Genomic DNA, 57,671 nt, shown 5'->3' on the forward strand with positions numbered 1-57,671 from the left:
GAGGAAATAAGCGGAAAATATTTAATTGATGCAGTGGAAAGTAAAGTATTTGGTATTGGATCGGAATCTTATGTAGTTGGGTCGCATGAATTTTACATGGGCTATGCATTAACAAATAAAAAGACTTACCTGATGGATACTGGGCATTATCATCCAACTGAAACAGTATCCAATAAAATTTCATCCATGCTCCTTTTTTCAGACAAATTAGCTTTACATGTATCAAGACCTGTTCGCTGGGATAGTGATCACGTCGTTATTTTAGATGATGAACTAAAAGAAATCGCAATTGAAATTGTACGTAATGATGCACTTGATAAGGTTGCTATTGGATTAGATTTCTTTGATGCGAGTATTAACCGAGTAGCTGCTTGGACAATTGGTACGCGAAATATGATAAAGGCGCTGCTATATGCACTATTAATGCCGCATGATTTATTGAAACGTTATCAAGATGAGGGGAATTATACTGCTCGATTAGCATTATTAGAAGAATTTAAAACATATCCATTTGGTGCCGTATGGGATCAATATTGTGCGAAGATGAATGTGCCAGTTGGTGAAAAATGGCTAGCAGAAGTTGAAAAATATGAGCGTGAGGAATTATTCAAACGTACTCAAGAGGTTTTATCAGTAGATTGAGTAGTACATGTTTTATGAATGTAAGGCAACTAGTTGCTCCTGACTAGTTGCTTTTTCTGCTGTTCATAACAAATTGAAAGCTGTCTCATAGGGTGAAAACCGACTGGTGAGGCAGCTTCATTTCTTTACTATACGACTTTATATTCAGTGCCCATAAGTTTTGCCATTTTCGTGAATACACTAGCATTATGCCCTATTGCCATTGCACAATGATGTGTTGGTGCTTCTTTAAAGAGCGTATCAAAATATTCATCCGGATGTAGAGAAAATTTAACCGGCGTTTGCGTGTTTCCTATTGTCATAATTCGGCCATCTGTAGATTCTGCTTCACTAATGATCCATTTTAAGCGGCCCTCTACAGTTTGCGTTAGATAGAGTAAAGTAATTGGCCCTGTTTTTACTTTAGCCTCTACAGAAATGCCACTCCCTTGCTTACCGTGATAGACGCCCATTCCACGAAGCGCAGGTTTTCCTTCAGCTATGTCGATGTGGAAAGGTCCATCATGTCCAAACAGGATTGTGCCTTCTTTGTAATCAGTTACGACAATTTCACAAAAACTACCGCCGACACCAATTGTATCGCATACTTTCATTGCAACAGCAGTTTTTAAATCACCTTCACCCGCACAAGAAATACCGTTAGCTGTTAATAGAGAGTGTCCTAAAATAAAGTCGCTTTGCAGCTGTTCATAGGCATTTCCTGGAGACCCGTGATAATAGTAAGCAAGAGCATCTAATCCATGCTCTTTCACTAATTTTTGCTGTGTGGCAGCTACCTTATAGGCTTGTGTAAGTTGTTCTTTGCTTGGCTTTTTAGCGAGTTTTTCAGAGGGAGAATCTTCAGCAATGTTAAACATTTCTTGTGTGATTTGCTCGATTTCAGCAACATCTGAAGTTGTCACATATTCTTGTAAAGCCTGTAAATCGCACATTTCCAGTACTTCTATATGAATTCCTGTTTGTGCTTGGAGCATCGTGAAATCACTATAAAGGTCAAGCATACCACTATAAGTGTTACCTAAAAAACCAAAAGTAGCCTGCTGTAAATTATGCTTAATCCTTGCTGCTTGTACCCATTCATTAATAGTTTTCCATGCTTTTTGTGCTTCGGGCATGTGTGAGGTATTTTCGTTAGATCTTGTGCCGACTGGTGTTTCCGAAAGTCCTAGTAAACCATTAATCACATCATATGAAATATTCGATCGATGGAGAGCATTAGCGAATTCAGGTACAGGACATGCGCCGCAGTTTGCTAGCCACTCAGCTGTATTCGTTTCATCATAATTAAGCTGTGGACTTGGTTGTAAATTCAATAATATCACTTTTGCTGAGCAATGCTGGTGAACAGGTAATACTGTAGCGCTTGTTGCATACGTTGCAGCGTGGACAAAAATAATATCTACTTGTTGTCCATTAAACCAATCACCTGCTTTACGGGCTTTTTGAACAGTATCAACTAGACCAAAATTCGATACATCACAAGATTTGGCTAAATTGCTTTCGATAAAGCGATTATAAGTGAGTAAACGTTCGCGTAAGCCAGGGAATTGAGCCCAATAAGCCTCCAATCCAGTAGAATATAGGCCGATTCGTGGTTTCTTATATTGAACACGTTTCATATTTGTTTCCTCCTTGTAAAAACTGTATGATTATTGAAAATAATACTAATATCTATAACTAAAAGCATTAGAGTATATTGTCTTTTTATATGATTATCTTGACTAGCGGGGGAGCAGCATGAAATTGTGGCAGCAATATAGAGACAATTGGTCTGAGGACTCCATTTGGATTACTGATAGTCCTTCTATTAAAGCGAAAGAGCATTTAAACACGCTACATGAGTTTGGCTATTTTAAAACATATGCACCTTATTTCACAGAGAGAAGTGGGCTTGATTTATATTTAATTGTATTGACGTTAGAAGGGGAGGGATTCCTGCAGTACAAGGACAAAACGTATACATTACATAAAGGAAGCTTGTTTTTAATACATTGTCGAGAGTATCAAAGATATTGGACAGCAGAAAAAGGGACATGGAATTTCCTTTGGATGCATGTAAATGGATCAGCTGTTTCTTCTTATTTCAATCTACTAAAAGAGGCTGAGGGACTAGTTGTAAAGGTTAAGTCACTAGATTTCTTTGAACAAATAATGTGGTCAATAAGGCCACTACTAAACCAACATCAGTTTTATTATGAAGTCGAAATATCACAACGAATTCAGCACATTTTGGGTGAGCAATTGAAACTTTCACTGCATCAGCCAGAGAATACGGAAGTGATGCCAACATATGTAATTGAACTACAGGAGGTTTTAACGACAGACTTTGAACGAAAATGGACACTTGACCAACTGGCAAAGCGTGTAGCTGTAAACAAGTATCAAATGGCTAAACAGTTTAAAAAATATACAGGTCTATCCCCAAATGAGTTTTTAATCGTCCAACGAATGAATGCCGCAAAATATAAATTAAGAATTGGCAATGACGCCATATCTCAAATTTCTCGAGATGTAGGTATAGAGGATGTTAGTCATTTTATAGAGTTATTTAAAAAACGAGAGGGTATTACTCCGTTGAATTATCGGAAGATTTGGTCTCTTAATTTAATTGAAGAGTAGGTGATTATATGAATAAAAGTTGGTTCTTAATGATTCTTTATGTAATCGCTATCATTTCTTTGGTTATTGGATGTACAAGTCCAGAAAAATACCATGTATTATATGAAGCCGACAAGGTTAAACAGGAACAAACTGAAAAAAAGCCCAAGACTAAAAAACATTATCGCATTGCTTACATACCGAAAGTAGGTAATATACCATATTTTGAATCTGTTTATGAAGGCGTTAAAGAAGCAGCTGAACAATTGGAAATAGAGATAGTATATGAGGGGCCATTAAAAGCGGAAGCGGAACTACAACGTGATATTGTGGAGAAAATGATGGATAAGAAAGTGGATGCTATTGCAGTCTCAGTGATTGATAGTAAAAGTCTATCTTCAGTATTGAAGGAGGCTAAAAAGCGAGGCATCAAGATTGTGACATGGGATGCTGATAGCCAACCAGAAGCCCGAGATCTATTTGTGGATATGGTTGACTCTGAAATTCTTGGACGTCATTTAATGGACCAGTTAGCACTTCATACAGGAGAAGAAGGAGAGTTTGCGATAATGACAGGCTCATTTTCAGCAATTAACCATAACTCTTGGGTCAAATGGATTCAAGCACAATGGCAACAATATTATCCGAATATGAAGTTGGTAGAGGTCGTTGCAACTAATGATGATCCAGAAATTGCGTATGAAGCAGCAAAGACATTATTAAAAAAGTACCCAAATTTACAGGGGATTATCGGCAATTCTTCTGTTGGACCTCCTGCTGCAGCACAGGCTGTGAAAGAACAAAATAAGGTTGGACAGGTTGCAGTAGTTGGTCTATCGACACCAAATTTAATGAGGGATTATTTACTGGATGGATCAGCACAGACAGTTACTTTATGGAGTCCGAAAAAGTTGGGCTATTTAACGATCATTTTAACTGAGAAGATACTTGCAGGAGAACATATTCAAGATTATGAAGTCATTCCAGGTGTGGGCATTGTGCGTTTCTATAATAATGAGCAACGTGTTGTTATGGGAGAAGCCATCGATTTCACAAAGGAGAATGTAAATCAATATGACTTTTAAGCGAAGGCGATTTAAAAACTATACGTTAAAAACAAAGCTATTATTGACCTATATTATTATTACTATTATTCCAACTGCTTTATTAGGGTACGTGGCTTATAGTCAATACGTTTTATCAGTAGAGAGACAAGTAGGTACATATATTCCGAGGTTATTAAACCAAGCTAATAATAATATGGAGCGACAAATTGAACAGTATTTTGATGAAATGAATCAAATAAATAACAACAAAGAAGTAATGAATATTTTGAGAAAGTCCACTTTTCAAAATGTATCAAATATGAAACAGGATGAACATGTAGTTGAAAATTATTTGGCAAGTTCCTTTATGCAAGGTAGTAGGGAGCATATTATTAGTGTGTTTGTTTCTTCAAAGGATCGTCTGTTTCAAAATTCACGACTTTCATATGATTCTGGATTCTCAACAAGTCAGTCTATCGGATTATACGGAAATTCCTTTAAATTAAAAGAGGAGGAAAGGGTGTTTTTTCCGCATGAGACCTCTCTTTTCTTCAAAGAGGGCAAACCATTTGTGCTACTAGTAAAACAAATTATTGACTATGAAAACAGGCACAATTTAGGCACCGTATTTGTGGCACTTGATTTAGCCTTTATCGAGCAAACAATACGTACTGTCGATGAGCAAGATGATGCGAAAATGTGGATGATAGATGATCGAGGTTATATTATTTATCATTCCATACCGTCTCTAATCGGTACCCTTGATAAAGATAAGGTAGATTATCCAATAGCTAATGGTAGTTTTCAATCAGATCAAACATTATATAGTAGCGCCAATAGTGTTAAAAACCGGTGGACCTTTATGCATGCTATTCCCGTGAGTCACTTAACGGAAGAATCTGATTTTGTACGCAATATAACAATCATATCATTCTTCATTATTGTAGTTTTGGCAATAGGCAGTTCGATCATTCTTGCGTGGGGCGTAGCAAAACCAATTCAACGTTTAGCGGGTGAGATGAAGCGAGCGGAAAAAGGAGATTTTGATATCCAGCTCACGAATGAGTCGAATGATGAAGTAGGTATGCTTTCAAAAGCATTCACGAAAATGCTAAGAGAAATTGAGGAATTAATAAATGAAAAGTATGAAATTGAACTGAAGCAAAAGGAAGCAGAGCTATATGCACTTCAGTCGCAGATCAATCCGCATTTTATGTACAATACGTTAGAAAATATCGCCATTATGGTGGAAGAGGATGAAAAAACGAACGTGGTAGAGATGGTCACAAATTTAGGTCGCATGCTGCACTATTCATTGGGCAATAAAGACCAATTCGTTCCCTTATATTTAGAGCTTCAACATATTCAAGATTACCTAGTGATTCAGAAAGCACGCTTTGAAGAAACGTTAGCATATTCGGTCGTAGCTGCACATACATTGCACGACAAAATGACACCAAAATTTATCCTCCAGCCACTGATTGAAAATACATTTGAGCATGCGTACATACCTGGGCAGACGTTAGAAATCAATGTCACGGTTACAGAAGAAGAAAACGTGATGCAGCTTGTCATTCAAGACAATGGTAAAGGAATTAGTACTGAAAAATTAACTTTAATCAAACAGCAGTTAACTGACAATCAGATATTTAAAAAGGATGATAGCTTTGGCTTATCCAATGTAAACGGTAGACTTGTACTCCATTTTGGTAATGAGTATCATCTACGTATTCAAAGTAAAGAGGGCATCGGCACCAAAATTTTCATGCATATACCTATTCTAGATAGAGGAAGTGTTTACAATCATGACAGAGAAAATTAAAGTCATCGTTGTTGACGATGAAAGTCGTCTAAGAAGGGGCATTGAAAAACTAATTACAAGTAACGGTGAAGAATGGGAAATTGTTGGCTCATATGTAACGGGCCAAAGTTGTCTCGATGATGTTATAACACATGACCTTCCATTTGATGTGCTGTTTACCGATGTGAAAATGCCCTTGATGAGTGGTTTGGAATTGTTAACTCGTTTAAATGAAAGGACCTCAAAAGCTTATTATGCAGTGATAATTAGCGGTTACGATGATTTTGAATTTATTCAAAAAGCAATGCGTGAAGGGGCCCTCGACTATTTATTAAAACCGATTGATAGGTTGGAAATGCAAGTGTGTCTCGATAAAATTAAAGCTAAATTCCACAAGAATGAAGTGCTAGCGGAGCCTGAATCGAAGAATGTGTCGATTGAAATCGCGACCCAGTGGATTCATGAGCATTTACATGAACCGTTAACGATTGAGAAAATAGCAGGTAAGGTTTTTATGAACGCCACCTATTTTAGTGAATACTTCAAACGAAAAACTGGCGAAACCGTCTTGGATTACATCACTAAAAAACGAATGGAAAAGGCGATCACCCTGCTCAAAACAACGAATATGAAAATATATGAAATATCACTTGCGACAGGCTACACAGATACAAAATACTTTAGTAAATTATTTAAAAAGCATTACGGCATGTTACCCTCGCAAATTCGTCATGGAGAATAGGCGGAATATGAGGTGTAGTATTGTTAATTGATGTCAAATAGGAAAAGAGATGCCTGAAGCCCTTTTACATTAAGGGTTTTGGGCGTTTTTTTTTTTGCAGTATTAGGCTTTTAATTAGATATGTTCTGATTGATTTTAAATTGAGTAAAAATCATTCACCTATTGTTTTAAGGTTTTTGTAAGGTTGGCATTAATATCACGTAAGATTAGCAAGTTATACTGACTATTATTCAAAATAAAGAACTCAAAGGAGATATATATGAATCCATCCATATCACAAAAGGAAAGAATTATTTCATTAGACATTATACGTGGGCTTGCTCTTTTTGGCATACTTCTTATAAACGTTGGAGCATTTAAAGTTATTATAGAAGGTGACCCCTTACCAGATTACAGTGGGTTTAATGGAATTATTATCCTATTGATAACAATCATAGTTGAAAAAAAATTCTTTTCTATTTTTTCTTTCTTATTTGGAATAGGCTTATATATTTTCGCTTCAAGAGCGGAAAGTCGTGGAGATAAACCTAAATTACGTATGGTACGACGATTACTAGTACTCTTACTTCTTGGAATCGTCCATGTATTTATTTTTTGGGGAACAATTTTACCAATATACGCAATTGTAGGATTGTTTTTAATCCCATTTTACGGTGCGGAAATTACTACAGTAAAGAAATGGTTAGTTAGTTTTGTAACTATTTATGTAGTTTCTTTAATAGTTAAGTTTTTTTTGCCTACTATTATAATAGTCTCATCTATCCTTGATTTCTTTTCTAATGATATTATACTAATCTTTATAATGTTTTTAGCTGGCTTTTTAACCGCTAAAGCAGGGTGGTTATTACAAATAAAAGAATTGTCAAAACAGATTAAATGGATTCAAATTGTAACTTTTGTATTGTTCATTGTTTCCTCTTTATGCATTTGGTACGCTCATCTAAGCGATTATAATAATGAAAAACTAGTTGTTGAATTAGGAGTAATTCCAACAACAATGTTTTACTTATCAACATTATTTTTATTGTTAGAAAATAAGCGTATAGAGAAATTAATGAAACCTATTGCGCGTGTGGGACAAATGGCATTTACAAATTACATTGCACAAAGCATTATAGGAACGATGATTATTTCACTAATTGGCCTTGATGTTGTATCTCCAAAGGATGTTGTATATATCGCAATCCTGATTTTTGTTATCCAAATTATTTTTAGTAATATCTGGTTTAAGTTCTTTCCTATTGGACCATTAGAGAAAGTATGGCGTTATATGACTTATGGAAAGAAGAAATACAATAACAAAGTTTAATTTAGACATACATTATAAATTAGTATTTTAATAGATTTTGCTACAATAAAAAAAGCCACTCAAAATGAAGTGGCATTTTTTTATTGTTACATAACTTTGACTGATTCAATGATGTTAAGCAATTTTAATAGTCCACTAACAGAATATCGTATATATGTTTATTTTGAAGGATTATCCTTAGTATAAGGTTCTTATATACTCTCGTCCTTTCCAATAATCCATTTTTTCTTCAGTTTGTATATCTTTATTGACTACACATTCAGTAAGACTAGTTTTTTCTTCATTGTTTAATTTTATAAGTAAACCGTCTATTCCATTTCCATTAACTTCATCATCACGGTCAACAATACCCTTTATATTTTCGTTATTTTTAACAATTTTGTATTTCACGGCTATTACTCCCTTCCGACAAACCTGATTTACCAGGCGATTTTAAGAGTTCAGTTGAGCAAAGCTTTTCCGTACATTACTAGGTTTTATACTATATTGCCTAAGAATTTTTTTTGGAAAATCCCTGATTTGTCGTTGCCATATTTGCTTGTAAGATCAATTATTCAGCAGTTTGTATTAGCTAACTATTCCGATTCTAAAAGTTATTTTTATCCTCTAAACTACTCATTAACATACATAACGTTTAGAACAATAAAAGGTAGTTCAAGATGAAATCCCAAAACGACTGCTTGCTATTCTATACTATTAATTGCCGACTTTAATGTTCAATATCTCTCACTCCTTATACGAATAATAACAGCCTTGTTTAACTAAATCCTGTCCATCTATGCTTTGTTTAGACACATTTTGTAATTGCAATAAAAGTAAATACACCTCTTGCTATGAAAAATTCTAGAACAAACAAATAGAAGAAAATGCCTTTTTTAATGCAAAGTGAAATGGAATCTATGATGTAAGGCAAATAAAAAGACCATTCAATTGAATGGTCTAACATAAATAATCCAGCCTAAATATTCATCATCTTTAAAACAATTCTTGTTCAGTTGTCAGAAATAGAAACATATGTTCTTTTTGTGGTTAAAAAAAATCCCTTTCAATATTCAGAGGATCAAAAAATATACGATAGCCATTATAGATGGTCGATAAGCCATAGCGCTGTCGATACCTTTCTATAGCGCAATATAAGTATTGTGGGGTTATTTCTAGGTACGTGCAAATGTCTTCTTCAGTTCTTTGATCAGCAACATAGCATTCAATTAGTTTGTCCAAGGAAACAATCTTTTCATAACCCCATCTTCTAGCTGTAAGTTCTAATTTTTGATTGCGGACACTTTCTAAATTCGTAATGTCTCCGTAAGTTGTTTCATAATGCCCAATCTCTTCTGCTAAAACACAATGTTTTTCGTAAAGGCTTAATCGTTTATTCACAATGATTTGATGGTCTACATAAAGTCCAGATAACCCTTTTGGCATTAACAAGGATTCTTTAAATGTTAAGTGCTTATATTGAGACATAAGTGCTTCGTATAACATAAATTCACCTCACTTTTTACGTTGCGATTTTATAAAGTCTATGTAGTTTTTAATAACCTCCATTTCTTCCTCTGTTACATCATCATCTATATGTGCTGCAATGGTTTCAATCGTTTTTTCTTTAATGGATAATTCTTTTTGAGTTTCAAATGAAGGATCAATCCTTGATTTTTCAACGTTTAAGGCAGCAGCCATTTTCTCTACATTGCTAATATTAATGAGCGTTTTACAATTTAAATAATCAGATAGAGTACTTTTTGATATACCAGTTAACTCACTAAGTTTGATTTGATTTAAATCGTTTTTTTTTAGTAACTCTTTAATATTTTTGGCAATCTCCTTTTTGAGAGGTAAATCCCTATCTATCATGCTCATTTCCTCCAATCACCTAAAATAGTTAAATTAATCATAATCGATTACTCCATTATGTGCAATTAAAAATCCGGGAATATTCGGAAATACTATGAAGAAATTGAAATTAATCGTTTTACAATCCGAAAAAATTCGGATAATATACAACTAATAGAAATAATGAAATGGTGGAAGCATACTAACCAAACCTTATTGGAATAATAGATGAAGCTATGCATTTTGTAATCGGCAACTTTTCAAAACACTTATAACAAAATACATTTGGGAGGTAGTAGTATGAAACAATTTAATCGTTTAGCAAATATGGACATTAAAGAAAAAGAGATGCATGAAAAAGAGGATGAAATAATTCATCACAAAGGGAAGCTATTATGCAAAGTATCTCGTAAAGCTAAAGTTGGCGACTATGTTCGTTTCCATAACCTACACCGCTCATATGAAATGAAAGAAAATACAATCAACGGGAAATTGTATAAAGTGTTCAAGCAAGGTGGATATGAAGATGGGGGCGTGTATTTTGATGAGGAGGGTAATGAAAGAGATGTCCTTGGTTGGGAGATAGATCCGATTCCAGATGTATTTGAAGTATGTGGTGTTTATGACCGTGCTCCATACAATGCTTCTGAAACTGCTCAAAATGAACAAGAATCGTTAAGCATAAATAACCTGAAGACGATTGCAAAAAGAGTACAACAACTTCAAGTGGATAGAGTAATCCATCAACAACAAATAATCAATTATTACTTTGGATTTGAAACTGTAAGTATACATCTAACAGAAGATGCTTTTCTGTCTATTTTTACGAGCTACACACATGAAAATTACGATGGACAATATACGAAACTAAGCGCTGTGATGAATGAGGTCGAATTTTTTTGCTTGCAAGAAAAACAGACTTAAATGATATTTCAAATCAGAAAGGTGAAATTTTATTATTTGCGTACAACATTTATTAGATAAATAGATATGAAATTAAACAGATGAATGAACTTGTAAATGAAAACGAAAAATTCAACTCAAAAATCAAGGTTTTTTATTTGCGAAACGTTTTTCTACGTGGAAAAAAAGAGAAGAAATATTTCTTCTCTTTTTTTATTGATGATTTTAAGGGTGGTTCTACATAGCAAATAAGAGACAGGAACAGAGAGGCTTGTCTTTATGAAAGAGAATAAAATTATGCCTATTACTTGGAAGTACACGATGCATGAGTAAAAACTTGTAATGATTTTTATTTGAATCAAGCAATTATCAAGAATTATTGAGGAAGGATCTAATTGATTTCTACTAGCAAGACCCTTACCTCTATAGAAAAAAGATTCAGCGTGTCATGAATGTAGAATGAATTAATTGTTTCACTTTTTTCTACGGTCCATTTTTGACATTTGATATGTTAAAAGATCAATTTGCTTTTGCATCTGTTCTAACTGTCTTGATTGTTCTTTAAGCAAATGTGACTGTATGTTACTCAATCTTTGTTCTTCTTCTAATTCTTGTAACTCTGCCAATGCCGCAATAGTTAATATTGCCTCACCTAGTGTTGTAATAGAAGCACCGATTACATGAAGTTTGGCGGGATGATTTTCTGGTGATTCAAAACCTTTTTCGAAGTGTTGTTTGCGATTAGATTAGGATTATTTTCTTTCATTGTCATGCCTCCCCTTGGCTATTTTATGTTTTTTAAACAAGTCATGAAACTCGTCCATGGATTGTTTATGAAAATGAGGAACTTTAAATTGAGAAATAACGGAAGGTAATAAATCATGTAATGAATACTTGGATATTAGGTATTATTAACCAATTTTTACAAAAGTTTAAATAAGTATTTGATTTAGAACATTTGTTCGTATATTATTGAGTTGTAAGTACTTACTAATAACAAACAAAGGGGATGTTAGAATGGTAAAAATCTTTATTGATCCAGGACATGGTGGGAGCGATCCAGGGGCTATTGGAAATGGAATTCAGGAAAAGGATATTACTTTAAAAATTGGCGCAAAGATTAGAGACATTCTTACGGCAGAATATAATAATGTAACAATTTTAATGTCTCGTACAGGTGACTCGTTTCCAAGTTTAACGGATCGTACGAATGCGGCAAATGCATGGGGTGCAGATTTTTTCTTATCAGTCCACATTAACGCTGGTGGGGGAACTGGTTTTGAAAGTTTTGTATATCCAGGGGTTGGGGTACCCTCTACAACTTATCAAACTAATATTCACACAGAGATTATGAACGTGAATCAGTTAACGGATCGTGGTAAAAAACAATCCAATCTACATGTTTTACGCGAATCGAACATGCCTGCACTTTTAACTGAAAATGGGTTTATTGATAGTGTAAGTGATGCTACAAAGATGAAAAATGAAACGTGGCTTACAAATGTAGCGCGTGGACATGTGTATGGATTAGTTAAGTGCTTTAATCTACCTAAGAAGGACTCTGCGATTTATCATACAGTTATTTCGGGTGATACGGTTTATTCATTGAGTGTAAAATACGGTAGCACAGTTACTCAAATTAAGACGTGGAATAATCTTGATAGTAATTATACAATTTATTTAGGACAAGTATTGAGAGTGAAATAGCAAAAAAATATCATAAAAAGCGCATCCAATAGGGTGTGCTTTTTACCTACTCGGGAAAGGTGGAGACTAAACATTGGAGAAAATAGTAGAGGTCGATCATCTTTTAGATAATCATGAGGGGCGTATAAAACAGTTAGAAGTGAATGACTTAGACAAAGAAAAACGATTGCGTGCAGTGGAGCAATCTTATCTGAAATTAGAAAATACGATACTACAAGAAAATCGAGATACACGTCTGTTATTTCAAAATACTATTCAAAATCAGTGGGAACTTATTAAATCTCGTGACATAGCAGTTGAAAATGATAAAAGTCGAAATTATGATCTAGCTAAGAGTAATTTAGAAAGACGAACAGAATTGGCTATGAAGTTACTCGGTACAGGAGGATTATTATATTTATGCATTCAATCCCTACTTGAGTGGATGTCTAAATGAGAAGTAGTGATGATTTAAGAATTAATAGAAAAACAGATTATAGTGCTAATCATTTTGGCCGTGATGGAGGGAATAAAACGAATAATGAACATAATGAAGAATTTTATGATACTCACTGCGTTAGCTGTGAGTATTTTTGTTTACTACCTAAGAATAATTCATAAACCCCAGCATTGTGGTCGTTATCTGTTAAATATACATAATTTGCCGAATAGTGCTAGTGAGTTGCGTTTAAAGCATTTAGGTTGGGCAAATGAGCAAGAGCGTTTGCAAAAACTTGAACGGTATAAAGCTTTGGATCCCGGGGCTAAGTATGGTGATATTAGGCAATACACTTCTATATTAGATGAAAATCCTAATTTGATTGAGTGGCAAGGTTTGAAAAGGAGTGAACGCAATTTATAACTAAAGTAAACAGAATGTAACAATGGCGAAAAATGAGAATTGACAGGGAAAATACAGCATATACTAGTGGACTAATACGATATTTACAAAACTTTAACATAAGAGAAAAGGGGGATAAGTATGCAAAGTAGGCTTTCTTTATTTGTGAAAGTATTTATGCTAATGGTTAGTTTTTTATTATTTGGCCAGACGATTGATGCTGGTACTCAGGACTTAAATCCATTAAGAGAAGATATTGAAAAGATTGTAAGGGAACAGCTTGACGGAGCAGAAGTGAGTATTTCCGTTCGGCAAAAAAATTCTGGGCATCTGATCTATTCATACCATGGTGGTCAAGTGATCAAACCAGCATCGAATATGAAATTGCTGACCTCAGCAGCTGCTTTAGAAACACTTGGTAATAATTATCAGTTTATAACACAATTGTTTACGAACGGTAAGATTACAAATGGTCTTTTAGAGGGGGATCTGTACATAAGAGGAGAAGGGGATCCGACTTTAATGAAAGAAGATTTGGAGCAGTTTGCAGGGGAATTGAAAGCTAAAGGTGTTCATACAGTGGATGGTCATTTGATCGGTGATGATACTTGGTTTGATAGTGAATTATTAACGCCAGGTATTGTATGGGATGATGAACCGTATTATTACGCTGCTCCGATTACTGCATTAACAACTTCGCCCAATACTGACTATGATACGGGGACTGTTATCGTAGATGTGTCGACAGAGTCAGTTGATACTCCACCTACTATTAAAGTCACACCTTATATTGGTGAAATGGAAATAATTAATAAAGCAAAGACAGTCAAAGAAACTGATGCATACACATTAGATATTACGAGACTATACAAATCCAATCAAATTGTCATTAGTGGAAATTTGCCAATAGGTAAAACGGGGCGAGAGTGGATTACAGTAAAAAATCCGACCATACACACATTATCTTTGTTTCAATCAGTTTTAGAAGAAGCGGGCATCCAATTTATAAGTGGTCATACGCTTAAAGTGATGAAGACGCCTAAAAAAGCTACTTTGCTAGTTGAAAAAAGGTCAATGCCATTAAAAGATATTATGATTCCATATATGAAACTTAGTAATAATGGAATCGCCGATATTTTAGTTAAAACAATGGGGCGAGTTGAGAAGCATGATGGAAGCACTAAAGCGGGTTTAAAAGTTGTAAGATCTTACGGCAAATCATTAAAACTTGATATGAAAACATGGAACTTTGAAGACGGTTCAGGTATGTCCCATAAGAATAGTGTATCTAGCAATGCATTAACGGATATGCTTTACAAAGTTCAAAAAGAGAAAAATTGGTACAAAACTTATTATTCTAGTTTACCTGTAGCTGCAAATGCTGAACGAATGATAGGAGGTTCGTTGCGTAATCGTTTTAAAGACCCATTAACGGCAGGTAAGGTTATTGCCAAAACAGGTTCTCTAAATGGGGTCAATACTTTAAGTGGATATGTGCAAGCAGATAGCGGCAAGTGGTACATTTTTAGTGTTCTTGTACAAAATAAGGAAGACACCATTCCGGTCATTGATAAAATAGTAACTACTATGGCGAAAGAATTATAATAAAATTTAGCACCTTCTAAAGCGTTTTTTATCCTTTAGAAGGTGCTTACGTATGTATTTATTTTTCTCTAGTTTTACTACTAATGAAAAAAACACCTGCATAGAGTATAGATGAGGTGGTTTTTTGAAAAATAATAATAACGATAAGATGGATAAGAAAGAACAGCAACTCCAGCAGTTTGTACGTCAAAACGAAGGGAAAATCATGACGTCAAATGAAGGTGTGAAAATCTCCAATGATGAAGATTCGTTAAAAGCAGGGGACCGAGGTCCAACGCTAATTGAAGATTTTCTTTTCCGTGAAAAAATGGCGCATTTTGATCGAGAGCGAATTCCTGAAAGAGTTGTGCATGCACGTGGATATGGGGCGTATGGTGAATTTGAATTGTATGAGTCACTTGAAGAATTAACAATGGCTAAATTCCTTAATGATACTGCTGTCAAAACGCCATTATTTATACGTTTTTCACAAGTGGCAGGTTCTAAAGGTGTAAATGAAACGAATCGAGATGTCCGTGGTTTTGCTACGAAATTTTATACTGAAGAAGGTAATTTTGATTTAGTCGGCAACAATATTCCTGTGTTTTTCATTCAGGATAGTATTAAGTTCCCGGATTTAATCCACGCAGTTAAACCGGAGCCTAATAATGAGATTCCTCAAGGGCAAACAGCGCATGATACATTCTGGGATTTCATAGCAAATAATCAGGAGTCAGCTCATATGGCAATGTGGATTATGAGTGATAGAACCATTCCAAGAAGTTTCCGAATGATGCAAGGTTTTGGAGTTCATACATTTCGATTCGTCAATAAGCATGGCAAATCCCATTTTGTGAAATTTCATATAAAGCCCGTACTAGGCTTACGGTCACTCATTTGGGATGAGGCGCAGAAGTTAGGTGGGGCTGATGCAGATTACCATAGAAGAGATCTATGGGAAAATATAGAAAATGGAAATTATGCAGAATATGAACTTGGTATTCAAGTGCTAGAAGAGGCAGATGAATTTAAATTTGACTTTGATATATTAGACTCTACTAAATTATGGCCTGAAGAAGATATACCAGTTAGAATGATTGGGAAAATTACCTTAAATCGAAATGTTGATAATGTATTTGCTGAAACTGAGCAAGTCGCATTGCATCCTGGAAATATTGTTCGAGGTATTGATTTTACGAATGATCCACTTCTACAAGGCCGACTATTTTCTTATTCGGATACTCAGTTGTATCGCGTAGGTACGAATCATCAAGAATTGCCGATTAATCGCCCTGTTTGTCCTTTTCATAATAATCAACGTGATGGAGCTTCTCGCTACATCATCGACAAAGATCGAATTGCTTACCATAAAAACTCATTAGCAGATAATACACCATACACAGTGCCAGGTTCAAAAGGGGGCTTTGTCACATATCCTTCTTTGGTAGATGGGAGAAAAGTAAGAGAAACAGCAGAAAGTTTTGAAGATCACTTTTCGCAAGCGCGCTTGTTTTGGAATAGCATGTCACCAGTAGAAAAAGACCATATTATGCAAGCTTTTAGCTTTGAATTAGGAAAGGTGCAAAATATTTCCGTAAGGCAACAAGTAGTGAATATGCTAGGTCATATTAGTACAGAATTAGCAACAGTAGTTGCTACTGCATTAGGTGTTGAGGTTCCGAAAGTGCCAGAATCTCAGGTGAAAAAGTCATCTCCAGCTTTAAGTCTATTTAATACTAAACATTCACCAAAAACGCTAAAAGTGGGTGTTATTTTAGAAAGTGGTTTTAATGGTAGGGAAACTAATTATTTATTAGAACAGTGGAAAAAAGTCGGACTCCAACCTGTCATTGTTCATGATGAATTAGGTGTAGTGAAAGGTACTGACGGCATAGAATTAAAAGTAGACCAAAGTTTTCTAACGGGTTCACCTTTACTTTATGACGGGCTTTATGTAGGTGTAAGTCCAAATGCAAATGAAAATTTCCTATGGAAAACAAAGTCCTTTTTAATAGATACGTATAATCATTTCAAACCAATTGGTGCTTCTGAAGCGGCTGCGCCAATTTTAGAGTCGATTGGAATTTTAGGGAAGCCAGGTGTATTAGTAGATCAAAATCCGCAAACTTTTTCGAAGGAATTTATAGATGCAATGACCATTCAACGTTTCTGGCAACGTGTATGAAATGAATAGGGAAAGATTCCAGGGAACCCTCAATTTAAAGGGTTCTTTTTTGTATAGGCATTTGTCACGCATTTTTGTTATTTGCATAAAATACGATGAGACGAATCATTTAATGAAAAGAGGTTTTTAATCAATGTCTATTTCTTACATGGATTTTACACAACCGAATGTAGAATTCTTTTTTGATTTAAATAAAAACAGATTATTTACGCGTAATAATGAAAATTTTATTAATAGTCTAGGTAGAAATAATTTAAATACGCTAGGGAATGTATCGCTTTTTGATATATTTTTAAGTAAAGATCGTATTATTGAACCGCATTATCATCAAAATGCTTCGGAGTTAGTATATTGTATTTCAGGATCTGCAGTCGTTTCTTTGATTAACCCATTTACTAATAAAGTGTCACATATACCGATTACCCCTGGGCAAGTTGCGAACATACCTCAAGGTTGGTGGCATTGGGAAATAGCGACAAAAGAAAAAACGCATTTACTTGCTATTTTTGATGCCCCGTATCCAGAATCTATATTAGGGTCGGATCTCCTTACAAAAACACCTACTGAAGTACTTGCTTATGCTTATTGTTTAGATCCTAACCAATTGAAAAAAACGCTTGCACCTTTAAATAATGAAACAATACTCATTGGCCCAACTGACAATTGTTTGAAACAGCCAAAGAACACCAACATAGAACAACCTAGCATACCTATGACAAACTATCATCCATATTATAACGCTGTACAGAATCCTTATTATTATGGAGGAGGGCATTGATCATACTTTGCATGTTGTTCGTATATAGGGCTAGAAGTTTTTTGATGAATATGATGAATAAAGGACAACATCGAAAAAAAGTAAAGTTAACTAGGTCGATAAATAAGGTTCCTTTGTGTCTTTTTTAGAATCTCTTCTTAATGAATCGATGAGCCTAACGAAAAACTGGGTCATACAAGAAAAAGTCAAAAAGACCGTCATCCAAATGGATAACGGTCCTATTATTATTTGAATAGATTAATGGTAGTGATAATGATTGGTATTGCAAAAACATCAATTAAAAATGCGCCAACGATTGGTACGATTAAAAATGCTTTACGAGATGGTCCGAAACGGTTTACAACAGCTGACATGTTAGCCATTGCATTTGGTGTTGCACCTAATCCGTGTCCAGCAAAACCAGCAACCATTACAGCAGCGTCGTAGTTTTTTCCAAGGATACGGAATAACACGAAGATACTAAATACGACGATAAATAATACTTGAACAAATACGATGGCAAATAATGGTAATGCTAAATCTGCGATTTCCCAAAGTTTAATACTCATTAATGCCATTGATAGGAAGATACCTAATGTCACGTCACCAATTAAGTTAACACTCTTCATATGAACTGAATGTGGTTTAATTTTATCTAAAACATTTCGTACAATGACAGCAGTAAACATAGCACCTACATATCCTGGAAGAACAAATCCTGTAGCTTCTGAGAATAATGTGCCTAAATATGTACCAACCGCCATACAGAATGTAATGATAAACACTTGGAATAGAAAAGATTCAGAAGTAATTGGATAGTCATCATCCTCGTGGCTAGCAACTTCCTCTTCTTCTGCAGGTTTCAAGTCGTGTTTAGTGATTAAATATTTAACAATCGGACCACCAATAAGACCGCCTGCTACAAGACCACATGTTGCAGCCGCAGCGCCAATTGTCATCGCTGAGGAAATTCCGAGATCCTCTAATGTTTGTCCGAACGCAGCGGCAGAACCATGTCCACCTTCCATTGATACAGCTCCAGCCATCATGCCAATTAGAGGGTCGATGCCAAATAATGATGCAAGTGAGACACCGATTACATTTTGCATAAGTGCTAAAAAGCCACAAGCTAGCCAATAAATGATTAGTAATTTCCCGCCAAGCTTTACTAATTTAAAACTTGCCCCTAAACCAACAGTCGTGAAAAAAGTAATCATAAACAAACTTTGTAAAGAGGTATCTAATGAAATTTCTAAAGTGCCCGTTGCTTGTAAAATAGTCGCAAGTGCTGCGAATATTAAGCCCCCAACAACCGGTGCTGGAATACAAAAACGCTGTAAAACCCCTATTTTTTTAATGATAAAGCTACCTAAAGTTAATAGAGCAACCGCTAAAAAGACGGTTGTTATTTGATTGATTTCTAACATCTACCATACCCCTTTATAAAAGAAACTATTGCTTCGTTGACGAAATATGCCCCTAATTTTGTCGTTCTTCCCCCTTCGTCTAACGATGGATTCACTTCACAAATATCAAATGACACCGTTTTGTCATCACTTGTCACAAATTGAATAATAGAACGTACAATTTGTGGAGATAAGCCAAACGGAGAAGGTGCACTAACACCAGGTGCAAATGCAGCGTTCAATACATCTGTACAAAGTGTTAGCAACACTGCGTCATGGTTATCGATAAATTCTTGTAACTCGCTTTTATAAAGTTGAGATGAATCAGTAATTAGCTCATCTTCATAGATGTAGTGAACACCAAGTTCATCTGCTTTTTCGAATAATTCCATTGTATTGCCATAACGTTGAATACCAAGTACAAAATAGCTAGCATTCATATCTTTTTCTAAAATTTGACGGAACATCGTACCAGATGATGGCTCAATTTCATATGAGCGCAAGTCAAAATGCGCATCAATATTGATTATGCCGAGTTTTTTATCCGGTCCAATCGCTTCTCTAATTCCTAAGTAATGGCCATATAGAGTTTCGTGACCTCCTCCGAGCACGATACACTTAGATTTAGAATTTAAAATTTTAGTAACAGCTTTACCTAGTTCAATTTGAGCTTCTTCAAGATACGAACCTTTACATGCTATATTTCCAGCGTCCTGTAATTTACTTTCAGAAGGCAGTATCCAAGGCAAACTTGATAATGAGGATCTTATAGCATTAGGAGCAGCAGCTGCGCCAAGACGTCCTTGATTTCTTCTAACGCCTTCTTCACATTCAAAGCCAATAATGGTTGAAGTGGAAGTTGTACTTTCCTTGATTTCTTGAATATTAATTGGTTCGACTGCTTGATGGTATCGAAAACTCACTCGATTTGTCGGATGGTCTATACGACCTTGCCATTGTTCTTTAGTAATCATTGTATACATATATTTCACCTCAACGTTTAGAATAATTAAAATTGATTGTAAATTCATTATATATTTCATTAATTATAATTTCTAATATATAATTATTATAAAATAATAGTTAAAAACTATAAGTGGAGAGAGATAATAATTATGGATTTAAAAAGATTATATTATTTCATCACAATTGTGAATAATAAAAGTTACTCTAAAGCAGCTGAAAAACTACATATATCGCAACCTTCCTTAAGCAATGCAGTAAAGAAGCTAGAACATGAAGTTGGAGCACCTTTACTTGAAAGAAGTACTCGAAAATTTGTATTAACGGATGCAGGTGAATTGCTATATACGAGAGCAACTATCATGTTATCTCAAATGGATATTATGAATAAAGAAATGAAGGAAGTAATAGTTGGAGGAAAAGGTGAAATTGTACTTGGTATAATTGAATCACTTAAGACTTGGCTACCTAATTTGATCTATACCTATAAACAAAGTTACCCGGCTATGGTATTTAAGCTTTTTGATGTACTAAGCGTAGAGCATGTTAAACACTCTCTTCAAACATATAAATCACATGCAATCATTACGAATCAATTGATTTATGAGGAGGATATAGAATCGATTCCACTTTATAAGGAACGATTAGTAGCTGTGTTGCCTCAAGGACATCCACTAACAAAAAAAGCTAGTTTGAGCTTAGCTGATTTAGAGCAGGAATCATTCATTATTAGTACAGAAGGTTTTCAAACACGAATAGATATTATAAATGCCTTTAAAGTTGGGCAATTAAACTTAAACATTCAATTTGAGATAGAGCGTTTTGAAACAGCAGTTTCTTTAGTGAGAAATAATTTAGGGGTTACAATTGTCCCTGAAAATTATGTTATGGAGCCAATCGACAAAACAGTTGTCCAAAGACCGATTGATCATCCTTCCCTTGAAAGAACAGTCTATCTAGCATATATGAAAAATCGTCATCTTCCAGTAGCGATACAACACTTTTTACAGTCAGTTGAGCAGCATTTTCCAGCCAATTAACCTGTGTAGTATATTTTGGAAGGTGACTTCGATTATATACGATAGAAGACGGTTATAATGGGAGAAAGTCGCCTTTGTTACTATGTGAGATATAGAGTTTCTACCTATATAAATATTGGAAGTAAAATCCTTTTTATTGAACTTGTTGCTTTGAACTTCCACTATCTAAGAGGGAATATGGGTGTGTAAAATGTTTTTGTGTATATGCAAAATATGATAAAATAGAGTGGGAGAGTGAGCACACATGCGAAAAAAACGACACAATATTCTAAAACAAGATAATGTCATTGTGTTTCCTGGAGCTATTAATAAACTAATAGCTGATGGGCATCACTATGCAGAGCATTATCAATATGACTTAGCTGTGCAAGCTCTTAGTGAAGCATTGCAGTATACTGAAGGCGATGAAAGTACGCTTAGTGTATATGCTTTCTCCTTATATGAAATACGAAATTTTGAAAAAGCGAAAGAGGCATGTGAGAAATTACTCGCGATAGGTCCTCATAAATACATAGAAGCGATGGAGTTATATCTCACTGTCTGCATGGAATTGAAAGAGTTCAATCAGGTAGAGGAATTAATCAGATCATTACTTGAAGAACAAGTCATTCCAGAGGAATCAATTCCTAAGTTTATTCGCTTGCAAGAACTTAATGCTCGTATAGCAGAGAATCTTATTCAGGCAGATGAGCCGGTAGTCGATCAGGAGATTGATAGTACAGCGTTACAACCAGATCATTTTTTCTCTTTATCTTATATGAAACAGTTTCAATTATTGCAGAGTATTCGACATGTTAATATTCGTCATATAAAAGAGGAAATTGTAGCCATTATCGAAGATGACCGAATCCACCCCTTACTTCAAAGTGAGGCATTGTTATTGCTAGTAAATCAACAAGTTGATACAACGGTGAAGGTTACAAAATTCAATGTTCTGTGTACGGTTAATCCTGTCGAGTTAGCAGAACCATCTGCCTTACCTGTTACAGAAGCGGTCTTGGCAATTGTTGAAGATGAGCTACAGCAAGAACCATCGGCATTAGATATGGTACAATATTTGATACAACGACATATTGTCGTAACTTATCCATTTGAATGGTTCGATTATGAAGCACGGGAAATAGCGGATGGCTACGTTGACTTTGTACATGCAATGTTCGGAGAAGTAAAGGAAACTGATTACGACTTGATGGACTTTTTCCACAAGCTTGAGCAACTTTCTGAACTGCCTGACGTATGAAATAAGTTGAAAGTATAGCTATCTATGATATACTAAAATGGTTGTCAAAATCGTAAAAACGAATGAATTGTCTAACATTTGAAATTATTTTTGGAGGTAGAATAAATGTCAGTGAAATGGGAAAAACAAGAAGGTAATACTGGATTATTAACAGTAGAAGTATCTGCTGAAAAAGTAAACGAAGCTTTAGATCAAGCTTTCAAAAAAGTAGTAAAACAAATTAACGTACCGGGCTTCCGTAAAGGTAAAATGCCTCGTCAAATGTTCGAACAACGTTTTGGTGTTGAATCATTATACCAAGATGCATTAGAAATCTTAGTAAATGGTAACTATCCATTAGCTCTTGATGAAGCTGGAGTAGAACCAGTTGATCAACCAGAAATCGACTTCGAAGCTATTAATAAAAACGAAGCGTTCACGTTCACAGCGAAAGTAACTGTTCGCCCAGAAGTAACTCTTGGTGACTACAAAGGTTTAGAAGTGACTAAACAAGACACTGCTGTAACTGATGAAGAAATTGAAGCTCAATTAAAAGAACAACAAGAACGTCTAGCTGAGCTAGTTGTTAAAGAAGATCAAGCAATCGTAACTGGCGATACTGCTGTTATCGATTTCGAAGGTTTCGTTGATGGCGAAGCATTCGAAGGCGGAAAAGGCGACAACTACTCACTTGAAATCGGTTCTGGTTCATTCATCCCAGGATTCGAAGAACAATTAGTAGGTGCAAAAACTGGCGAAGCTAAAGAAGTTGAAGTAACTTTCCCAGAAGAATACCATGCAGCTGAATTAGCTGGTAAAAAAGCTACTTTCAAAGTAACTATTAATGAAGTTAAAGGTAAAGAACTTCCTGAGCTAAACGATGATCTTGCAAAAGAAATCGATAGCGAAGTTGAAGGTTTAGATGCTCTACGTACTAAACTAAAAGAAAAAACTGCAGCTGAAAAAGCAACTGCTTCTGAAACAGCTTTACGTGATGAATTAGTAGAAAAAGCAGCAACTAACGCTTCTATGGATATTCCAGAAGCTATGATTAACACTGAAATTGATCGTATGATGCAAGAATTCACTCAACGCCTTCAAATGCAAGGTATGAATCTTGATCTTTACTACCAATTCTCAGGACAAGACGAAGCAGCTCTTCGTGGACAAATGAAAACTGACGCTGAAAGCCGCGTTCGTGTATCATTAGTTTTAGAAGCAATTGCTGAAGCAGAGAAAATCGAAGTAACTGAAGAAGATTTAACTGCTGAATTAGAAAAAATGTCTGCACAATTCGGTATGGATGCAGAACAAATTAAAACTGCTTTAGGTGGTACTCATGTTTTAGAACACGATATCAAAATCCAAAAAACAGTTGAGTTCCTAGCTGAAAACGCAAAAATTACTGAGTAATATTTAAATAGCATCATGAATTGATAGGACAAGGTACGTGGTTTTTAGCGTACCTTGTTTTATCACATACATAATTAGCACTTTGTAATACATAGAGAGAATTATAAAGCAAAGTGTTACAAGCTATACAAAATCATTATATTTGATAATGTTAACGTAATCTTGTAACATTATTGCTTGAATAGGGGTGAAATAATTGTTCAAATTTAATGACGAAAAAGGCAACTTAAAATGCTCATTCTGTGGCAAACCACAAGAACAAGTTCGTAAACTGGTTGCAGGACCAGGTGTATATATTTGTGATGAATGTATCGAGTTGTGTTCTGAAATCGTAGTTGAAGAACTAGGTACAGAAGAAGAAGTAGAATTAAAAGATATTCCGAAACCGAAAGAGATACTTGCAATTTTGGATGATTATGTCATCGGTCAAGAGCGTGCGAAAAAAGCCCTATCTGTTGCAGTGTATAATCACTATAAACGTGTAAACTCAAACAGTGTAATTGACGATGTAGAACTTTCAAAATCTAATATCGTGTTAATCGGCCCAACTGGTAGTGGTAAAACATTACTAGCCCAAACATTAGCGCGTATTATTGATGTACCGTTTGCTATTGCAGATGCTACATCCTTAACAGAAGCTGGTTATGTTGGTGAGGATGTAGAGAATATTCTACTTAAACTGATTCAATCTGCTGATTACGATATCGAACGTGCTGAAAAAGGGATTATTTATATTGATGAAATCGATAAAGTAGCCCGTAAATCAGAAAATCCATCGATTACACGTGATGTATCTGGTGAAGGTGTACAACAAGCGCTTCTGAAAATTTTAGAAGGCACAGTTGCTAGCGTTCCTCCTCAAGGTGGACGTAAACACCCACATCAAGAATTTATCCAAATCGATACAACTAATATTCTATTCATCGTTGGTGGAGCATTCGACGGAATTGAATCTATTATTAAGCGTCGTTTAGGTCAAAAAGTAATTGGCTTCGGTTCGAATGGTAAGAAAGACGAACTTGAAGATAATAACTTGATGAAATATTTAATCCCAGAAGATCTATTAAAATTCGGATTAATTCCTGAATTTATTGGTCGTCTTCCGGTTTTAGCAAGTCTTGAACAACTAGATGCGGAAACACTTGTTCAAATTTTAACTGAGCCTAAAAACGCGCTTTCTAAGCAATATCAAAAAATGCTAGCTCTTGATGACGTTGAACTTGAATTCAATCAAGATGCATTATTGGAAATTGCTAAAGAAGCAATCGAACGCAAAACAGGTGCTCGTGGTTTACGCTCAATTATTGAAAACATTATGTTAGATGTTATGTTTGAACTACCTTCTCGCGATGATATTGCAAAATGTATCATTACGAAAGAAACGATTACAGAAAAAGCTCGTCCAAAACTTTTACTTGAAGATGGAACTGAGTTAAAATCAGACAGCGAAAAAACATCTGCTTAATAACTGATTGAAAAGCTGGCTTCGAAAAAGTGCCAATCAGCACTACTCGAAAGCTGGCTTTTTTTAAAATTAATTTCAGTCGATAAACACTTATGAAGAGTGAAATTGAAATGGTAATCATTTCTGTAATTAATAATGTTTGATTTGCGGGTAAATCGGACAAAATCTAATGGAGGTGATCACCCGCATGACTGAAGTAAAAAGAACAAAAAATATCCCATTATTACCCTTAAGAGGTTTACTAGTTTATCCCACGATGGTATTACATATCGATGTAGGTCGAGAGCGCTCTGTTGCAGCTCTTGAACATGCAATGCTGGAAGATAATCTTATTTTCTTAGTCACTCAAAAAGAGATGAGCATTGAAAATCCTACGCTGGATGATTTATATACAGTCGGGACAGTCGCATATGTAAAACAAATGCTAAAGTTACCCAATGGAACAATTCGTGTTCTAGTTGAAGGTCTAAATCGTGCGAAAGTCGTTGATTATCGTGATGGAGAAGAATTTGCAGTTGTAGAAATTGAAAACTTTGAAGATTCAAAAACTGTAGATGCTGAAACAGAAGCCTTAATGCGTACTCTTTTAACTTATTTTGAAAAGTACTCGAAAGCTTCGAGTAAAGTAACAACAGAAACATATGATACTGTTGCTGATATTGAAGAACCAGGACGCTTTGCAGATATGGTTGCTTCTTATTTGCCGTTGAAAATTAATGGCAAACAAGAGATTCTTAAAATCATCGACGTAAAGGAGCGTTTGGAAATATTAATCCAACGTTTACATGATGAGCAAGAAGTATTGAATCTTGAGAAAAAGATTGGCTCTAAAGTAAAACGTGCAATGGAAAAAGCGCAAAAGGAATTCTATTTACGTGAACAAATGAAGGCTATTCAAACGGAACTTGGTGATCGTGAAGGCAAAACAGGTGAAGTATCTGAATTGAAAAAGAAAATTCAAGAATCAGGAATGCCTGAATCTACATTAAAAGCTGCGTATAAAGAATTGGATAGATACGAAAAATTGCCTGCAGCAGCAGCTGAAAGTGGCGTTATCCGTAGTTATATTGATTGGCTTGTTGCTTTACCATGGAAGGAAAAAACCGAAGATAGACATGATATTAAAATGGCAGAAAAAGTTTTAAATCGTGATCATGAAGGACTTGATAAAGTCAAAGAACGTATTCTTGAGTATTTATCAGTTCGACAATTAAAACAATCTTTACGTGGTCCTATTTTATGTTTGGCGGGACCTCCTGGAGTAGGTAAAACTTCTTTGGCAAAATCGATTGCAGAAGCTTTAAATCGTAAATTTGTCCGTATTTCACTTGGTGGTGTACGTGATGAGTCTGAAATTCGTGGGCACAGAAGAACTTACGTGGGTGCGATGCCAGGACGTATCATACAAGGTATGAAAAAGGCCGGTACAGTAAACCCTGTATTTTTACTTGATGAAATCGATAAGATGTCGAATGATTTCCGAGGAGATCCTTCAGCCGCTATGCTTGAAGTATTAGACCCAGAACAAAACAATTCATTTAGTGATCATTACATTGAAGAAACTTATGATTTATCAAATGTATTATTTGTTGCGACAGCAAATGATTTAAGTACGATTCCTGGTCCATTGCTTGATCGTATGGAGATTATAACTATCGCAGGTTATACAGAGCAAGAAAAGCATGAAATTTCGAAAAAACATCTTATTCCGAAACAACTGAAAGAGCATGGTATGTCAAAGACACAATTGCAAATTCGCGATGATGCTATTATTGATCTAATTCGATATTATACTCGCGAAGCAGGTGTTCGAGGATTAGAACGTCAAATTGCAACATTATGCCGTAAAGCAGCAATGCAAATTGTTGCGGGTGATAAAAAACGTGTGGTAATGGCGGCTAAGAATCTTGAAGATATTCTTGGGAAACATCGTTTCCATTACGGCCAAGCTGAAACAGAAAATCAAATAGGTGTGGCGACTGGGTTAGCGTATACAACAGTTGGTGGTGATACTTTACAGATTGAAGTGTCATTAACACCTGGTAAAGGCAAATTGCAGTTAACTGGTAAACTTGGAGACGTGATGAAGGAATCTGCTCAAACGGCTTTATCTTATGTCCGTTCAAAATCAGAGGACCTTAATATTGACCCGGAATTTTTTGACAAACATGATATTCACATTCATGTACCAGAAGGAGCCGTACCAAAAGATGGTCCATCAGCGGGGATTACAATGGTTACAGCTATAACTTCTGCAATAACGAAACGTCCAATCCGACGAGAAATTGGGATGACCGGTGAAGTGACGTTGCGTGGACGAGTATTACCAATTGGTGGTTTGAAAGAAAAAACGTTAGGGGCGCATCGTGCAGGCTTAACGACAATTATTTTACCGAAAGACAATGAACGCGATATTGATGATATACCAGATAGTGTTCGTGAACAGCTTTCATTTAAGATAGTGTCAAACGCAGATGAAGTACTGGAAATAGCGTTAGACGGAGGAGAAATATGAAAGTTAATAATGTAGAGATGGTCATTAGTGCAGTACGACCAGCACAATATCCAGAGGATGGTCTGCCAGAGTTCGCTTTGGCAGGACGTTCAAATGTAGGTAAGTCATCTTTTATCAATCGAATGATTGGACGTAAAAGTATGGCGCGTATTTCATCTAAACCAGGAAAAACTCAAACACTAAATTTTTATAAAATTGAAGAGCAATTGTTCTTTGTGGATGTTCCAGGTTATGGTTATGCGAAAGTTTCAAAATCTGAGCGTGAAGCTTGGGGACGAATGATCGAACAATATTTCACAAGCAGATCTCTATTAAAAGCGGTTGTGTTAATTGTGGATATTCGTCATAAACCAACAGTTGATGACTGTATGATGTATGATTTCTTGAAGCATTACAATATCCCATGTATCGTCGTTGCAACGAAAGCGGATAAAATTGTAAAAGGTAAATGGGAAAAGCATAAAAAAGTCGTGAAAGATGTATTGGACATGGATCCAAATGATCCGCTTATCTTATTTTCTTCTGAAAAAAGCATGGGTATGGACCAAGCTTGGGCAGAAATCGAAAAAAGAATGTAACAGTTTAATAGGAAGAGCGCGAGTGATAGTTGCTTGCGCTCTTTTGTTATGTAGTGAATAGTTATGTGCTCGTTTGGGGAAAATAATATATAAAGCAATAAGGTTGTTGTTCGACAAATTTTTTGATACACTTACATTATAATTATTCTAAATAAGACGCGTGCTATTATCATTCATATACCGTTCACAATTAAAACTAGCTGTGACGGACATTTATGCTATAATAGAAATCGTGAATTAGATGAACGTGAGAGGTGTATGATTTCATGCATACCATCGTAGTAGGCTTGAATTATAAGACAGCTCCAGTAGAGATTCGTGAAAAATTCTCATTTATTGAGAGTGAAATACCGAATGCTATGAGAGCTCTTCAAAGTGAAAAAAGCATATTAGAGAACGTAATTGTATCTACATGTAACCGAACAGAAGTGTATGCTGTTGTCGATCAATTGCATACCGGACGACACTATATAAAACAATTCCTGGCAGATTGGTTTAAAGTTCCTGTTGAAACTTTTTCTGCTCATTTATATATTCGTGAAGATGAACAGTCGATGGAGCATTTGTTCCGCGTAACTGCAGGGATAGATTCAATGGTACTTGGAGAAACGCAAATCCTTGGACAAGTGCGTACAAGCTTCTTGAATGGGCAAGAAATCGGTGCAACTGGTACTGTTTACAATAAACTATTTAAGCAAGCTATTACATTTGCAAAACGCGCGCATGGTGAAACAGCTATCGGCGAAAATGCAGTGTCTGTTTCTTATGCGGCAGTAGAACTTGCTAAGAAAATCTTCGGCTCATTACAACAAAAACATGTTGCTATTTTAGGCGCAGGTAAAATGGGTGAGTTAGCTACTCAAAATTTGTATGGTAGTGGTGTTGGTAAAGTAACGGTGATTAACCGTACATTTGAGAAGGCGGAATTACTTGCCTCTAAATTTGAAGGAACAGCAAAATCAATGCAAGAGCTACAATGCACACTTCTTGAAGCTGATATTTTAATCAGTTCAACTGGTGCGACAGACTATGTTATTGATTTTGAATTAATGCAATTTGTAGAACGTTTAAGAAAAGGAAAACCATTATTTATGGTAGATATCGCTGTACCTCGTGACTTAGATCCGCGTATTGGCGATTTACCAAATGTTTTCCTATATGATATTGATGATTTACAAGGCATAGTTGAGGCGAACCTAGCTGAGCGTGAACGTGCTGCTAAGCAAATTTCGTCAATGATTGACACTGAAATTCATGAATTCCAAGACTGGTTATCAACACTTGGTGTTGTACCTGTAATTGCTGCGCTTCGTAAAAAAGCAGCAACAATTCAAGAGGAAACAATGCAAAGTATTGAAAACAAAATGCCTGATTTAACAGAACGTGAGAAAAAAGTGTTAAGTAAACATACGAAATCAATTATCAATCAATTATTAAAAGAACCAATTTTGCAAGCTAAGGAAATGGCTAGTTCAGCAAAAGCAAATGAACAATTACAGCTTTTCCAACAAATTTTCGGAATTGAGAATGATGTGCAAGATGAAGTGAAAAAACACCAATTAGAAGAAAAAAATCGAATGCAAAAAATAGCAGAAGAAGCACAATCTTCTAGTCCTGGATTATCATATTAATGAAATTTGTTTAGGAGGCGTTTTCGTATCTGTATGGTAAACTAATAGATGCGAAATCGTCTTTTTTTCGAGATAAAGTTAAAAATAAAGGAGTAAGTTATGGCTGATTTGACGATGACAAGACTACATGAAGCGATGGTCGTCTTATATGCAATCAGTCTTGTATTCTATTTTATAGATTATTTAAATAAGGATGCAAAAGCTCACCGTGTTGCATTTTGGCTACTTTCCATCGTATGGATTTTACAATCAGTTTTTTTAGTAATGTATATAGTGGAGACACATCGTTTCCCTATACTATCGTTGTTTGAAGGAATCTATCTATACGCTTGGTTATTAATAACCATTTCGATTCTTTTACATTGCGTATATCGAGTAGATTTACCAGTATTCTTCATCAACGTAATTGGATTCATCTTCATGACGATACATACATTTGCACCATCGCAAATTACACAGTCGCCAGTAGGTGAGGCACTAAGCTCTGAGCTTTTATTTATCCATATTACGTTTGCAATACTTTCGTACGTGGCATTCTCACTATCGTTTGTTTTTTCGACATTATATTTGATTTTATATAATGTATTAAAGAAAAAGAAATGGACTAAGCAATGGACGAGACTTCCATCATTACAGCAAACTGAGCAAGGAATGACGGCTTCATTATTAACGGGTATACCGTTATTATTAATAAGTTTAATTTTAGGACTACAATGGGCATATTTAACATTAGATAACATATCTGTATTTGATGTGAAAATTGTTGGTTCATTTGTTTCGTTGTTAATATATTGTTTCATCATTTATGGAAATCGAAAAAGGAGATTACATTCGACAAGTTATGCGTGGGCTCATGTGTATGCATTTCTATTTGTAATCATTAACTTCTTTTTAGGAAGTAAGTTATCTGATTTTCATCTCTGGTATTAATAGAAAGGTTGGATTATTGTGAGAAAAATAGTAGTAGGTTCAAGAAGAAGTAAACTGGCTTTAACGCAAACTAATTGGTTTATCAATCAAATGAAACAGGCGGGTGCTCCGTTTGAATTTGAAGTCAAAGAAATCGTGACTAAAGGTGACCAAATTTTAGATGTCCAACTTTCTAAAGTCGGCGGTAAAGGACTTTTTGTAAAAGAAATCGAACAAGAACTCTTTGATAAAGGAATTGATTTTGCTGTCCATAGTATGAAGGACATGCCTGCAGTTCTGCCCGAAGGTCTTGTAATCGGCTGTATCCCTCCACGTGAAGATGCACGTGATGCTTTCATTTCAAAAGGTCATGTGAAATTTGCTGATCTACCAAAAGGTGCTGTTGTTGGAACAAGTAGCTTACGCCGCAGTGCACAATTATTAGTCCAACGTCCAGATATCGAAATCAAATGGATTCGTGGAAACGTAGATACGCGTTTAGCGAAACTTGAAACGGGCGAATATGATGCGATTATTTTAGCAGCAGCAGGTCTTAAACGACTAGGCTGGAGTCAAGATGTCGTAACAGAATACTTATCTGCTGAAATGTGTATCCCTGCTGTTGGGCAAGGTTCTCTTGGTATTGAGTGTCGTAGTGATGATGCTGAATTATTAGCCGAGCTTGCTAAATTAACAGACAAAGCAACTTGGGAAGAAGCACATGCAGAGCGCGCATATCTTGCAGCAATGGATGGCGGTTGCCAAGTACCAATCGCAGGTTACGCAAAATATGATGGAAAACAAATTGAACTAACAGGTTTAGTAGCAGCCCCAGATGCGTCTGTTATTTATAAAGAAACAGTGACAATGGAAGATGCTAAAGCAGCTGGTGAAGAAGTTGCTCGTATTTTAACAGAGCAAGGAGCCTTTGATTTAATTCAAAAAGTAAAGGCTGAGCAAGATGCTGAATGATTTATCTCTTAATGGAGACAAAATCGTATTAACAGGCACACATGTTACAGCAGCTGTGAAAAAGCAAATTGAACAATTAGGCGGTCAGGCTATACACCTACCGCTTATTACTGTTAATGAGATTAAAAGTGACATGGACCGACAACGACTTGAAAAAAGTAAGCAGTATGATTGGCTTATTTTCACAAGTCAAAATGCGGTCCTTGCTTTTATAAGTAAAATACAGCGTTTTCATTTCCAGGCATCTGAGTGGTCATGTAAAGTGGCTGCTGTTGGTACAAAAACAGCCGAAGCTCTTGAAGAAATAGGTTTTGAGATTAAATTTATGCCATCAACTTTTAGTGCAGATGTATTTGTACAAGAGTTTCCTACAATTGCAGGAGACAATGTATCCTGTCAATTTTTTAAGGGTTCGATGGCAAAGGATACTATAGTAAAAGGTTTATCTTGTCATGTCGATGAATGGACTGTCTATGAAACCGTTCAAACGACAGAACATACTACAGAACTGCTAACACTTTTAAAAGAATCGACAAATGTAAGTATTGCCTTTGCAAGTCCATCTGCAGTAGAGGTTTTTTCTGAGCATGTAGCAAAGGTAATCGGTTGGCATTCATTTATGGTTCTATCCATTGGACATATCACGGAGCGAGCGCTAATTAAGGCGGGAGCTAAAGTTGATATAATGCCACCGACCTATACAATGAAAGCTTTGATTCAAGAGTTAGCTAATAGAAAGGAACATCTAAAATGAAAGATTTAACATTTAAAAGACACAGACGTTTACGTCAATCTGCTACTATGCGTTCAATGGTAAAAGAAACATATTTGCATAAAGAAGATTTCATCTATCCCATTTTCGTCATGGATGGCGAAAATATTAAAAATGAAGTATCTTCTATGCCAGGCGTTTTCCAATTTTCAATTGATCGTTTAGGTGAGGAAATGGATGAAGTAGTATCACTAGGTATTCCTTCGGTTATTCTTTTTGGCTTACCTGCCGAAAAAGACGAAGTAGGTACTCAAGCTTTCCACAATCACGGTATTGTTCAAGAAGCAACTCGTTTTGTGAAAAAAAATTACCCAGAAATCGTTGTTATTGCAGACACATGCCTATGTGAATTTACTTCTCATGGTCACTGTGGCGTCGTTAATGACAAAGAACAAATTTTAAATGATCCTTCACTAGATTTATTAGCAAAAACGGCAGTTTCTCAAGCAGAAGCAGGAGCAGACATTATTGCACCATCTAATATGATGGACGGTTTTGTAGCAGCGATTCGTAAAGGCTTAGATGATGCTGGATTTGAAGATGTTCCAATCATGTCTTATGCAGTAAAATATGCCTCAGCATACTATGGGCCATTCCGAGATGCGGCTGATGGCGCACCTAAATTTGGTGATCGTAAAACATATCAAATGGATCCTGCAAATCGTATGGAAGCAATGCGTGAAGCTACTTCAGACGTAGAAGAAGGAGCAGATTTCTTAATCGTTAAACCAGCATTAGCTTACTTAGATATTGTACGTGATGTACGTAATAACTACGATTTACCGATTGTTGCTTACAATGTAAGTGGCGAATATGCGATGGTCAAAGCGGCATCTATTAATGGCTGGATTGACGAAAAACAAACGGTCCTAGAAACACTGCTAGGTATGAAACGCGCAGGTGCAGACTTAATCATTACTTATCATGCAAAAGATGCAGTTCGTTGGATGGAGGGAAAATAATTCATGACACGTTCATATGAAAAATCAAAACAAGCTTTTCAAGAAGCAGTAAACTTAATGCCAGGTGGCGTAAATAGTCCAGTTCGTGCATTTAAAGCAGTGGATATGGATCCCATTTTCATGGCTAGTGGTAAAGGAGCAATCATTACGGATATCGATGGTAATGATTATATTGACTATGTATTATCATGGGGTCCACTAATTATTGGTCACACGCACCCTGATGTTGTAGCTGCTATTCAAAAAGTAGCTGAAACAGGAACGAGCTTCGGTGCTTCTTCACTAGTAGAAAATGAACTAGCAAAAGTAGTAATAGATCGTATTCCTTCAATCGAAATGATTCGTATGGTATCTTCAGGTACGGAAGCAACAATGAGTGCAATCCGTGCAGCACGTGGCTTTACAGGAAGAGATAAAATTTTGAAGTTCGAAGGTAGCTATCACGGACATGGTGATAGCTTACTGATTAAAGCTGGTTCGGGTGTCGCAACACTTGGTTTACCAGACAGCCCAGGTGTACCATTGGGAATTGCTCAAAACACATTAACTGTTCCTTATAATGATTTAGAATCTGCTAAACTTGTCTTCGAAAAATTCGGCGAAGAAATTGCTGCAGTAATCGTTGAGCCAGTTTGCGGTAATATGGGTGTGGTTCCTCCGTTACCAGGATTCCTTGAGGGATTACGTGAACTAACAACAAACGCTGGCTCACTATTAATCTTTGATGAAGTAATGACTGGTTTCCGTGTAGGGTATCATAGTGCTCAAGGTCACTTTGGTGTAACACCAGATTTAACTTGTCTTGGTAAAGTAATCGGTGGTGGACTACCTGTAGGTGCATTCGGTGGTAAGCGTGAAATTATGGAGAAAATTGCTCCGGCAGGTCCAATCTATCAAGCGGGTACATTATCAGGTAACCCACTTGCAATGTCTGCTGGTTTAGCAACAATAAGTCATTTAAAACCTGAAACATATGATTACTTCACAAAATTAGGGGATCAATTAGAAGCAGGTTTCCGCGAAGCTGCAGAAACTTACAATATCCCGCACACAGTAAATCGTGCAGGTTCAATGATTGGTTATTTCTTAACGAATGAGAATGTCATTAACTTTGAAACGGCGAAAACTTCTGATTTACAATTGTTTGCTGAATACTACGGTTTAATGGCGAATGAAGGAATCTTCTTGCCGCCGTCACAATTTGAAGGTGTATTTGTTTCTACAGAGCACACTGAAGAACATATTGCAAAGACAGTTCAAGCTTTCCAAAAAGTATTTAAACAACTTGCACGCTAATATAATAGTAAAAGAAAAAGGCTTTCTCCATTTAGAGAAGGCCTTTTTTTATGCATGTAAATACATTGATAATGTACCTAATATAAATAATCTTTATCATAGAGCATCAATGACTTTAATGGATCCGATCAACAAACGAATAACTAAAACCGTTTGCTCTAAGGACATAACATAATGCATATTCACGATACTATCAAGCATATAATCTATTAGATATATGAAGGAGGTCAAGCTATGCAACATATTTCCTGGGAAATCGCAGAAGGATTTAACTTCCCTGAAAGTTTTGGTAAACCGCAAGATACGTCGAATGTGAAAATTACACCTCGTTGGACACAAGAAGAGTCAGGTGAATCAGTATTCTTAACAGGTATTTATCATATTTCTGCCAATGTAGCATTTGCAGAAGGAGAAACACCACATCATGGGACTTCAACTTGGACAACAATAGAGGATTTAGACATGCAAGGAGAATCGGGTTATTTTGAATATGCTGTGCCGTTACATGTAAATTTGCCGCGAGATCGAGTGAATAAAGACGTCCCTGTAGAAATAAAAGTAGACTATATTACGACAACATTCCAAGATGATGGTAGCTGTCATTTTAGCTGGCAAGCGACATGTAATTATGAGGAGCCGCAAGCTGCTACTGCACAAGTAGAAGCAGAAGTAGTAGAAAGTTCTTCTACCACTACTGCTGAGGCAAGTGCTCAAGAAATACCAGAATCTGATGCGCTCTTATGGGATTTAGAAGAAGCATATACGATTAAAACGTATAATTTAAAGGAAATCCGTAAACAGTAAGTACCACAATAAGGCTAATACCAAAAGTAATATAATGTCTCCTGTTGTCGGGATGATGATTACACGAATACCTTGGAAGCAACAAAGAGGAATGATAATACTTCTACAGTAAAACCTTGTTTTCCGTAGCCAAGGTGGTAGAAAATAAGGGTTATATTTTCGACGTGACATGAAATGTAGTCCTCCTTTCTAAAAAACTTGAAAATGCATCTTTTTTTCGATACAATAAGGTCATCTTAATATAGATGCATAGATAGGGAAGAGTAGAATGCATTGTGTTTGCCAAAGAGAGGAAACGTTAGGTGCGAGTTTCCGCTTACACACATTTGAAGGTCGCCCTGGAGCAGTTTCTGTGAACCTGATAAAGCTTAGCAGAAGCCGGTTAGAAGCCGTTATACAATGAAGTGTCAGCACGTTTTTTGTGTTGAAATAAAGGTGGTACCGCGAATTCAACTCCTTCGTCCTTTTTAGGCGATAGGAGTTTTTTATTTGCAAAAAACTACAAGTTACTTCGTTGTTAACAAAAAATTAAAAGGAGGTCGTCAAATTGACAGAACAACAAACGACATCAATGCCAACGAAATATGATCCACAGTCAATCGAACAAGGGCGTTATGAATGGTGGCTAAAAGGCGAATTCTTTAAAGCACAACCTGAAAGTGGCAAAGAGCCATATTCAATTGTAATTCCACCACCAAACGTAACAGGTAAACTACACTTAGGGCATGCTTGGGATACAACATTACAAGATATTCTAATTCGTATGAAACGTATGCAAGGATACGATGCACTTTGGTTACCGGGTATGGACCATGCGGGTATCGCAACACAAGCAAAGGTAGAAGCGAAACTTCGTGAAGAAGGCATTACTCGTTATGACTTAGGTCGCGAAAAGTTCGTAGAAAAAACATGGGAATGGAAAGAAGAGTATGCAGGTCATATTCGTCAGCAATGGGCAAAAATGGGTCTAGCGCTAGATTATTCTCGTGAACGTTTCACATTAGATTCAGGACTTTCTGATGCAGTAAAAGAAGTATTCGTAAAACTTTATGAAAAAGATTTAATCTACCGTGGCGAATATATCATCAACTGGGATCCTGCGACAAAAACAGCGTTATCTGATATCGAAGTTATTTACAAAGATATACCAGGTGCTTTTTATCACTTCAAATATCCATTAACTGAAGGAACTGGAACAATTGAAATTGCTACAACTCGCCCTGAAACAATGCTAGGTGATACTGCAATCGCTGTTCACCCTAAAGATGAACGTTACCAACATCTAATCGGCAAAACAGTGACATTACCAATTGTAGGTCGCGAAATTCCAATCATAGCAGATGAGTACGTTGAAATGGAATTTGGTACGGGTGTTGTGAAAATTACACCAGCTCATGACCCGAATGACTTTGAAGTAGGTAACCGCCATGACTTACCACGTATTCTTGTAATGAATGAAGATGGTTCAATGAATGATAATGCTGGTAAATACAAAGGTATGGATCGCTTTGAATGCCGTAAAGCAATCGTGAAAGATTTACAAGACATGGGTGTTTGCTTCAAAATTGAGGATCATATGCACTCAGTAGGACACTCTGAACGTTCTGGTGCTGTTGTTGAGCCGTATCTTTCAACACAATGGTTCGTTAAAATGCAACCACTTGCAGATGCATCATTAGAGCTTCAAAAAGATGAAGAAGGCAAAGTGAACTTTGTACCTTCGCGTTTTGAAAATACGTATTCCCGTTGGATGGAGAATATCCGTGATTGGTGTATTTCACGTCAACTTTGGTGGGGTCACCGAATTCCAGCTTGGTACCATAAAGAAACTGGTGAAATTTACGTAGGTACGGATGCTCCAGCTGATGCTGAAAACTGGAATCAAGATACTGATGTATTAGATACTTGGTTCTCATCTGCATTATGGCCGTTTTCAACGATGGGCTGGCCAGATGAAGCCAACGAAGAATTTAAACGTTATTACCCAACAAGTACATTAGTAACGGGTTATGATATTATATTCTTCTGGGTTTCTCGTATGATTTTCCAAGGCATTGAATTTACTGGAACACGTCCATTCGAGGATGTATTAATTCATGGTTTAGTTCGTGATGAACAAGGACGTAAAATGTCTAAATCACTTGGTAACGGCGTTGATCCAATGGATGTTATCGAAAAATACGGTGCTGACTCATTACGTTATTTCTTAGCAACTGGTTCTTCTCCAGGTCAAGATTTACGTTATTCAAATGAAAAAGTAGAAGCTGTTTGGAACTTCTCAAACAAAATTTGGAATGCTTCACGCTTTGCTTTGATGAACATGGAAGGCATGACTTACGATGAAATCGATTTAACTGGTAAAAAATCAGTAGCAGACCAATGGATTCTAACTCGTCTGAACGAAACAATCGAACAAGTAACAACTTTAGCTGAGAAATTTGAATTTGGTGAAGTAGGTCGTCAATTATACAACTTCATCTGGGATGATTTCTGTGACTGGTACATCGAAATGGCGAAATTGCCATTATACGGTGAAGACGAAGCAGCGAAGAAAACAACGCGCTCTGTATTAGCATATGTTTTAGATAATACAATGCGCCTGTTACATCCATTTATGCCATTTATCACAGAAGAAATTTGGCAAAACCTTCCGCATGAAGGCGAATCAATTACAGTAGCTGCTTGGCCGACAGTTGATGAAACATTAACTTCACAAGCACAATCGAATAACATGAAATTACTAATGGACATTATCCGTGCTGTTCGTAACATTCGTGCTGAAGTACAAACACCAATGAGCAAAAAAGTACCTTTATATGTTTCAGCTAAAGATGCTGCAACGCTTGCAGTACTAGAAGATAACAAAGCGTATCTAGAAAAATTCTGTAACCCAGAGCCGTTAACACTTGGCGAAGGCATTGAAGCTCCTGGACAATGCATGTCAGCTGTTGTATCTGGTGCAGAACTATTCTTACCACTTGAAGGATTAATCGATGTAGCGGCTGAAATTGAGCGCTTATCGCATGAACTTGAGAAATGGGATAAAGAAGTGAAACGTGTTCAAGGTAAACTGAACAATGAACGTTTCGTATCTAAAGCTCCAGATGATGTTGTAGCTGCTGAACGTGCAAAAGAAGCGGACTATATTGAAAAATATGCTACAGTGGAGAAACGTATTAACGAATTGAAAAATATGTAATCAAAAAAATCGCTCAAGTATTTTACTTGAGCGATTTTTTTGATATTAAAACGAACAATTTTCGGTAAAATATGAGAAATTATTGTAATTTAATTCTCAACAGATATAAGTTGAAAGATATTTTAGTTCTATTGAAATTAATCCTGCAAGGAAAAGTCAAGTGGTAATTATAACTAAAATGTAATGTAGTTATTGTTCTTTATAATGGCTTATAATAAGAAGGTAATTGATTAAATAACAAGCACAATATACATACCAGGAGTGTTGAATAGTGTTTACAAATATAGAACAGTGCGTCGAGTTTTTAACCTCATTAAAAAAAGGTAGTAGTACATCGATTCCATTAGAAGTCGTTACTTCATTATTACATGAGTTTGGCGACCCCCAACATACTTTTAAAACAATCCATTTAGCAGGTTCAAACGGCAAAGGCTCTACTTTAAATGCATTAAAGGAAATATTAAAATACAGTCAAGTAGAAAAAGTAGGCTGCTTTGTTTCTCCACACTTAGAGCGCATAAATGAGCGTATTACAATTAGTGACAAGCAAATTACGGATGAGCAATTCCTGTTATACGTCAATAAGGTGTTTGCTGCAATAGATGAAAAGGACGGAGTATACCCAAGTTTTTTTGAAATTATGACAATTGTTGCTTTCCTCTATTTTGCAGATGAGAAAGTAGATGTTGCTCTAATTGAAACAGGTATTGGTGGCAAATTAGATTCAACTAATGTGATTGATCCCGTCATTTCAATAATTACAACGATTTCTTTAGAACATACAGCGATTTTAGGTGATACTTATGATGAAATTGCTTATCAAAAGGGTGGCATTATTAAAGAAAATAGACCTGTAGTGACAACGGTAGAGAATGAAGATGCAATAGAAGTTCTTCGGAAAATAGCAGAAGAGAAGCATGCACCTATAGCTATTTTTAACGAGGATTTTACGGCAACAAAAGTCACTCAAAAGGAACATACACAGATGTTTAATTACTCTAAAGGTGATTATGCCATAAATGATGTTGAATTACTTATGGCAGGTCCTCATCAAATTAACAATGCTTCATTAGCTATTACAACGGCATTATTGTTAAAAGATGCTGGATACTTTGATATTACAGAAGAAGCTATTCGAAAAGCTTTAAAAGAAGCTAAATGGGCGGGACGTTTTGAAGAGTATGGTCATCTTATCGTAATTGATGGAGCGCATAATCCTGAAGGAACAGAAGCACTAATTGCAACATTAAAAGCGAAATATCCGACGAGGGAATACGATTTTATCTACGCCGCGCTACAGGACAAAGATCATCTAAAAAGTATTAAGATGATGGCGGAAGTGGCAGCATCTATGACATTTACGCAAATAAGTATGCCTAATGCCGCACCAGCTGCAGAATTAGCAGCATTATCACAGCACCACCATACTTATTTTGATGCAGATTGGGAATGTGTAGTGAAACGAGCAGTTGAGGAAAAAGAGGACGAGCATGTATTGGTCATAACAGGATCTCTTTATTTTATTTCTGAAGTACGTGCATTTTTAAACAATAAAGTGAAGCAGTAAACGGGGTGCCGACATGATTCCTAAATTAGATCATTATAAAGAAAAGTGGGGTGTCCGTAGTGATGCCTCTATAAAGCCAGGGTTAACAGCTATTACTGAAGCATTGCAATTAGTAGGGAACCCACAAGAAAAATTATCCGCAGTCCATGTAGCAGGTACAAATGGCAAAGGCTCAACAATTACTTTTATAGAACATATAAGTAAGGCTCATGGACTGTCAACCGCTACATTTATGTCTCCGTGTATTGAAGATGTACACGATCAAATTCAGCTAAATGAACAACCCATTAAACCAGAAGAAATGGATGTAGTATTTAGTATCATGGCGGATGCGGGATTAGATGGAAAGCTAACAGATTTCGAACTGTTAACAGTAGCAGCCTTTTTAGCTTTCGAGCGCTTAGCACCTGATATTACTATTATCGAATGTGGTATGGGGGGACGCTTTGATAGTACTAATGTTGTGACGCCAATCGTGTCAGTTGTACCTAGTATTGCTATAGAGCATACAAATTTTTTAGGCTCGACTATAGAAAGTATTGCTATGCATAAAGCAGGTATTATTAAAAAACAAAGGCCTGTGGTGACAGGTGTGTTACCAACTGAAGCGATGGCTATATTTACACAAGAAGCGGAAAAACTTCGCTCACCATTACTTGTCTACAATGAAAATTTCACCGTTACAGAGGAAAACTCGACGGAAATATACATGGCTAATGATGTACGAATCACGAACTTAACACGTACAATGCCAGGGCTGCATCAGCGTAGTAATATGGCTCTAGCAATTACAGCATTTAATATCGTTGCACAAGTAAATGGAGTAAAAACAAATGTCGAGGCATTTCGAAATGGGATTCAAAGTGCTCAGTTAGCATGTCGCTTTGAACAACTTGCACCGAATCTCTATATTGACGGGGCACATAATCCAGCGAGTGCTAAAAGTTTGGTCGATGCGATTCAAGAGCGATTTCCTAATGAACCCATTCACTTTATCGTGGGCATGCTTGGGGATAAGGATATACGTGGAGTTTTAGCAGAATTAGAAAAAGTAGGTACTACCTTTACTTTTGTAAATATAGCGAATGATCGTGCGATGGCTGCTGATGAGATTATGAAAATGAGTTATGCGGAAAATAAATCGACAACATATGACATTTTGACTACTGTTCAACAAAAGTTGCTGTTGAATGAAGTAATTATCATGACTGGTTCCTTATATTTGTTAGCAAAATGGCGAAAAATATTGCATGAAACATTTAATTGAATTTCTTTAAATGGATGACTTTGGTAAAACGATTTGCTATAATTGCTTAAAAGTAGGCATAAATACTCACGATGAGAGGTGTGAGAAGTGAATTTGTCACTAAAGTTCAGATGGGCCGTATTTATAGTATGGTTGGCAACTGTACCAATTGGTTTAAATTTGGTATACCACTATTTTCCTCCACCAACTTATATTAATTGGTCTGAGTTAATAGGTTTCATAGTATTGGCGATCATTACAGCCATTTTCCCTTTTGTTATAAACGGGGTCCCTTTATTTTTTATGCAATGGGTAAACTTAGCGGTCTTTTTGAAATATGGTTTATTTATAGAATTAATTGTATTCCAAATTGCACTGATTCCCTTTTTATATCGTGCAAAGTTACTTAAGTTAAGTCTATATCGTATACCTTGGAATTCGATAATGTTTTTCCTCGTCTCTTTCATCAGTGGTTTACTTTTTATCTTAATTGGTGGAGAATTTGGTTCGCTTAACATTCCTCATATTGTCTTATTCGGAATGTTTTACTTATTTATGAATACATTTGTGAATCATGTATTACTGAAATTGAGCTTAATCGTTATGAAGAAAAGAGCTCCATTTCTAACAAAAGATGATTATTGGGACTATAATAGTATGCTATTTACTTTTCCTATGGGGTTAACACTATATCTACTGTCGGAATATGTGGGTCCTATATCATTTGTTTTACTTGGATTGCCATTCTTGATAGTGACTCAGATTTTAAGAATGTATAGTACATCAGAAAGAGTAAATGAATACTTATCGTTGGCTGCCCATTTTGGCCATCAGTTAGGGGATCGCTTAACGAGTGATGAAGTTGTGGATTTATTTATGGGTAAAACAATTGAAATCATGCCTGTAGATCATGCTTACATTATCGATATAGTGAATGGTCAGCTACAATTCCTTAGATCACATGAAAATGGAGTATGTACAGCAGTTAATATCTCTCATGAAAATATTTTAAAAACACCTATCAAAGAAATAATGAATACTGAACAAACAATTGTCTACAATCAACAGACCGAATGGATAGGGATGGGGATAGGTTTTTTACCTTTTGCTACACAAAGTATAGTAATGATGCCAATCTCGAGAAATCAAAAAATGGTAGGAGTTTTCTTATTAGCTTCTAATAAGAAAAAGTTCTTTGAAGAATATAAAATTCGTATATTAGATATACTATGTTCTTATTTTGCTGTTTCAGTGGAGCGGTCGCGTTACATTGAGGCGACAATAAACAAAAGTGAGCGCTGTGGTTTAACTGGGTTATATAATTACAGATATTTCGAAGAACAACTTACAGTTAAAATGCAACAATTAATGGACGGAGAAATACGTCAACTTTCGTTAATAATGCTTGATATTGATCATTTCAAACTTATTAATGATACGTATGGTCATCAAAGTGGCAATAGCATTTTATGTGACTTCGCTCGTACTTTAGAGGGAGAAGTGGGAAGTAAAGGACTATTAGCTAGATTTGGTGGTGAGGAATTCGTTATTTTACTTCCCAATATGTCTAAAAGTGAGGCACTGCACTTAGCTGAAGATATTCGTATGAATGTGCAACATAAGTTATTTGAAATTGGATCCGATTTGAGTTTGAGCCATATAAAAGAACATGTCACAATCACGACAAGTGTTGGTGTCTCAACTGCTCCTGAAGATTGTGATAAACCAATGGCATTAATACGAAACGCTGATAGGGCTTTGTATGTAGGAGCTAAACAAAAAGGGCGTAATCGAGTAGCGGAGTATCTAAAAACCTAATTAATAGCTAAGAGATTCCTAGAATTCTCTTAGCTATTGCAACATATAATGATTAGCAGAATACATATCAGTTAAATATTTTTTACTTATGAATGCCTGCATTTCTACACTATTTAAAAATAAGCAATGAAAACTTGAAATATAAAAGAGAGGATGTACTAAAATCAATCAATTTGAATTTTTAAACAAAGATCCTGGAAGTAGACAGTTAGATAAGGTTCTTCGTGCACTCCAGAATATTGAACAGCTAACTATCACGAAGATTGATCATATTGTGATTAAAAATGATGTAGACATTTCATTAAATAATTTGTCAGGAAAAGAATTAGTAGATGGAATAACGAATCATAGTAGTGAATCAATAATTACTGATGAAAACCTGTCCTTTAATCATTCATCAGTAAATCAACAAGTAGAAGAAATTCAGTATGCAACTCCCGTGTGTTCAAATGCATCTGTAAAGTCCTCACTTAAGCCCGAATGTATAACATTTGATGCAATGCTAATCTCTCCAAATTATGACGATGTCTATGATTTTATAAAAGAAGTAGAAAGATTAGATCGTATCGTCCGTATAGACAAAGTAAACTTTTCAGTTCCAAACGGAGATCAAGTTTTAAATGGTTTGAAAGAAACCATTCAAACGACATTAAAGCTCACGACTTTTTATTGTAGGGATAAGTCTTATTAATTTTAATTACTGAAGTTGGTTGTAGAATACTTTTTCTATGTGGTTAGTATTCTTTTTTAGTTGAGACGAGGAACATTTAGGTTATAGAAGATTCCTTAAATGGATTCCAAATGAGTTTTTAGTTCAAGAGACCAATAAATTTTTCTGTAGAAAATGTGCGAAAGAATAATTAAAAAGGCGTTTCAAAGTTAATTCTTCAACTTTGAAACGCCTTTTTGTGTTTAACAATATCCTTAATTTTTTTAGTTATTTATTAAAAGAATTAATACTATTATATTACTATTATATTACTCTTCTATTAAAGCTCCTTGAGATGATAATTGTTTAGGGTCATCATAAGACGGAACTGTTTCAATAGGTATAGGGTTAGAGGAAGCATATTGAACATATGATCCACCTGAAGCAGTAAAAGATTTTGCAATAACTGCTCCTGTAATATTTCCACTACCTGATAAAGTAACATCTGCGTTTGGTGCGAAAAATACTTTAGTAATGGCTGAAGAAGCTCCATCTAATTCAACTTTACTTCCTCCAGAATAAATATCCCCTTGGAATCCTCCGCTACCTCCAAATTTAATATTGGCGTTTTTTGCATATAGTGATCCAAAGATCCTTTGATCACCAGCCATGTTTATTGCATTATTTCCTTTGTAATACACTTTTAGTTTGGATATACTCCCATTGTTGTTTACTGTACTTGAAGAGTTTGTAGTTATTTTATCTTTCACATAAATAGTTAATTTTCCAGAACCTATTATGTTTATATGTCCATTATCAATATTTAAGTGGTCTACTAAGAGGGACTTGTCTGTATTACCAACATTGATCGTTAATGAATAGTTACTAGATAGTATGATATTTTTAAATTTCATATTATTTGTCATATTAAGTGTGTATTTGTTAGTAAGGTAGTGATTAATTAATAAATCGCCATTTTGTATGACATTTGTCTTTTCGGAGTCATTTTTTTTGACTAGCTCATTATTAGGGTATTTCAATTGCTCTAAATTTTTAAAATCATCCTCTGGGAAAGAAGGTAACTCGATATCAATAGGAGTGCTAAGATCTGCTTTAGGTTTATGTCCATAATACGCAGGAATATCTATACTCCCGGGATTAGATGATTCGGTTGCAATATCTGCCCCATAAATATTAGCGCTTCCTGATAATGAGATAGTATTTTTAACATGGACTGCATATTTAGGTGTATATGTCTCGGGTGTTGGAGTCGTTTCAACAACTAAATATACAATATATTCTTGTGTTACTGTTCTTTTTTTGCCTCCAATTTCACCTGTTGATTTTATATAGTATTTGTTAGAGTCATCTTTATCTTTTGTTAATATTATTGTTGATTTCGGTTTTTTGCCAAAATGTTCTTCATAATTACTAAACTGATTGACTGTTGAGCTTGCAATATTTTGCTCAGCTTGAGTGTAAAAATAGTCTGTGAAATTAAACTTTAATTTTTCTTTAGTAGTTAAAGTTTCATAGTGATTTTTAGTGGAAATGAAAGCATCGTTTACCTTGTTATTAAGTTCTTCTCTTTTTTGTACAATACCTGCTTCTGCAATATAGTATACCGATTGATCTGTACGTTCACCTGAAGATTGCTTCATTGTTGTTGCAGTAACGCTCATCAATGAAACACCAAGTATCGACATAACAACCAGTACCATAAGGACGATAATTAGTGTATAGCCATTTTCATTTTTTAAAGTGTGGTTATGTTTATATAATTTTCTCATTAGTTTCCACTCCTAACGACTATGTTTGTTTCAACAGTTTTGCCATCAAGATTTGTTATTTTTATATTCCATGAATTTTCTTTGTATTCAACCAAGAATTCTTCAATATTAGTAGCGAATGGTACACTGTTTTTCGTGATGCCATTTGTACTTTTATCGAATCTATATTCTTCATTTTTTACTTTTATCCCATCTTTAATAGAGACAATATCAGTTGTTTTTCTCATTTCTTTTGTAATGACTTTTAAGACATATGAAACCTCATGAAGCTGCTGATTTTTATTTAATTGTTTGTCGTATTGTTTAGAACTAGACAATTGAACGTTGAATATTAAAGTAGCAACTAAAGCGGATATAACGATAACTGCGAGTGTCTCTACTAATGTAATTCCCTTTTCGTTGTTTGCTATATTCTTCATTGTTTGCCTCACTTCCATACGAATACATTTTCCATTTGTGCTTTCGGAGTAACCTCTTTGTTCTCATAGACAGTAATAACTATGTTCGTTAAATTAGGTGCATTTGTGTTTTTTTTAAGCTTTAATTTAATAGTATTTTTAGCTTCTGTTTTAATGAATTCAACCCCATTAGCTTCAAGCGTATAGCCTAAACTTTTTAAGGCTTTTTCTTGATTGCTCTCCTTTTTACTCACTGCATAGGCCTTTTCCATTTCTGACTGTGCGATATAAGTCGCATCTACTATATTTTCTGAGCTCTTTCCTGTTTTTGCTGTTTGGATAAAGAAGGTAAAAAATGTTATTAGTAGAATTACTAATATAACGAAAGATGCCAAAACTTCAATAAGTGTGAATCCTTTTTCATTTGAATGAAACATCTTATAGAATTTCTTCATTTTTAAAACCTCTTTCGTAAGATTGATGGAATATATTTTTCAACAATATGAGGTGATAGATAAAATAAAATGCAAGTGGTTCAAATAACCTGTTTTATATATTAAACTATACACTTATATCATACCTTCTTCTGTGATATATAGCATATGTTTTCATTGATTATTCACAAAAAACATTTTAAATTGTGATAAAAGTCGTATCTTTTAGGATAATTTTTATTTATAATCTAGTTTATAGATGAGGATATACGAATATACAAAAAAATATAATAGGAGAATTAGAATATGAGGTTATTTACGAAATTTACAATAATTACACTGCTAGTATTCGGTTTTCTTGTTTCATTTGAATATAACGGGGATAAAGCATTAGCTGCTCCAAAAGGTTCTACTATAGGTAATGTATCTATAGAGAATTTGTCTAAGGAAGAGATGAAAAAACAGTTAAATGCAGCCGTTGATACATGGCAAAGTAGCGAAATATTGATAATGGTTGGGGAAAAAGAGATTTTATTGACCGGGGAAGATTTCAAATTCGATATAAATGCCTCTATTAGACAATATGAACTTAGTATTGAGAAACCTTGGTATGCGTTTTGGGAAAAGAAACGTATTGTACATGAGTCTTTGATTGTAGAAGCAAATCCTACTTTAAAAGAGAAAATTGAAAACCAAACAAATTTAAAAGATGAAAATTTAATTACTCAAATTCTTGAAGCGGCATCTTATCTGAAGAGTTCTCCGATTAAGGTTGCAGTTAAAGATATATCAATCGATCAAGCTGAACGAATTTCATTTGAAACGATAGCTTTGAGTGAAAGCCAAACCGCAGAAATTTCGAAAATTGTTGCTCAATTAAATGGTTTTATAATTGAGCCGGAAAATGAAGTTTCATTTAATGAACTAATAGCCAATGCTTCTAACAATGAAAGTGTAATGACGATTGTAGCATCGGCTTTATATAGTTCAGTAGTACAAAGTAGCTTTGAAATTTTGGAAAGACATCAAGCTAATGAAATTCCAACCTATGTGAATCCAGGGTATGAAGCTGTTGTTAATCCAATATTTAAAAAAGATTTGCGATTTGTATCCCATAGTAAAGTACCAGCAAAAATTGTTGCTACAGTAAATTCAGGTGAATTAAAAATTGAACTATATTCTCTACGAGGCAATCCAAAAGTGTCAGTCTTTGAAGAGGATAAAAAAAATGTTAAGCCTCGAACTATTTATCGATATTCTTCTTATTTAGAAGAAGGAGAAAGAGAGATAGCTCAACAATCAGAATCAGGTCTACAACTAGTAATTTATCGTACAGTCACTAATGATGATGGAAATGAAAAGACAGAATTAATAAGTCAGAATTACTATGCTCCACAAAATGAAATTATTGAGCTTTCATCAAAACAAACACCGGTTGATTTGAATTCTGCAAGTGGAGAAGAAGTTTCAGAAGAATGTAATGAGGATGATACCTCAGATGTTTGCAAACCAACAACTACTAAACGAAAAAAAGCAACTAAAAGTAAAAATGGTAGTCCTGTTCCCGAAGGAAGCTACTATACCGAAACAGGGGATATTGTAACACCTGGTGATTCTAAATAAGGTTGCAAAGAGGTGAAGGAGAAATGAGTAAGGTAAAAAGAAAAAGACTCGGGGATTTATTAGTTGAAGCTAACGCAATTACTCAGGAGCAGTTAGATTATGCTCTAAAGAGTAGAAATATAAATGAAAGACTTGGAGATTTTCTAATCAGAGAAAATTTACTAACAGAGCAATTATTAATTGAAGTACTAGAATTCCAATTAGGCGTACCTCATATTAGTATCAGTCAATATGCAATTGAACCGGAACTCATTCAACTAGTACCAAAAGAATTAGCTAAACGTTCGTTATTAATGCCTTTGACGCGTGAAAAGAATAAATTACTCATTGCTATGGCTGATCCTATGGATTATTTCGCGATAGAAGAAGTTCGTATGGTGACGGGCTGCCAAATAGAAACGAGTATTGCAACGAAGGATGATTTATACCGTTCTATTTCTAAATACTATGATTTACAGGAGACAATGGATGCGGCGTTGAATGATTTTATCCCACTAGAAAAGGATGAAGAAGTAGAAATTTTTGATGATGATTCTCCTATTGTTAAGTTAGTTAACCAAATTATCTCGAATGCTGTTGTTCAAAGAGCGAGTGATATTCACTTTGACCCACATGAAACTGAACTACGTATTCGATTACGTATAGATGGTGTATTAAAAACAGAGCGTTCCCTTCCGAAACATATGCAAAATATGATCATCGCTCGTATTAAGATAATGGGGAATTTGAATATTACAGAAAATCGTTTACCACAGGATGGGCGAATAAAGGCAAATATTAATCTTCACCCGATTGATATTCGATTATCTACGTTACCTACAATTTATGGTGAAAAAGTTGTTATGCGTGTTTTGGATTTGAATAATTCACACGGAGATATTCGAAAGCTTGGGTTTTCAGATAATAACTTAGTGCATTTTAAAAAAATAATTTCTAAACCGAATGGAATCGTACTTATTACAGGTCCAACGGGTTCCGGTAAATCTTCTACATTATCTGCGACATTACATCATCTAAATGGTGAAGATGTCAATATCGTGACAGTTGAGGATCCAGTTGAATATCAAATGGATGGTGTAAATCAAATTCAAGTTCGTGAAGAAATAGGATTGACGTTTGCTACTGGTTTAAGATCTATTTTACGTCAAGATCCAGACATCGTCATGATAGGTGAAATCCGAGATTTAGAAACAGCGCAAATTGCGACTCGTGCATCTCTAACTGGGCACCTAGTATTAAGTACATTACATACGAATAGTGCGGTTGAATCTATTTCTAGATTGATTGATATGGGGATTGAGCCGTTTTTAATTTCATCATCAGTTGTCGGAGTAGTGGCGCAGCGTCTTGTTAGACGAGTCTGCCGTGATTGTGGTGAGTATCATGACTTATCTATACAGGAACAGGAGATTTTTGTGAAACATAATGTCCACGTTGAAAAAGTAAAGCGTGGTAAAGGATGCCCGTCATGCAATAAGACGGGATATAGAGGGCGACTTGCAATTCATGAAATACTCGTAGTCGATGATTATATAAAAGAATTGATACTAAATAAAGCAGGAATTGCAACGATTAAAAAGCAAATGTATAACAAAGGCTATCGAACATTATTAGAAGATGGACTGTTAAAGGTAGCGGAGGGTATTACAACGACAGAAGAAATATTACGTGTAGCGACTGATAACTAGGATGTGAGGAAATGGCAAAATCTATTATAGAATTACTAATTTATGCGGACGACAGTGACGCTTCAGATTTACATGTAACTGTAGGTGTACCTCCGCATTATCGGATTAACGGACAATTGCAACCGTATGGAGAAGAGAATCTGACACCTGATGATTTAGAGCTGATGATAAAAGAAATTCTGCCTCCGCATCGTCAGGAGGAATATGAAATAAAAGGTGAAGTTGATTTCAACTACTCACTCCCTGGAAGATGTCGGTTCCGTATGAACGCCTATCATCAGCGCAATAGCTGTACATTAGCAGCACGTAAAATTACATCTGAAATTCCAACAATCGATCAATTAGGCATGCCGGAAGTATTGAAAAATTTATGTAGTAAACCCCAGGGGCTCATTCTTGTAACAGGACCAACAGGCTCAGGTAAATCTACAACTTTAGCCGCAATGATTGACTATATTAACACCAATAATGCGAAACATATTATTACGCTAGAAGATCCTATTGAATATTTGCATAAACATAAAATGTCGATTGTAAACCAACGAGAAGTAGGAACAGATACGAATAGCTTTGCAAACGGTTTACGTTCAGCTCTTCGTCAAGATCCAGATATTATTCTAGTAGGAGAAATGCGTGATCATGAGACGATTTCAACAGCAATTACAGCTGCTGAAACAGGACATTTAGTCATGGCGACATTACATACAAGTAGTGCTCCAACGACAATTGACCGTATTATCGACGTCTTCCCACCTCATCAGCAAAGTCAAATTCGTATTCAGCTAGCGAATGTGTTACAAGGAATTATTTCACAGCGACTGTTTAAACGAATAGACAAGCCAGGTAGAGTAGCAGCAACAGAAATTTTAGTACATACTCCATCTGTTTCTAATTTAATAAGAAATGATAAAGTACATCAAATTCCGAATATCATGCAAACAAATCGAGCAGTTGGCATGCATACAATTGAAAGTTCTATTCAACATCTTTTAGCGAAGAAAATAATAGATTTTGAAATTGCCAAAACGTATTTGAATGCAGGTGAATTTGGATGACAGTATATCGCTATAGTGGTCGGTCATCAAAGGGATCTACGGAGAAGGGAACTATTGAAGCTGGCACCAAGCAATTAGCCGTTAAAAAATTGCGAGATCAAGGCATTAATCCTAGACAAATTGAAGAATCCAAAAGTATTTTGCACAAAGATTTATCGCTTGGTAGTGGAGTGAAAAATGAGGACTTTGTTATTTATTGTCGCCAATTTGCAACGCTGATTCGAGCAGGTATATCGATCGTAGAAGCAACACGGATTCTTAGTGCGCAAACGTCTAGTAAGGCGCTAAAAAAAGCTTTAGTTAGTGTGGAAGAGGATATACGCTCCGGTATTGCTTTTTCTGCCTCAGCAGCAAAATATCCTAAGATTTTTCCGACGCTCTTTATCAATATGATGAAAGCTGGGGAAGCAACAGGTAATTTAGATGACACATTAGATCGAATGGCTTTTAGCTATGAGAAATCGTTTAAATTACAGAAGAAGATTCAATCGGCTATGACTTACCCGATTGTGTTAGTTATATTAATCGTTTTTGTGGCCGTTTTTATGCTGCTATGGCTTGTCCCAAGATTTACAGCGTCCTTTGCTAGTTTTGGTGCTGAACTACCAGCCATTACATTGGTTGTCCTGGCATTTAGCGATGCTTTGAAAAAATTCTGGTGGCTATTTTTACTCGTAGCTATAGTTGCAATCGGAGGATTTGCTTTTCTATTTAAGAAGAATGAAAAAATTAATTTTATGACGCACTATATCCTACTGAAAATGCCGATTTTCGGAAAAGTACTGCAAAAATCGGCTATTGCTCGTATGACTAGAACGTTATCAACCTTATTTAGTAGTTCAGTCCCCATATTAAGTGCTTTAGCTATTGTTGAGAAAATTATCGGTAACCCTGTAATAGAAGAAGTGATTAGTGAATCTAAAAGTTCATTAGAAAAAGGGAGTCCACTATCGCAGCCGTTAGAGAAAAGCTGGGTATTCCCACCACTTGTAACGCAAATGGTTGCTATCGGAGAGCAAACGGGTTCTTTAGATTATATGCTAGAAAAAATAGCGGAGTTTTACGAGGATGACGTGGATCGTACAGTCGATTCGCTGAAATCCTTAATTGAACCATTAATGATTTTGCTATTAGCAGCTATTGTTGGATTTATAGTAGCAGCCATTATGCTACCGATGTTTAATTTATATGAACAAATCTAGTGAATTTTTAATTGGAAGGAGGTGAAAGGACAAATGACAACCGAGCAAGTACAACTAACATCTAAGGATCAACTTACATATACGAAAAAAGGAGGTTTTATCATGAATAAGATCAAAAAAATGATAAAAAATGAAAGAGGTATGACTTTAATCGAACTATTAGCAGTAATCGTTATTATCGCGATTATCGCACTAATCGCTATTCCTGCGATTGGGAATATTATAAATAACTCAAATGATAAAGCAATTTTAGCCGACGCTTCAAATATTCTTTCTGGAGCGAAAATTGCATTTACAGATGGAGAATGTTCAGAGAATGAATGTACAGCGGACCAGTTGAAAAGTTTTGTAACTAAAGATGGCACTGATTTATCGGGTGTTTCTGTAAAACGTGCTGATGGTGTTTATACTGTTACGTATCCTGCATTAGCAGAAATGAAAGGGAAATTCAAAGACGAAGCTACAGATGGAACAATTACAAGTGATAAATTAGCGAAATTAATGGGTAACAAGAAGGAAACAACTCCACCGACAGGAAATTAAAAAAGTACAGCAGCCTCCGCTGCTGTATTCCCTTTAATCTTTCGTTGAAGAAAGCCATAGATAGCATTTCAAATGCATTCCCGGCTTTCTCCACCGAAGTATTAAAGCTTTTCGATGTGGGAGGTACTCTGATGATATTTAAGAAGAAAAAGCGACAACTGTCATTTATATATAATGATTATGCAATGCATATGTTAGCAGTCAGTTCAAATGATTTAGAGCAGGCTACAATAGAAGGTATTCCTTTAGATGAAGGTATTGTGGTGGATGGTGTCATTGAAGATGAGCTTTCTTTTTTTGAGCTACTAAAGGAGCAAGTAAAAAAATATGGACTTAAAGGTCAGAATGTACGCTTTTTTGTGCCTGATAGTACAGTCATGATGAAGGTAATTGAGCATCCACAGGAATTAAAGGGAGAAGAAGCGATTAAAGAGTATGTAGAGATGGAGCTAGGACGTTCAATTCATCTACCATTTGAAGATGCACTTATTGATATTTATGATGCACAGGCTGGGGATGGAAAGGCGACTTTATTTGCTACGAGTGCAGATGAGATTCAGAAGTTGACGGGGCTATTAGCTGATGCTGGCTTATCACCTGTTGTAGCGGATATTAAAGCGATTTCTAATCTACGTTTGCTTGAAATGGTTATGCCGAATATACATAACAGCATTACGCTAATTACAGATTGGTCTATTAATGAGCTCTCAATAACAATTTATTCGCAAGGGGAAGTCGAATTTTTACGCTATCAAACGATTAATACAGAGCGTAGTAAATGGTACCCGAAACACACGGAAGATGCTTTTGATTATGCTTACAGTGATGATGTGATGAATTATAAAACAGCATTAATGGAGCCGTTATCTGAAATTGATCGTATTTTAAACTTTTATCACTATTCTTTAAATAAAGGTGAAAAGAGCGTAGGGAATATTGTTGTTATAGGAGATTCTCCTGAGCTGCTATACATCATTGACATGCTAGAAAGTCAATTAACTTTGCCGGTACATACTTTAACAGATTCAGTGATTACTAGTAAGTTTCCTAACTTTAAGGCATCACAATCAAGTTTAATTGGACTAGCCTTAAAGGAGGTAGAGTAGGGTATGATTCCAGATATTAATCTCTTACCTAAGATAGAAAGAAAAAAGACAAATAGTCTACTTTTTTGGTTATTTGTAGCTGTCATTTGCTTGTTATTTATTGCTATTGGGGTGAAATATTTCTCGTTAAAAAGTGAGGTTGAATCTTTGTCCTCAGAGCAACAAGGTTTATCAACAAAAATTGATCGTTATAAAGACCAAATCGCGAATATTCAGAAGCAATCACAAGGTACACTTGCACAATCTGTACAATTTGTTGAATCGGTTTCATACCCGGTTGCACCGATTATTGATAGTTTAGAAGGTCATCTTGAATCGTACGAAAAGCTTACGGATATTAAATACGGTCCTGAAGGTATTGTAGTGACAATCGACTTTGAAACGCTTAACGACGTATCTCTGTATGTTCAAAAATTATTAATGGATCATTTATATACAGATGTCCAAATTGAAAAAGTAACTTCTTTTAAACCAGAAAAAAACGAGTATAATGACGCCGATTCAGATGAGGATTTAGTACCCCGCTATACAGCAGAGTTTAAATTGGCTATTAGTAATTCAGATTTACTTGCGGAGGTAGAACGTCCATGAATTCTTTAGGGAGTAATGAGAAATCAGCATATATTCTTATCGGAATACTTGTTATCACAATCTTAGGCGCTATCTTTTATTACGCGGTATATCCAAAAATGGAGGAAAGTAATTCATTGAAATATCAAATCGCGGATATGAAGAAAGAGGCAGCCACACTAGATGAACAGCTTGATATAATGAAGGAAGAACAAAAAGCTAATGAGAAAAGTATGAGTGAATTAAAAACGAAAGTACCGTTAGATCGTGATTTAAGTAATGTGATTAATGCTATTGAACAAGTGGAATTAGTAAGTGAAACGAATGTAATTGATATTACATTTAATAATTATGATGAGACAGTTAAAGAGACAATCCAAATGGAAGAAACCTCAACAAATAAGGAGCCACAAAATCAAGCAAGTAGTGATAATGTGAATGGTAATGATGAGAGCGAAACGTCGGTTACTCCTGTTTCGCCGATTGCATCTAGTAGTCTACCAGAAAAATTAAAGCTAATATCAATGACGCTATCAATTAATGCAAAGGATAAAAAAGAAATAAGAGCTTTTTTAAAGGAAGTTGAAGTATTGCCTCGTATTATGCGTATTGACTCTGTTGAGTACGAAATACCAAATACAGATGTACAAAGTTCAGGGGCAGATGAAGCGCATGAAGCTACCGTTCAACTCACAGTATTCTACTACGAGGGTTCAGTAGAAGAATAAACTATAATAAGAGGGATATAAATGATAATTGTTTATGCACTATTCTTTTTTATATTTGGTCTAGTTTTTGGTTCGTTTTTTAATGTAGTTGGGTTAAGAGTACCTAAGGGAGAGTCTATTGTTAGCCCGCCTTCACATTGTACAAATTGTCAAAGGCGGTTAACAACTAGGGACTTAGTACCTGTGTTATCTTTTTTGTTTTTGAAGGGTAAATGTAGAAAGTGTGAAACGAAAATTCATTGGGTATATCCGTTAACGGAATTTGTGACAGCTTTTCTTTTTACATTGGCGTATTTGGAATTGGGATTAAATCCTGAATTGATTATTGCACTATTATTTATTTCCTTATTAATCATTATTACAGTTTCAGATATTGCGTATATGTTGATTCCTAATAAGATTTTATTGGTTTTTGGAGTGCTCTTAGTGGTTGGACGTTTTTTCATCCAGTCGAACCCATGGTGGGACAGTATTGTTGGGGCATTTGGTGGATTTTTAATATTATTACTCGTTGCGATCCTGTCGAAAGGTGGGATAGGGGGCGGGGATATTAAATTATTCTTCATCATTGGACTAGTACTTGGTATTTATTCGACATTACTTGCGTTATTTTTGGCGTCGGTTATTGGTTTAATAGTAGGCGTTGTACTATTAAACTACCGAAAGCAAGGGCGTAAAACTCCGATTCCTTTTGGTCCATCGATTGCATTGGCAAGTATCATTACTTATTTTTATGGCGAACAAATTCTCGAATGGTATATGAATTTGTTATTTTAACAAGATAAATTTTATGGACAAGACGACAAGAGTCTTGTCTTTTTTTATGGTCATCATGCTACGGTTAATAGAGGGGTGATGACATGAAATTTGAATCTAGAAATAATAAAAAAATGCTGCTCTTGTCTATGGTGCATGGTGTGATTATTGGTGTGGCAGGAGTATTTCTATTTTTCATTGCATTGCATTTTTTTGATGGACAGGCAGAAAAGCAAGTTACTAATGATAAGAAAACTGCATCTAAAACGACAACAACTGCTAAGGCTGATGACAAAGCATATACCTTTTATGCACAACAGTATGGTGTTTTTTCAAGTGAGCAATCCGCGACAGAATTTTTAGGTACTAATCCGAAACTATATACTAGTGCGATCGTTTCATTTGGCGGTCAATATTTTGTATGGTCTGCAGTTGGAACGAAGGAAAAAGAAATTAAAGAAAGAGTAGATAAAGATTCTTTCGTAAAAAAGATTAGCTTTAGCGGTGCTAAATGTGAAAGTCCGGCACTTGTCGAAATGCCCAAAGTACTGAGTGCATCAAAAGTGTCAAAGTTTACTTTTGAAGGCGGTAAGAAAAAGATTGATCCACCTTCTAAATGGGCTTCTAACATTGAAGCAGTGTCAAAGGTTTCGGACGATATTCTAGTAATCAGATTGCAGCTAATTAGCCATTATACAGCTCAAAACAAATGTCTCAAAATTGGATTTTAAGGTGTTAAAACCCATCAAATCTCGATTTTAACACTTTTGAAAAAAATGTCATTTCGATTATGATGTCAAAAAAGGAGGGAATTGAAATGACTTTAAATCCAGTAACGACTATTGTTTTAGTGAGCCCGAAAGGCAATGCTGAGGATATTTTTGCTCGCATTAAAATACCTTATGAGGTTGAGTATCATCATGTAGCCATTGATTATCCTTCAACTACATCACCTTTGGATTTTACTGTGTACTGTTCTTTTGTGACTTTGTGGCGTCAATTTATGGTAGAGCATAATAAGGCATATATTTCTACGAAAAGAACCGTTAGCATCAATGGTGAAATTATGAGCCCCCCTACTACTAGACAAGCTGCATATCGTTATTTAGCTAAACTATCAAATCGTCAACATATTGTAACGACTGCGATCGCAGTTAGATATCTTGGACAGCTAACAATGGTTGTAGTTGAGTCCAAAGTAACGATGAAAAAATTATCTCAAAAAATAATTGAACATTATGTTGAAACAGGGGAACCTTTTGAACATGATATTGGTTATAATATACAAGGATTAGGGGCAAATTTATCGGAATCTATCGAGGGTGATTTTGATAATGTCGCGGGATTACCAATTGACTCTTTGCAAGAGCATCTAATTAACAAAAAGATTCTCGATGTAAAGGAAGGGGAGATAGTCGATGTCTACT

53 protein-coding genes and 1 other annotated feature (3 of these 54 only partly in view) are annotated in these 57,671 nt (G+C 35.5%); of the genes, 43 read left to right on the forward strand and 10 right to left on the reverse strand.

Annotation, left to right across the window (positions count from 1 at the left end; genetic code table 11):
* On the forward strand, nucleotides 1-642 hold the 3' portion of the coding sequence (gene rhaA, locus BK137_RS04975; protein WP_038187559.1) for an L-rhamnose isomerase. The gene continues 636 nt to the left of window position 1, outside the view; 642 of the gene's 1,278 nt are visible here — the last part of the coding sequence; the start codon falls outside the window, past its left edge; the stop codon is at nucleotides 640-642.
* A 128-nt stretch (nucleotides 643-770) separates the two neighbouring features.
* Here rhaA and BK137_RS04980 read toward each other — a convergent pair whose 3' ends face one another.
* Nucleotides 771-2,261: an L-fucose/L-arabinose isomerase family protein gene (locus tag BK137_RS04980; RefSeq protein ID WP_038187555.1), complete on the reverse strand. Its 1,491-nt coding sequence runs from the start codon at nucleotides 2,259-2,261 to the stop codon at nucleotides 771-773.
* 118 nt (nucleotides 2,262-2,379) lie between these two features.
* On the opposite strand from BK137_RS04980, the gene BK137_RS04985 reads away from it, so the two are divergent.
* From BK137_RS04985 to BK137_RS05005, 5 genes are all read left to right on the forward strand, one after another.
* A complete protein-coding gene (locus tag BK137_RS04985; protein ID WP_038187552.1) occupies nucleotides 2,380-3,261 on the forward strand; it encodes a helix-turn-helix domain-containing protein in 882 nt (293 codons plus the stop codon).
* Between the two features lie 8 nt (nucleotides 3,262-3,269).
* On the forward strand, nucleotides 3,270-4,325 hold the full coding sequence (locus tag BK137_RS04990; protein WP_038187548.1) for an autoinducer 2 ABC transporter substrate-binding protein: 1,056 nt from the start codon (nucleotides 3,270-3,272) through the stop codon (nucleotides 4,323-4,325).
* Nucleotides 4,315-6,108 carry a sensor histidine kinase gene (locus BK137_RS04995; RefSeq protein ID WP_051448779.1) on the forward strand — a complete coding sequence of 598 codons (1,794 nt, stop codon included), beginning with the start codon at nucleotides 4,315-4,317 and terminating at the stop codon, nucleotides 6,106-6,108. The genes BK137_RS04990 and BK137_RS04995 overlap by 11 nt, the downstream gene beginning before the upstream one ends.
* Complete coding sequence (locus BK137_RS05000; RefSeq protein WP_038187546.1) at nucleotides 6,092-6,829, forward strand: response regulator transcription factor; 738 nt, start codon at nucleotides 6,092-6,094, stop codon at nucleotides 6,827-6,829. Before BK137_RS04995 ends, BK137_RS05000 begins: the two co-directional genes overlap by 17 nt.
* 259 nt (nucleotides 6,830-7,088) lie before the next feature.
* On the forward strand, nucleotides 7,089-8,138 hold the full coding sequence (locus tag BK137_RS05005; RefSeq protein ID WP_038187543.1) for a DUF418 domain-containing protein: 1,050 nt from the start codon (nucleotides 7,089-7,091) through the stop codon (nucleotides 8,136-8,138).
* A gap of 177 nt (nucleotides 8,139-8,315) precedes the next feature.
* Here BK137_RS05005 and BK137_RS05010 read toward each other — a convergent pair whose 3' ends face one another.
* From BK137_RS05010 to BK137_RS05020, 3 genes are all read right to left on the reverse strand, one after another.
* Nucleotides 8,316-8,528, reverse strand: a complete 213-nt coding sequence (locus BK137_RS05010; protein ID WP_038187541.1) for a hypothetical protein — start codon at nucleotides 8,526-8,528, stop codon at nucleotides 8,316-8,318.
* Between the two features lie 639 nt (nucleotides 8,529-9,167).
* Nucleotides 9,168-9,623, reverse strand: a complete 456-nt coding sequence (locus BK137_RS05015) for an ImmA/IrrE family metallo-endopeptidase (protein ID WP_038187538.1) — start codon at nucleotides 9,621-9,623, stop codon at nucleotides 9,168-9,170.
* Nucleotides 9,624-9,632: 9 nt separating this feature from the next.
* The gene (locus BK137_RS05020) at nucleotides 9,633-9,992 is read right to left on the reverse strand and encodes a helix-turn-helix domain-containing protein (protein WP_051448778.1); all 360 of its coding nucleotides are present in this window, start codon (nucleotides 9,990-9,992) and stop codon (nucleotides 9,633-9,635) included.
* 279 nt (nucleotides 9,993-10,271) lie between these two features.
* Between BK137_RS05020 and BK137_RS05025 the strand changes: the two genes are divergently transcribed.
* The 7 genes from BK137_RS05025 to BK137_RS05055 all read left to right on the forward strand — a co-directional run bounded on the left by BK137_RS05025 (nucleotide 10,272) and on the right by BK137_RS05055 (nucleotide 17,948).
* Nucleotides 10,272-10,895, forward strand: coding sequence for a hypothetical protein (locus BK137_RS05025; RefSeq protein ID WP_038187535.1), 624 nt, complete (start codon nucleotides 10,272-10,274; stop codon nucleotides 10,893-10,895).
* 996 nt (nucleotides 10,896-11,891) lie between these two features.
* Entirely contained in the window at nucleotides 11,892-12,581 is a 690-nt protein-coding gene (locus BK137_RS05030) for an N-acetylmuramoyl-L-alanine amidase (protein WP_038187532.1), read from the forward strand.
* A gap of 73 nt (nucleotides 12,582-12,654) precedes the next feature.
* The gene (locus tag BK137_RS05035) at nucleotides 12,655-13,017 is read left to right on the forward strand and encodes a hypothetical protein (RefSeq protein WP_038187529.1); all 363 of its coding nucleotides are present in this window, start codon (nucleotides 12,655-12,657) and stop codon (nucleotides 13,015-13,017) included.
* Between the two features lie 84 nt (nucleotides 13,018-13,101).
* A complete protein-coding gene (locus BK137_RS05040) occupies nucleotides 13,102-13,422 on the forward strand; it encodes a hypothetical protein (RefSeq protein WP_038187526.1) in 321 nt (106 codons plus the stop codon).
* A gap of 120 nt (nucleotides 13,423-13,542) precedes the next feature.
* Complete coding sequence (dacB, locus tag BK137_RS05045) at nucleotides 13,543-15,006, forward strand: D-alanyl-D-alanine carboxypeptidase/D-alanyl-D-alanine endopeptidase (RefSeq protein WP_038187523.1); 1,464 nt, start codon at nucleotides 13,543-13,545, stop codon at nucleotides 15,004-15,006.
* A gap of 148 nt (nucleotides 15,007-15,154) precedes the next feature.
* Complete coding sequence (locus BK137_RS05050; protein WP_038188339.1) at nucleotides 15,155-17,170, forward strand: catalase; 2,016 nt, start codon at nucleotides 15,155-15,157, stop codon at nucleotides 17,168-17,170.
* Between the two features lie 133 nt (nucleotides 17,171-17,303).
* Nucleotides 17,304-17,948 carry a cupin domain-containing protein gene (locus BK137_RS05055; RefSeq protein ID WP_038187520.1) on the forward strand — a complete coding sequence of 215 codons (645 nt, stop codon included), beginning with the start codon at nucleotides 17,304-17,306 and terminating at the stop codon, nucleotides 17,946-17,948.
* Between the two features lie 224 nt (nucleotides 17,949-18,172).
* On the opposite strand, the gene gltS is transcribed toward BK137_RS05055, so the two are convergent.
* Together gltS and hutG are read right to left on the reverse strand one after the other, a co-directional pair.
* Nucleotides 18,173-19,354, reverse strand: a complete 1,182-nt coding sequence (gene gltS, locus BK137_RS05060; RefSeq protein ID WP_038187517.1) for a sodium/glutamate symporter — start codon at nucleotides 19,352-19,354, stop codon at nucleotides 18,173-18,175.
* Nucleotides 19,348-20,316, reverse strand: a complete 969-nt coding sequence (hutG, locus tag BK137_RS05065) for a formimidoylglutamase (RefSeq protein WP_038187502.1) — start codon at nucleotides 20,314-20,316, stop codon at nucleotides 19,348-19,350. The genes gltS and hutG overlap by 7 nt, the downstream gene beginning before the upstream one ends.
* Nucleotides 20,317-20,448: 132 nt before the next feature.
* Between hutG and BK137_RS05070 the strand changes: the two genes are divergently transcribed.
* From BK137_RS05070 to BK137_RS05130, 13 genes are all read left to right on the forward strand, one after another.
* Nucleotides 20,449-21,336 (forward strand): LysR family transcriptional regulator, encoded by an 888-nt coding sequence (locus BK137_RS05070; protein WP_038187499.1) that lies wholly within the window; start codon nucleotides 20,449-20,451, stop codon nucleotides 21,334-21,336.
* Nucleotides 21,337-21,580: 244 nt separating this feature from the next.
* Nucleotides 21,581-22,576: a tetratricopeptide repeat protein gene (locus BK137_RS05075; protein WP_038187496.1), complete on the forward strand. Its 996-nt coding sequence runs from the start codon at nucleotides 21,581-21,583 to the stop codon at nucleotides 22,574-22,576.
* A 105-nt stretch (nucleotides 22,577-22,681) separates the two neighbouring features.
* Nucleotides 22,682-23,968 (forward strand): trigger factor, encoded by a 1,287-nt coding sequence (tig, locus tag BK137_RS05080; protein WP_038187494.1) that lies wholly within the window; start codon nucleotides 22,682-22,684, stop codon nucleotides 23,966-23,968.
* Between the two features lie 196 nt (nucleotides 23,969-24,164).
* On the forward strand, nucleotides 24,165-25,433 hold the full coding sequence (gene clpX, locus BK137_RS05085) for an ATP-dependent protease ATP-binding subunit ClpX (RefSeq protein WP_038187490.1): 1,269 nt from the start codon (nucleotides 24,165-24,167) through the stop codon (nucleotides 25,431-25,433).
* A 187-nt stretch (nucleotides 25,434-25,620) separates the two neighbouring features.
* Nucleotides 25,621-27,948: an endopeptidase La gene (gene lon / locus BK137_RS05090; protein ID WP_038187488.1), complete on the forward strand. Its 2,328-nt coding sequence runs from the start codon at nucleotides 25,621-25,623 to the stop codon at nucleotides 27,946-27,948.
* Nucleotides 27,945-28,526, forward strand: coding sequence for a ribosome biogenesis GTP-binding protein YihA/YsxC (yihA, locus tag BK137_RS05095; protein WP_038187485.1), 582 nt, complete (start codon nucleotides 27,945-27,947; stop codon nucleotides 28,524-28,526). Before lon ends, yihA begins: the two co-directional genes overlap by 4 nt.
* 266 nt (nucleotides 28,527-28,792) lie before the next feature.
* The gene (gene hemA, locus BK137_RS05100; RefSeq protein ID WP_038187481.1) at nucleotides 28,793-30,157 is read left to right on the forward strand and encodes a glutamyl-tRNA reductase; all 1,365 of its coding nucleotides are present in this window, start codon (nucleotides 28,793-28,795) and stop codon (nucleotides 30,155-30,157) included.
* Between the two features lie 99 nt (nucleotides 30,158-30,256).
* On the forward strand, nucleotides 30,257-31,087 hold the full coding sequence (gene ccsA / locus BK137_RS05105; protein ID WP_038187478.1) for a cytochrome c biogenesis protein CcsA: 831 nt from the start codon (nucleotides 30,257-30,259) through the stop codon (nucleotides 31,085-31,087).
* Between the two features lie 18 nt (nucleotides 31,088-31,105).
* Entirely contained in the window at nucleotides 31,106-32,038 is a 933-nt protein-coding gene (gene hemC, locus BK137_RS05110; RefSeq protein WP_038187475.1) for a hydroxymethylbilane synthase, read from the forward strand.
* A complete protein-coding gene (locus BK137_RS05115) occupies nucleotides 32,028-32,792 on the forward strand; it encodes a uroporphyrinogen-III synthase (protein ID WP_038187472.1) in 765 nt (254 codons plus the stop codon). The genes hemC and BK137_RS05115 overlap by 11 nt, the downstream gene beginning before the upstream one ends.
* Nucleotides 32,789-33,772 carry a porphobilinogen synthase gene (hemB, locus tag BK137_RS05120; RefSeq protein WP_038187470.1) on the forward strand — a complete coding sequence of 328 codons (984 nt, stop codon included), beginning with the start codon at nucleotides 32,789-32,791 and terminating at the stop codon, nucleotides 33,770-33,772. Before BK137_RS05115 ends, hemB begins: the two co-directional genes overlap by 4 nt.
* A gap of 3 nt (nucleotides 33,773-33,775) precedes the next feature.
* A complete protein-coding gene (gene hemL, locus BK137_RS05125; RefSeq protein ID WP_038187469.1) occupies nucleotides 33,776-35,068 on the forward strand; it encodes a glutamate-1-semialdehyde 2,1-aminomutase in 1,293 nt (430 codons plus the stop codon).
* 234 nt (nucleotides 35,069-35,302) lie between these two features.
* Nucleotides 35,303-35,872 carry a hypothetical protein gene (locus BK137_RS05130; RefSeq protein ID WP_051448777.1) on the forward strand — a complete coding sequence of 190 codons (570 nt, stop codon included), beginning with the start codon at nucleotides 35,303-35,305 and terminating at the stop codon, nucleotides 35,870-35,872.
* Here the strand turns inward: BK137_RS05130 and BK137_RS05135 are convergent.
* Entirely contained in the window at nucleotides 35,849-36,043 is a 195-nt protein-coding gene (locus tag BK137_RS05135; protein ID WP_076034340.1) for a hypothetical protein, read from the reverse strand. The genes BK137_RS05130 and BK137_RS05135 overlap by 24 nt on opposite strands.
* 70 nt (nucleotides 36,044-36,113) lie before the next feature.
* Nucleotides 36,114-36,341 (forward strand) — a binding site (T-box leader).
* 102 nt (nucleotides 36,342-36,443) lie between these two features.
* Between BK137_RS05135 and BK137_RS05140 the strand changes: the two genes are divergently transcribed.
* The 5 genes from BK137_RS05140 to BK137_RS05160 all read left to right on the forward strand — a co-directional run bounded on the left by BK137_RS05140 (nucleotide 36,444) and on the right by BK137_RS05160 (nucleotide 44,393).
* Complete coding sequence (locus BK137_RS05140) at nucleotides 36,444-39,071, forward strand: valine--tRNA ligase (protein ID WP_143691005.1); 2,628 nt, start codon at nucleotides 36,444-36,446, stop codon at nucleotides 39,069-39,071.
* Between the two features lie 271 nt (nucleotides 39,072-39,342).
* Nucleotides 39,343-40,638, forward strand: a complete 1,296-nt coding sequence (locus tag BK137_RS05145; RefSeq protein ID WP_038187462.1) for a bifunctional folylpolyglutamate synthase/dihydrofolate synthase — start codon at nucleotides 39,343-39,345, stop codon at nucleotides 40,636-40,638.
* Nucleotides 40,639-40,651: 13 nt separating this feature from the next.
* Nucleotides 40,652-41,905: a bifunctional folylpolyglutamate synthase/dihydrofolate synthase gene (locus tag BK137_RS05150; protein WP_038187459.1), complete on the forward strand. Its 1,254-nt coding sequence runs from the start codon at nucleotides 40,652-40,654 to the stop codon at nucleotides 41,903-41,905.
* A gap of 87 nt (nucleotides 41,906-41,992) precedes the next feature.
* Entirely contained in the window at nucleotides 41,993-43,702 is a 1,710-nt protein-coding gene (locus BK137_RS05155) for a sensor domain-containing diguanylate cyclase (protein ID WP_038187457.1), read from the forward strand.
* A 274-nt stretch (nucleotides 43,703-43,976) separates the two neighbouring features.
* Entirely contained in the window at nucleotides 43,977-44,393 is a 417-nt protein-coding gene (locus BK137_RS05160) for a type 4a pilus biogenesis protein PilO (RefSeq protein WP_038187455.1), read from the forward strand.
* A 287-nt stretch (nucleotides 44,394-44,680) separates the two neighbouring features.
* Here the strand turns inward: BK137_RS05160 and BK137_RS05165 are convergent, their stop codons facing one another.
* The 3 genes from BK137_RS05165 to BK137_RS05175 are packed head-to-tail and all read right to left on the reverse strand — an operon-like array spanning nucleotide 44,681 to nucleotide 46,994.
* On the reverse strand, nucleotides 44,681-46,141 hold the full coding sequence (locus BK137_RS05165) for a DUF7305 domain-containing protein (protein WP_038187452.1): 1,461 nt from the start codon (nucleotides 46,139-46,141) through the stop codon (nucleotides 44,681-44,683).
* Nucleotides 46,141-46,560 (reverse strand): type II secretion system protein, encoded by a 420-nt coding sequence (locus tag BK137_RS05170; RefSeq protein ID WP_162148718.1) that lies wholly within the window; start codon nucleotides 46,558-46,560, stop codon nucleotides 46,141-46,143. Before BK137_RS05170 ends, BK137_RS05165 begins: the two co-directional genes overlap by 1 nt.
* 8 nt (nucleotides 46,561-46,568) lie before the next feature.
* Complete coding sequence (locus BK137_RS05175; RefSeq protein WP_051448776.1) at nucleotides 46,569-46,994, reverse strand: type IV pilus modification PilV family protein; 426 nt, start codon at nucleotides 46,992-46,994, stop codon at nucleotides 46,569-46,571.
* Nucleotides 46,995-47,279: 285 nt separating this feature from the next.
* On the opposite strand from BK137_RS05175, the gene BK137_RS05180 reads away from it, so the two are divergent.
* Nucleotides 47,280-48,596, forward strand: a complete 1,317-nt coding sequence (locus tag BK137_RS05180; protein ID WP_038187446.1) for a VanW family protein — start codon at nucleotides 47,280-47,282, stop codon at nucleotides 48,594-48,596.
* 23 nt (nucleotides 48,597-48,619) lie between these two features.
* Nucleotides 48,620-50,284, forward strand: coding sequence for a GspE/PulE family protein (locus BK137_RS05185; protein ID WP_038188330.1), 1,665 nt, complete (start codon nucleotides 48,620-48,622; stop codon nucleotides 50,282-50,284).
* Between the two features lie 11 nt (nucleotides 50,285-50,295).
* Nucleotides 50,296-51,339 carry a type IV pilus twitching motility protein PilT gene (locus tag BK137_RS05190; protein ID WP_038187443.1) on the forward strand — a complete coding sequence of 348 codons (1,044 nt, stop codon included), beginning with the start codon at nucleotides 50,296-50,298 and terminating at the stop codon, nucleotides 51,337-51,339.
* Entirely contained in the window at nucleotides 51,336-52,541 is a 1,206-nt protein-coding gene (locus BK137_RS05195) for a type II secretion system F family protein (RefSeq protein ID WP_038187441.1), read from the forward strand. Before BK137_RS05190 ends, BK137_RS05195 begins: the two co-directional genes overlap by 4 nt.
* 102 nt (nucleotides 52,542-52,643) lie before the next feature.
* A complete protein-coding gene (locus BK137_RS05200; protein WP_081730127.1) occupies nucleotides 52,644-53,084 on the forward strand; it encodes a prepilin-type N-terminal cleavage/methylation domain-containing protein in 441 nt (146 codons plus the stop codon).
* A 131-nt stretch (nucleotides 53,085-53,215) separates the two neighbouring features.
* Nucleotides 53,216-54,190 (forward strand): type IV pilus biogenesis protein PilM, encoded by a 975-nt coding sequence (pilM, locus tag BK137_RS05205; protein ID WP_038187439.1) that lies wholly within the window; start codon nucleotides 53,216-53,218, stop codon nucleotides 54,188-54,190.
* A 3-nt stretch (nucleotides 54,191-54,193) separates the two neighbouring features.
* A complete protein-coding gene (locus BK137_RS05210; RefSeq protein ID WP_038187435.1) occupies nucleotides 54,194-54,781 on the forward strand; it encodes a PilN domain-containing protein in 588 nt (195 codons plus the stop codon).
* Nucleotides 54,778-55,488 carry a hypothetical protein gene (locus BK137_RS05215; protein WP_038187432.1) on the forward strand — a complete coding sequence of 237 codons (711 nt, stop codon included), beginning with the start codon at nucleotides 54,778-54,780 and terminating at the stop codon, nucleotides 55,486-55,488. The genes BK137_RS05210 and BK137_RS05215 overlap by 4 nt, the downstream gene beginning before the upstream one ends.
* A gap of 21 nt (nucleotides 55,489-55,509) precedes the next feature.
* Nucleotides 55,510-56,265, forward strand: coding sequence for a prepilin peptidase (locus tag BK137_RS05220; RefSeq protein ID WP_038187429.1), 756 nt, complete (start codon nucleotides 55,510-55,512; stop codon nucleotides 56,263-56,265).
* A gap of 83 nt (nucleotides 56,266-56,348) precedes the next feature.
* The gene (locus BK137_RS05225) at nucleotides 56,349-56,975 is read left to right on the forward strand and encodes a hypothetical protein (RefSeq protein WP_051448775.1); all 627 of its coding nucleotides are present in this window, start codon (nucleotides 56,349-56,351) and stop codon (nucleotides 56,973-56,975) included.
* Nucleotides 56,976-57,061: 86 nt separating this feature from the next.
* On the forward strand, nucleotides 57,062-57,671 hold the 5' portion of the coding sequence (locus BK137_RS05230; RefSeq protein ID WP_051448774.1) for a Maf family protein. Its footprint extends 2 nt past the window's final position; the window shows 610 of its 612 coding nt (coding positions 1-610); its start codon is at nucleotides 57,062-57,064; its stop codon straddles the right edge of the window (only 1 of its three bases is visible, at nucleotide 57,671).
* Nucleotides 57,663-57,671, forward strand: the start of a protein-coding gene (radC, locus tag BK137_RS05235) for a RadC family protein (RefSeq protein ID WP_038187417.1). Its footprint extends 690 nt past the window's final position; only the first 9 of its 699 coding nucleotides appear in the window; the start codon lies at nucleotides 57,663-57,665; its stop codon lies beyond the right edge, outside the window. The genes BK137_RS05230 and radC overlap by 11 nt, the downstream gene beginning before the upstream one ends.

This window comes from Viridibacillus arenosi (assembly GCF_001955655.1).
Taxonomy (GTDB): domain Bacteria; phylum Bacillota; class Bacilli; order Bacillales_A; family Planococcaceae; genus Viridibacillus; species Viridibacillus arenosi.

Excerpts from the sequence above, each read along its gene's own strand:
- BK137_RS04980 (WP_038187555.1), bottom strand. The coding sequence starts at position 2,261 with ATGAAACGTGTTCAATATAAGAAACCACGAATCGGCCTATATTCTACT.
- BK137_RS04985 (WP_038187552.1), top strand. The coding sequence starts at position 2,380 with ATGAAATTGTGGCAGCAATATAGAGACAATTGGTCTGAGGACTCCATT.
- BK137_RS04990 (WP_038187548.1), top strand. The coding sequence starts at position 3,270 with ATGAATAAAAGTTGGTTCTTAATGATTCTTTATGTAATCGCTATCATT.
- BK137_RS04995 (WP_051448779.1), top strand. The coding sequence starts at position 4,315 with ATGACTTTTAAGCGAAGGCGATTTAAAAACTATACGTTAAAAACAAAG.
- BK137_RS05000 (WP_038187546.1), top strand. The coding sequence starts at position 6,092 with ATGACAGAGAAAATTAAAGTCATCGTTGTTGACGATGAAAGTCGTCTA.
- BK137_RS05005 (WP_038187543.1), top strand. The coding sequence starts at position 7,089 with ATGAATCCATCCATATCACAAAAGGAAAGAATTATTTCATTAGACATT.
- BK137_RS05015 (WP_038187538.1), bottom strand. The coding sequence starts at position 9,623 with ATGTTATACGAAGCACTTATGTCTCAATATAAGCACTTAACATTTAAA.
- BK137_RS05020 (WP_051448778.1), bottom strand. The coding sequence starts at position 9,992 with ATGATAGATAGGGATTTACCTCTCAAAAAGGAGATTGCCAAAAATATT.
- BK137_RS05025 (WP_038187535.1), top strand. The coding sequence starts at position 10,272 with ATGAAACAATTTAATCGTTTAGCAAATATGGACATTAAAGAAAAAGAG.
- BK137_RS05030 (WP_038187532.1), top strand. The coding sequence starts at position 11,892 with ATGGTAAAAATCTTTATTGATCCAGGACATGGTGGGAGCGATCCAGGG.
- BK137_RS05040 (WP_038187526.1), top strand. The coding sequence starts at position 13,102 with ATGAACATAATGAAGAATTTTATGATACTCACTGCGTTAGCTGTGAGT.
- dacB (WP_038187523.1), top strand. The coding sequence starts at position 13,543 with ATGCAAAGTAGGCTTTCTTTATTTGTGAAAGTATTTATGCTAATGGTT.
- BK137_RS05050 (WP_038188339.1), top strand. The coding sequence starts at position 15,155 with ATGGATAAGAAAGAACAGCAACTCCAGCAGTTTGTACGTCAAAACGAA.
- BK137_RS05055 (WP_038187520.1), top strand. The coding sequence starts at position 17,304 with ATGTCTATTTCTTACATGGATTTTACACAACCGAATGTAGAATTCTTT.
- gltS (WP_038187517.1), bottom strand. The coding sequence starts at position 19,354 with ATGTTAGAAATCAATCAAATAACAACCGTCTTTTTAGCGGTTGCTCTA.
- hutG (WP_038187502.1), bottom strand. The coding sequence starts at position 20,316 with ATGTATACAATGATTACTAAAGAACAATGGCAAGGTCGTATAGACCAT.
- BK137_RS05070 (WP_038187499.1), top strand. The coding sequence starts at position 20,449 with ATGGATTTAAAAAGATTATATTATTTCATCACAATTGTGAATAATAAA.
- BK137_RS05075 (WP_038187496.1), top strand. The coding sequence starts at position 21,581 with ATGCGAAAAAAACGACACAATATTCTAAAACAAGATAATGTCATTGTG.
- tig (WP_038187494.1), top strand. The coding sequence starts at position 22,682 with ATGTCAGTGAAATGGGAAAAACAAGAAGGTAATACTGGATTATTAACA.
- lon (WP_038187488.1), top strand. The coding sequence starts at position 25,621 with ATGACTGAAGTAAAAAGAACAAAAAATATCCCATTATTACCCTTAAGA.
- yihA (WP_038187485.1), top strand. The coding sequence starts at position 27,945 with ATGAAAGTTAATAATGTAGAGATGGTCATTAGTGCAGTACGACCAGCA.
- hemA (WP_038187481.1), top strand. The coding sequence starts at position 28,793 with ATGCATACCATCGTAGTAGGCTTGAATTATAAGACAGCTCCAGTAGAG.
- ccsA (WP_038187478.1), top strand. The coding sequence starts at position 30,257 with ATGGCTGATTTGACGATGACAAGACTACATGAAGCGATGGTCGTCTTA.
- BK137_RS05115 (WP_038187472.1), top strand. The coding sequence starts at position 32,028 with ATGCTGAATGATTTATCTCTTAATGGAGACAAAATCGTATTAACAGGC.
- hemB (WP_038187470.1), top strand. The coding sequence starts at position 32,789 with ATGAAAGATTTAACATTTAAAAGACACAGACGTTTACGTCAATCTGCT.
- hemL (WP_038187469.1), top strand. The coding sequence starts at position 33,776 with ATGACACGTTCATATGAAAAATCAAAACAAGCTTTTCAAGAAGCAGTA.
- BK137_RS05130 (WP_051448777.1), top strand. The coding sequence starts at position 35,303 with ATGCAACATATTTCCTGGGAAATCGCAGAAGGATTTAACTTCCCTGAA.
- BK137_RS05135 (WP_076034340.1), bottom strand. The coding sequence starts at position 36,043 with ATGTCACGTCGAAAATATAACCCTTATTTTCTACCACCTTGGCTACGG.
- BK137_RS05140 (WP_143691005.1), top strand. The coding sequence starts at position 36,444 with ATGCCAACGAAATATGATCCACAGTCAATCGAACAAGGGCGTTATGAA.
- BK137_RS05150 (WP_038187459.1), top strand. The coding sequence starts at position 40,652 with ATGATTCCTAAATTAGATCATTATAAAGAAAAGTGGGGTGTCCGTAGT.
- BK137_RS05165 (WP_038187452.1), bottom strand. The coding sequence starts at position 46,141 with ATGAGAAAATTATATAAACATAACCACACTTTAAAAAATGAAAATGGC.
- BK137_RS05170 (WP_162148718.1), bottom strand. The coding sequence starts at position 46,560 with ATGAAGAATATAGCAAACAACGAAAAGGGAATTACATTAGTAGAGACA.
- BK137_RS05175 (WP_051448776.1), bottom strand. The coding sequence starts at position 46,994 with ATGAAGAAATTCTATAAGATGTTTCATTCAAATGAAAAAGGATTCACA.
- BK137_RS05180 (WP_038187446.1), top strand. The coding sequence starts at position 47,280 with ATGAGGTTATTTACGAAATTTACAATAATTACACTGCTAGTATTCGGT.
- BK137_RS05185 (WP_038188330.1), top strand. The coding sequence starts at position 48,620 with ATGAGTAAGGTAAAAAGAAAAAGACTCGGGGATTTATTAGTTGAAGCT.
- BK137_RS05190 (WP_038187443.1), top strand. The coding sequence starts at position 50,296 with ATGGCAAAATCTATTATAGAATTACTAATTTATGCGGACGACAGTGAC.
- BK137_RS05195 (WP_038187441.1), top strand. The coding sequence starts at position 51,336 with ATGACAGTATATCGCTATAGTGGTCGGTCATCAAAGGGATCTACGGAG.
- BK137_RS05200 (WP_081730127.1), top strand. The coding sequence starts at position 52,644 with ATGAATAAGATCAAAAAAATGATAAAAAATGAAAGAGGTATGACTTTA.
- pilM (WP_038187439.1), top strand. The coding sequence starts at position 53,216 with ATGATATTTAAGAAGAAAAAGCGACAACTGTCATTTATATATAATGAT.
- BK137_RS05210 (WP_038187435.1), top strand. The coding sequence starts at position 54,194 with ATGATTCCAGATATTAATCTCTTACCTAAGATAGAAAGAAAAAAGACA.
- BK137_RS05215 (WP_038187432.1), top strand. The coding sequence starts at position 54,778 with ATGAATTCTTTAGGGAGTAATGAGAAATCAGCATATATTCTTATCGGA.
- BK137_RS05220 (WP_038187429.1), top strand. The coding sequence starts at position 55,510 with ATGATAATTGTTTATGCACTATTCTTTTTTATATTTGGTCTAGTTTTT.
- BK137_RS05225 (WP_051448775.1), top strand. The coding sequence starts at position 56,349 with ATGAAATTTGAATCTAGAAATAATAAAAAAATGCTGCTCTTGTCTATG.